General features: G+C 70.1%; 55 protein-coding genes, 2 pseudogenes and 1 riboswitch. Of the genes and pseudogenes, 32 read left to right on the top strand and 25 right to left on the bottom strand.

Annotated features, from left to right (window positions below):
• The first annotated feature begins 542 nt into the window (after positions 1–542).
• Entirely contained in the window at positions 543–1,154 is a 612-nt protein-coding gene (locus tag KUM44_RS43500; protein ID WP_217215296.1) for a TetR/AcrR family transcriptional regulator, read from the top strand.
• 14 nt (positions 1,155–1,168) lie between these two features.
• Here KUM44_RS43500 and KUM44_RS43505 read toward each other — a convergent pair whose 3' ends face one another.
• The 4 genes from KUM44_RS43505 to KUM44_RS43520 form a co-directional block, all read right to left on the bottom strand.
• Positions 1,169–1,492, bottom strand: coding sequence for a multidrug efflux SMR transporter (locus KUM44_RS43505; RefSeq protein WP_030052453.1), 324 nt, complete (start codon positions 1,490–1,492; stop codon positions 1,169–1,171).
• Between the two features lie 168 nt (positions 1,493–1,660).
• A complete protein-coding gene (rsgA, locus tag KUM44_RS43510) occupies positions 1,661–2,683 on the bottom strand; it encodes a ribosome small subunit-dependent GTPase A (protein ID WP_217215297.1) in 1,023 nt (340 codons plus the stop codon).
• 11 nt (positions 2,684–2,694) lie between these two features.
• The gene (aroA, locus tag KUM44_RS43515; protein ID WP_217215298.1) at positions 2,695–4,014 is read right to left on the bottom strand and encodes a 3-phosphoshikimate 1-carboxyvinyltransferase; all 1,320 of its coding nucleotides are present in this window, start codon (positions 4,012–4,014) and stop codon (positions 2,695–2,697) included.
• Positions 4,015–4,137: 123 nt separating this feature from the next.
• Positions 4,138–4,860 (bottom strand): M50 family metallopeptidase, encoded by a 723-nt coding sequence (locus tag KUM44_RS43520; RefSeq protein WP_217215299.1) that lies wholly within the window; start codon positions 4,858–4,860, stop codon positions 4,138–4,140.
• A gap of 50 nt (positions 4,861–4,910) precedes the next feature.
• Here KUM44_RS43520 and KUM44_RS43525 point away from each other — a divergent pair, with 50 nt between their 5' ends.
• The 10 genes from KUM44_RS43525 to KUM44_RS43570 all read left to right on the top strand — a co-directional run bounded on the left by KUM44_RS43525 (position 4,911) and on the right by KUM44_RS43570 (position 14,980).
• A complete protein-coding gene (locus KUM44_RS43525) occupies positions 4,911–5,726 on the top strand; it encodes an SOS response-associated peptidase (protein ID WP_217215300.1) in 816 nt (271 codons plus the stop codon).
• 10 nt (positions 5,727–5,736) lie between these two features.
• Positions 5,737–6,372: an alpha/beta family hydrolase gene (locus KUM44_RS43530; protein ID WP_217215497.1), complete on the top strand. Its 636-nt coding sequence runs from the start codon at positions 5,737–5,739 to the stop codon at positions 6,370–6,372.
• A gap of 257 nt (positions 6,373–6,629) precedes the next feature.
• Positions 6,630–7,325 (top strand): RNA polymerase sigma factor SigR, encoded by a 696-nt coding sequence (gene sigR / locus KUM44_RS43535; protein WP_048582102.1) that lies wholly within the window; start codon positions 6,630–6,632, stop codon positions 7,323–7,325.
• The gene (rsrA, locus tag KUM44_RS43540) at positions 7,322–7,624 is read left to right on the top strand and encodes a mycothiol system anti-sigma-R factor (protein ID WP_030052446.1); all 303 of its coding nucleotides are present in this window, start codon (positions 7,322–7,324) and stop codon (positions 7,622–7,624) included. The genes sigR and rsrA overlap by 4 nt, the downstream gene beginning before the upstream one ends.
• 140 nt (positions 7,625–7,764) lie before the next feature.
• Positions 7,765–9,063, top strand: a complete 1,299-nt coding sequence (locus tag KUM44_RS43545; protein ID WP_217215301.1) for an HD-GYP domain-containing protein — start codon at positions 7,765–7,767, stop codon at positions 9,061–9,063.
• Positions 9,060–10,301 (top strand): HD-GYP domain-containing protein, encoded by a 1,242-nt coding sequence (locus KUM44_RS43550; RefSeq protein WP_217215302.1) that lies wholly within the window; start codon positions 9,060–9,062, stop codon positions 10,299–10,301. The genes KUM44_RS43545 and KUM44_RS43550 overlap by 4 nt, the downstream gene beginning before the upstream one ends.
• A 109-nt stretch (positions 10,302–10,410) precedes the next feature.
• Positions 10,411–11,391 carry a hypothetical protein gene (locus tag KUM44_RS43555; RefSeq protein ID WP_217215303.1) on the top strand — a complete coding sequence of 327 codons (981 nt, stop codon included), beginning with the start codon at positions 10,411–10,413 and terminating at the stop codon, positions 11,389–11,391.
• Between the two features lie 176 nt (positions 11,392–11,567).
• Positions 11,568–12,218: a peptide deformylase gene (def, locus tag KUM44_RS43560; RefSeq protein ID WP_217215304.1), complete on the top strand. Its 651-nt coding sequence runs from the start codon at positions 11,568–11,570 to the stop codon at positions 12,216–12,218.
• A gap of 300 nt (positions 12,219–12,518) precedes the next feature.
• Positions 12,519–13,604: an epi-isozizaene synthase gene (cyc1, locus tag KUM44_RS43565; protein WP_217215305.1), complete on the top strand. Its 1,086-nt coding sequence runs from the start codon at positions 12,519–12,521 to the stop codon at positions 13,602–13,604.
• Positions 13,601–14,980: a cytochrome P450 gene (locus KUM44_RS43570; RefSeq protein WP_217215306.1), complete on the top strand. Its 1,380-nt coding sequence runs from the start codon at positions 13,601–13,603 to the stop codon at positions 14,978–14,980. Before cyc1 ends, KUM44_RS43570 begins: the two co-directional genes overlap by 4 nt.
• Before the next feature lies 1 nt (position 14,981).
• On the opposite strand, the gene KUM44_RS43575 is transcribed toward KUM44_RS43570, so the two are convergent.
• From KUM44_RS43575 to KUM44_RS43615, 9 genes and pseudogenes are all read right to left on the bottom strand, one after another.
• A complete protein-coding gene (locus tag KUM44_RS43575; protein WP_217215307.1) occupies positions 14,982–15,947 on the bottom strand; it encodes a helix-turn-helix domain-containing protein in 966 nt (321 codons plus the stop codon).
• Between the two features lie 244 nt (positions 15,948–16,191).
• Complete coding sequence (locus KUM44_RS43580; RefSeq protein ID WP_217215308.1) at positions 16,192–17,205, bottom strand: ribonucleotide-diphosphate reductase subunit beta; 1,014 nt, start codon at positions 17,203–17,205, stop codon at positions 16,192–16,194.
• Positions 17,205–19,559, bottom strand: coding sequence for a ribonucleoside-diphosphate reductase subunit alpha (locus KUM44_RS43585; protein ID WP_217215309.1), 2,355 nt, complete (start codon positions 19,557–19,559; stop codon positions 17,205–17,207). Before KUM44_RS43585 ends, KUM44_RS43580 begins: the two co-directional genes overlap by 1 nt.
• A 146-nt stretch (positions 19,560–19,705) precedes the next feature.
• Positions 19,706–19,796, bottom strand: a riboswitch (cobalamin riboswitch).
• Positions 19,797–19,873: 77 nt separating this feature from the next.
• Complete coding sequence (locus KUM44_RS43590) at positions 19,874–20,380, bottom strand: GNAT family N-acetyltransferase (RefSeq protein WP_217215310.1); 507 nt, start codon at positions 20,378–20,380, stop codon at positions 19,874–19,876.
• Positions 20,381–20,487: 107 nt separating this feature from the next.
• Complete coding sequence (gene mctP / locus KUM44_RS43595; protein ID WP_217215311.1) at positions 20,488–22,092, bottom strand: monocarboxylate uptake permease MctP; 1,605 nt, start codon at positions 22,090–22,092, stop codon at positions 20,488–20,490.
• Complete coding sequence (locus KUM44_RS43600) at positions 22,089–22,352, bottom strand: DUF3311 domain-containing protein (RefSeq protein ID WP_217215312.1); 264 nt, start codon at positions 22,350–22,352, stop codon at positions 22,089–22,091. Before KUM44_RS43600 ends, mctP begins: the two co-directional genes overlap by 4 nt.
• A 139-nt stretch (positions 22,353–22,491) precedes the next feature.
• A complete protein-coding gene (locus KUM44_RS43605) occupies positions 22,492–22,671 on the bottom strand; it encodes a YbdD/YjiX family protein (RefSeq protein WP_374202130.1) in 180 nt (59 codons plus the stop codon).
• Positions 22,661–23,194: pseudogene (locus KUM44_RS43610) on the bottom strand (carbon starvation CstA family protein); the annotation flags it as partial. The gene KUM44_RS43605 and the pseudogene KUM44_RS43610, both read right to left, overlap by 11 nt.
• A gap of 199 nt (positions 23,195–23,393) precedes the next feature.
• Positions 23,394–24,158 carry a GntR family transcriptional regulator gene (locus KUM44_RS43615; protein WP_217215314.1) on the bottom strand — a complete coding sequence of 255 codons (765 nt, stop codon included), beginning with the start codon at positions 24,156–24,158 and terminating at the stop codon, positions 23,394–23,396.
• A gap of 309 nt (positions 24,159–24,467) precedes the next feature.
• Between KUM44_RS43615 and KUM44_RS43620 the strand changes: the two genes are divergently transcribed.
• The 6 genes from KUM44_RS43620 to KUM44_RS43645 all read left to right on the top strand — a co-directional run bounded on the left by KUM44_RS43620 (position 24,468) and on the right by KUM44_RS43645 (position 30,040).
• Positions 24,468–25,745, top strand: a complete 1,278-nt coding sequence (locus KUM44_RS43620; RefSeq protein ID WP_217215315.1) for an extracellular solute-binding protein — start codon at positions 24,468–24,470, stop codon at positions 25,743–25,745.
• 128 nt (positions 25,746–25,873) lie between these two features.
• Positions 25,874–26,860, top strand: a complete 987-nt coding sequence (locus KUM44_RS43625; RefSeq protein WP_217215316.1) for a carbohydrate ABC transporter permease — start codon at positions 25,874–25,876, stop codon at positions 26,858–26,860.
• Positions 26,857–27,687: a carbohydrate ABC transporter permease gene (locus KUM44_RS43630; protein WP_217215317.1), complete on the top strand. Its 831-nt coding sequence runs from the start codon at positions 26,857–26,859 to the stop codon at positions 27,685–27,687. Before KUM44_RS43625 ends, KUM44_RS43630 begins: the two co-directional genes overlap by 4 nt.
• A 9-nt stretch (positions 27,688–27,696) precedes the next feature.
• Positions 27,697–29,181 (top strand): glycoside hydrolase family 3 protein, encoded by a 1,485-nt coding sequence (locus KUM44_RS43635; protein ID WP_217215318.1) that lies wholly within the window; start codon positions 27,697–27,699, stop codon positions 29,179–29,181.
• A 77-nt stretch (positions 29,182–29,258) separates the two neighbouring features.
• Entirely contained in the window at positions 29,259–29,507 is a 249-nt protein-coding gene (locus KUM44_RS43640; protein WP_003998028.1) for a helix-turn-helix transcriptional regulator, read from the top strand.
• On the top strand, positions 29,504–30,040 hold the full coding sequence (locus KUM44_RS43645; protein ID WP_217215319.1) for a hypothetical protein: 537 nt from the start codon (positions 29,504–29,506) through the stop codon (positions 30,038–30,040). Before KUM44_RS43640 ends, KUM44_RS43645 begins: the two co-directional genes overlap by 4 nt.
• A gap of 105 nt (positions 30,041–30,145) precedes the next feature.
• Here the strand turns inward: KUM44_RS43645 and nagB are convergent, their stop codons facing one another.
• A complete protein-coding gene (nagB, locus tag KUM44_RS43650; protein ID WP_217215320.1) occupies positions 30,146–30,931 on the bottom strand; it encodes a glucosamine-6-phosphate deaminase in 786 nt (261 codons plus the stop codon).
• 230 nt (positions 30,932–31,161) lie between these two features.
• Between nagB and KUM44_RS43655 the strand changes: the two genes are divergently transcribed.
• The 3 genes and pseudogenes from KUM44_RS43655 to KUM44_RS43660 all read left to right on the top strand — a co-directional run bounded on the left by KUM44_RS43655 (position 31,162) and on the right by KUM44_RS43660 (position 34,247).
• Entirely contained in the window at positions 31,162–32,250 is a 1,089-nt protein-coding gene (locus KUM44_RS43655; protein ID WP_217215321.1) for an SIS domain-containing protein, read from the top strand.
• Positions 32,251–32,260: 10 nt separating this feature from the next.
• Positions 32,261–32,344: pseudogene (locus KUM44_RS46585) on the top strand (TetR/AcrR family transcriptional regulator); the annotation flags it as partial.
• Between the two features lie 436 nt (positions 32,345–32,780).
• Positions 32,781–34,247: a sensor histidine kinase gene (locus KUM44_RS43660; protein WP_217215499.1), complete on the top strand. Its 1,467-nt coding sequence runs from the start codon at positions 32,781–32,783 to the stop codon at positions 34,245–34,247.
• 190 nt (positions 34,248–34,437) lie between these two features.
• Here the strand turns inward: KUM44_RS43660 and KUM44_RS43665 are convergent, their stop codons facing one another.
• Together KUM44_RS43665 and KUM44_RS43670 are read right to left on the bottom strand one after the other, a co-directional pair.
• On the bottom strand, positions 34,438–34,695 hold the full coding sequence (locus KUM44_RS43665) for a WhiB family transcriptional regulator (RefSeq protein ID WP_016639615.1): 258 nt from the start codon (positions 34,693–34,695) through the stop codon (positions 34,438–34,440).
• A 319-nt stretch (positions 34,696–35,014) separates the two neighbouring features.
• Positions 35,015–35,983 carry a diacylglycerol kinase family protein gene (locus tag KUM44_RS43670; protein WP_217215322.1) on the bottom strand — a complete coding sequence of 323 codons (969 nt, stop codon included), beginning with the start codon at positions 35,981–35,983 and terminating at the stop codon, positions 35,015–35,017.
• A gap of 293 nt (positions 35,984–36,276) precedes the next feature.
• Here KUM44_RS43670 and KUM44_RS43675 point away from each other — a divergent pair, with 293 nt between their 5' ends.
• A complete protein-coding gene (locus tag KUM44_RS43675) occupies positions 36,277–36,723 on the top strand; it encodes a hypothetical protein (protein ID WP_217215323.1) in 447 nt (148 codons plus the stop codon).
• A gap of 10 nt (positions 36,724–36,733) precedes the next feature.
• Here the strand turns inward: KUM44_RS43675 and KUM44_RS43680 are convergent, their stop codons facing one another.
• From KUM44_RS43680 to KUM44_RS43690, 3 genes are all read right to left on the bottom strand, one after another.
• A complete protein-coding gene (locus KUM44_RS43680; RefSeq protein ID WP_217215324.1) occupies positions 36,734–37,873 on the bottom strand; it encodes an RNA polymerase sigma factor SigF in 1,140 nt (379 codons plus the stop codon).
• A 17-nt stretch (positions 37,874–37,890) separates the two neighbouring features.
• On the bottom strand, positions 37,891–38,304 hold the full coding sequence (locus tag KUM44_RS43685; RefSeq protein ID WP_004925829.1) for an anti-sigma regulatory factor: 414 nt from the start codon (positions 38,302–38,304) through the stop codon (positions 37,891–37,893).
• Between the two features lie 249 nt (positions 38,305–38,553).
• Complete coding sequence (locus KUM44_RS43690) at positions 38,554–38,814, bottom strand: UBP-type zinc finger domain-containing protein (protein ID WP_217215325.1); 261 nt, start codon at positions 38,812–38,814, stop codon at positions 38,554–38,556.
• Positions 38,815–38,876: 62 nt separating this feature from the next.
• Here KUM44_RS43690 and KUM44_RS43695 point away from each other — a divergent pair, with 62 nt between their 5' ends.
• The gene (locus KUM44_RS43695; protein WP_217215326.1) at positions 38,877–40,472 is read left to right on the top strand and encodes a Na+/H+ antiporter; all 1,596 of its coding nucleotides are present in this window, start codon (positions 38,877–38,879) and stop codon (positions 40,470–40,472) included.
• Here the strand turns inward: KUM44_RS43695 and KUM44_RS43700 are convergent.
• Both KUM44_RS43700 and KUM44_RS43705 read right to left on the bottom strand, forming a co-directional pair.
• Positions 40,454–41,371: a 1-aminocyclopropane-1-carboxylate deaminase/D-cysteine desulfhydrase gene (locus KUM44_RS43700; RefSeq protein WP_217215327.1), complete on the bottom strand. Its 918-nt coding sequence runs from the start codon at positions 41,369–41,371 to the stop codon at positions 40,454–40,456. The genes KUM44_RS43695 and KUM44_RS43700 overlap by 19 nt on opposite strands.
• 64 nt (positions 41,372–41,435) lie before the next feature.
• Positions 41,436–42,026 carry an N-acetylmuramoyl-L-alanine amidase gene (locus KUM44_RS43705; protein ID WP_217215328.1) on the bottom strand — a complete coding sequence of 197 codons (591 nt, stop codon included), beginning with the start codon at positions 42,024–42,026 and terminating at the stop codon, positions 41,436–41,438.
• Between the two features lie 329 nt (positions 42,027–42,355).
• Between KUM44_RS43705 and KUM44_RS43710 the strand changes: the two genes are divergently transcribed.
• From KUM44_RS43710 to KUM44_RS43720, 3 genes are all read left to right on the top strand, one after another.
• Positions 42,356–43,762, top strand: coding sequence for a family 2B encapsulin nanocompartment shell protein (locus tag KUM44_RS43710; protein WP_217215329.1), 1,407 nt, complete (start codon positions 42,356–42,358; stop codon positions 43,760–43,762).
• Between the two features lie 141 nt (positions 43,763–43,903).
• Entirely contained in the window at positions 43,904–45,043 is a 1,140-nt protein-coding gene (locus tag KUM44_RS43715; RefSeq protein WP_217215330.1) for a family 2 encapsulin nanocompartment cargo protein polyprenyl transferase, read from the top strand.
• Between the two features lie 304 nt (positions 45,044–45,347).
• Positions 45,348–45,941 carry an N-acetyltransferase gene (locus KUM44_RS43720; RefSeq protein ID WP_217215331.1) on the top strand — a complete coding sequence of 198 codons (594 nt, stop codon included), beginning with the start codon at positions 45,348–45,350 and terminating at the stop codon, positions 45,939–45,941.
• A 15-nt stretch (positions 45,942–45,956) separates the two neighbouring features.
• On the opposite strand, the gene KUM44_RS43725 is transcribed toward KUM44_RS43720, so the two are convergent.
• A complete protein-coding gene (locus tag KUM44_RS43725; RefSeq protein WP_217215332.1) occupies positions 45,957–46,547 on the bottom strand; it encodes a TetR/AcrR family transcriptional regulator in 591 nt (196 codons plus the stop codon).
• A 125-nt stretch (positions 46,548–46,672) separates the two neighbouring features.
• Between KUM44_RS43725 and KUM44_RS43730 the strand changes: the two genes are divergently transcribed.
• From KUM44_RS43730 to KUM44_RS43750, 5 genes are all read left to right on the top strand, one after another.
• Positions 46,673–47,257 carry a dihydrofolate reductase family protein gene (locus tag KUM44_RS43730; RefSeq protein WP_217215333.1) on the top strand — a complete coding sequence of 195 codons (585 nt, stop codon included), beginning with the start codon at positions 46,673–46,675 and terminating at the stop codon, positions 47,255–47,257.
• A gap of 26 nt (positions 47,258–47,283) precedes the next feature.
• Complete coding sequence (locus tag KUM44_RS43735) at positions 47,284–47,526, top strand: hypothetical protein (RefSeq protein WP_217215334.1); 243 nt, start codon at positions 47,284–47,286, stop codon at positions 47,524–47,526.
• A gap of 93 nt (positions 47,527–47,619) precedes the next feature.
• On the top strand, positions 47,620–48,033 hold the full coding sequence (locus tag KUM44_RS43740; protein ID WP_217215335.1) for a YciI family protein: 414 nt from the start codon (positions 47,620–47,622) through the stop codon (positions 48,031–48,033).
• Positions 48,034–48,040: 7 nt separating this feature from the next.
• Positions 48,041–49,276 carry an RNA polymerase sigma factor gene (locus tag KUM44_RS43745; RefSeq protein WP_217215336.1) on the top strand — a complete coding sequence of 412 codons (1,236 nt, stop codon included), beginning with the start codon at positions 48,041–48,043 and terminating at the stop codon, positions 49,274–49,276.
• A gap of 9 nt (positions 49,277–49,285) precedes the next feature.
• The gene (locus tag KUM44_RS43750; RefSeq protein WP_217215337.1) at positions 49,286–49,630 is read left to right on the top strand and encodes a DUF952 domain-containing protein; all 345 of its coding nucleotides are present in this window, start codon (positions 49,286–49,288) and stop codon (positions 49,628–49,630) included.
• A gap of 50 nt (positions 49,631–49,680) precedes the next feature.
• Here KUM44_RS43750 and KUM44_RS43755 read toward each other — a convergent pair whose 3' ends face one another.
• Positions 49,681–50,427, bottom strand: coding sequence for a VOC family protein (locus KUM44_RS43755; RefSeq protein ID WP_217215338.1), 747 nt, complete (start codon positions 50,425–50,427; stop codon positions 49,681–49,683).
• A gap of 194 nt (positions 50,428–50,621) precedes the next feature.
• Here KUM44_RS43755 and KUM44_RS43760 point away from each other — a divergent pair, with 194 nt between their 5' ends.
• Both KUM44_RS43760 and KUM44_RS43765 read left to right on the top strand, forming a co-directional pair.
• Positions 50,622–51,776, top strand: a complete 1,155-nt coding sequence (locus KUM44_RS43760) for an inorganic phosphate transporter (protein WP_217215339.1) — start codon at positions 50,622–50,624, stop codon at positions 51,774–51,776.
• A gap of 81 nt (positions 51,777–51,857) precedes the next feature.
• The gene (locus KUM44_RS43765) at positions 51,858–52,091 is read left to right on the top strand and encodes a hypothetical protein (protein WP_217215340.1); all 234 of its coding nucleotides are present in this window, start codon (positions 51,858–51,860) and stop codon (positions 52,089–52,091) included.
• An 82-nt stretch (positions 52,092–52,173) separates the two neighbouring features.
• On the opposite strand, the gene KUM44_RS43770 is transcribed toward KUM44_RS43765, so the two are convergent.
• Both KUM44_RS43770 and KUM44_RS43775 read right to left on the bottom strand, forming a co-directional pair.
• Positions 52,174–53,595 (bottom strand): glycosyltransferase family 39 protein, encoded by a 1,422-nt coding sequence (locus KUM44_RS43770; RefSeq protein ID WP_217215501.1) that lies wholly within the window; start codon positions 53,593–53,595, stop codon positions 52,174–52,176.
• A gap of 306 nt (positions 53,596–53,901) precedes the next feature.
• On the bottom strand, positions 53,902–54,837 hold the full coding sequence (locus KUM44_RS43775; protein ID WP_217215341.1) for a MerR family transcriptional regulator: 936 nt from the start codon (positions 54,835–54,837) through the stop codon (positions 53,902–53,904).
• Positions 54,838–54,992: the final 155 nt, after the last annotated feature.

A 54,992-nucleotide genomic window follows, 5' to 3' on the forward strand; every position in this document is an offset into this window, starting at 1 on the left:
GGACGGTGGCGGTCTCAGGCGCCGGACGGGCTGGAAGTGCCTGGGCCTACCAAACCCCTGCGGGTGGGCGGGGGCCCGGGACGGTGGCGGTCTCAGGCGCCGGACAGGCTAGAAGTACTTGGGCCTACCAAACCGCTGCGGGTGGGCGGGGGCCCGGGACGGTGGCGGTCTCAGACGCCGGACGGGCTGGAAGTGCCTGGGCCGGCGAAGACCCTGTGGGTGGGTGGTGGGGGCCGGGGACGCCGGCGGTCTTGGTGGTGGCTGGGGCGCGGAGCGCCTGCGGTGGGTGGTGGCGCGTGCTCGAACGGTGGGCGGGGTGGTGGTGGCTGGGGCGACGGAGCCGCTGGCGGCCTCGTTCTCGAATGTCGGCCGGGGTGAAGGGGGGTGCCCGGCGCCGGAGTGCGAGGGCGGGCACCCTCGCCCGGACAGCAACAGGCCGTCGCAGGTGAAGCACCGCGCGCCCCCGCGTGCCTTCGCGAACCCTTGACAGTGCCCCTGTGCGCGTCAAATCTGGGCGCAGAGCCGCTCGTCCCAGGGAGGCGATGATGCCTGCAGCGCGGGAATCCCTGCTGGACGCCGCTTACACGGCGCTGGCGCGTCGGCCTTGGTCTGCCGTGCGGATGGTGGACGTGGCCGCGGCGGCCGGAGTGTCCCGGCAGACGCTGTACAACGAGTTCGGGAGCAAGGAAGGGCTTGCCCGCGCACTCGTCAGAAGGGAGGCCGACGGATACCTCGCCGGCGTCGAACGCGCCCTCGCCACCCACAGCGACGCCCGAGAACGCCTCACCGCCACCGCCGAGTGGACGGCCGCACTCGCCCGCGACAACGCCCTCGTCCGCGCCATGCTCACCGGCTGCTGGAGCGAGCGCCTCCCCTCACCGACACTCTCCGCCGTGCCGTCCACCTCCGCCGTACCGGCACAGCGACGCGCCGACGGCCCGCTCCCGTCTCCCGGCGACTTCGTGGCCCTCGTCCGCGACCGAGCCGTAGTGGTCATCTCCGGCCCCGGGATCAACAAGTCCGACCTCGTCGACCTCGCCCGATCCTGCGAACTTGTCGTCCGGCTGGCCCTGTCCTGCGTCGCCGCCCCACCCGGCGAAGGCGGTGTCGCCGACCTCGTACGCAGCGCGCTGCACCGGCAGTTGGCGGGATGAGCGAAGCCGCGAACTCAGTGTGCCGAGCCCGACAGCTGCAAGCCGACGACCCCCACGATCACCAGACTGATCGACACGATCTTCAACGTCGACACGATGTCACCGAGGAAGATCATCCCGTAGATCGCCGTACCCGCCGCCCCGATCCCCGTCCACACCGCGTACGCCGGCCCCACGTCCAGTTTCTTCAGCGACAGCGTCAGCAGTCCGAAACTGCCGAGAGCGAAGATGCAGAAGGCGACCGTCGGCCACAGCCGGCTGAAGCCGTGCGACAGTTTCAGGCAGACGGCGAAACCGGTTTCGAGCAGCCCCGCCACGATGACCAGCAGCCACGCCATGTGCTGTCCTCCCGTATGCCCACGTTCTGTGACCGCTTCGTCAGGCTTGGATCCGGCTCGGTGCGATTATGCCCTTACCGGTCTCACGCACAGACAAACAACGCGGAGGTCAGTCCCCTTCCCCGATCCCTTCCCCGACCCTTCCGCGAGCCCTTCCTCGATCCTTCCTCAGTCGCCTTCCGTGCGCTCCCGCGTCGCCAGCAGCCGCCGCAACGAGTACAGCCGCGCGGGATCGGCGTGACCCTCCGCCACCCACGCGTCCAGCGCGCAGTCCGGTTCGTCATGACTGCACGCACGGGGACAGCCTTCGGTTCCCGGTTCCAGGTCGGGGAACGCGTGGATCACGCGCGACGGGTCGATATGAGCCAGGCCGAAGGACCGGACACCGGGAGTGTCGATCACCCAGCCGTCCGCCTCCGCGACCGCCCCCGCCAACGGCAGCGCCAACGCCGACGTCGTCGTGTGCCGCCCTCGCCCCGTCACCGCGTTCACATGGCCCGTCGTACGCCTGCGTTCCTCCGGCACCAACGCGTTCACCAGCGTCGTCTTGCCCACGCCCGAGTGACCGACGAACGCCGTGACCCGGCCCTCCAGATGCTCCCGCACCCGGTCCGCCGCGCCCCCGGCCGCCAGTTCCTCCCGGCTGGTGACGACATACGGAATGTCCAACGCCCCGTACAGTTCGAGGAGTTCGTCCGGCGAGGCCAGGTCCGACTTCGTCATCACGAGCAACGGTTCCAGGCCCCCGTCGAACGCCGCCACCAGACAGCGGTCGATCAGCCGGGGCCGCGGCTCGGGGTCGGCGAGGGCGGTGACGATGGCGAGTTGGTCGGCGTTGGCGACGACCACGCGCTCGTACGGATCGTCGTCGTCCGCGGTACGGCGCAGCAGCGACCTCCGCTCCTCGATCCGCACGATCCGCGCGAGCGTGTCCTTCTTGCCGGACAGATCGCCTACCAGCGCCACCCGGTCACCGACCACCGCCGCCTTGCGGCCGAGTTCGCGGGCCTTCATCGCCAGCACGATGCGGTCGTCGACGAGACAGGTCAGGCGCCCCCGGTCGACGGTGAGGACCATGCCCTCGGCGGCGTCCTCGTGCTTGGGCCGGATGTTCGTACGCGGCCGGGTGTTCCGACGGCCGGGGCGGGTGCGGATGTCGTCCTCGTCGGTGTGCTTGCCGTAGCGGCGCATGGCGTGAGTCCCTACGCCCCGAGCATCCCGGTCCACAGCTCGGGGAAGTCCGGAAGGGTCTTCGCCGTCGTCGCCACGTTCTCGATCCGTACGCCCTCGACCGCGAGGCCGATGATCGCGCCGGCCGTCGCCATGCGGTGGTCCTCGTAGGTGTGGAAGACGCCGCCGTGCAGTCGGCGCGGGCGGATGTGCAGTCCGTCGGCGGTCTCGGTGACGTCGCCGCCGAGTTCGTTGATCTCCTTGGTCAGCGCGGCCAGACGGTCGGTCTCGTGCAGACGCAGGTGCGCGACGCCGCGGAGCGTGGAGGGGGAGTCGGCCAGCGCGGCGACCGCCGCGATACCCGGGGTGAGTTCGCCGACCTCGCTCAGGTCCACGTCGATGCCGTGGATCGCACCGGAACCGGTGAACACGAGCCCGTACTCGGTGAGTTCGCAGGAACCGCCCATCTCGGTGAAGATCTCGCGGAGCCGGTCACCGGGCTGGGTGGTGCGGCTCGGCCAGTCCGGGACGAGCACCTTGCCGCCGGTGACCAGCGCCGCCGCCAGGAACGGCTGCGCGTTGGACAGGTCCGGCTCGATGGTGAGGTCGCGGCCGAGCAGGGCGCCCGGCGTGACCCGCCAGACGTTCGGCTCGCCGCCGGACTCCGGGGTGTCCACCTGGGCGCCGACCGCGCGCAGCATGTCGACGGTCATGCGGATGTGCGGCATGGAGGGGAGCGAAGAGCCGATGTGCCGGACCTCGACGCCCTGGTTGAAGCGCGGCCCGGACAGCAGCAGCGCCGACACGAACTGGGACGACGAGGAGGCGTCGATCTCCACCGGGCCGCCGTCCAGGGCACCCCCGCCCTGGACGGTCAGCGGCAGCGCACCCCGGCCGTCGTCGTCGATCCTGGCACCGAGGACGCGCAGGGCGTCGATCACGCCGTGCAGGGGGCGCTCGTACGACCTGGGGTCGCCGTCGAACCGGATGGGCCCGTCGGCGAGCGCGGCCACCGGCGGCAGGAAGCGCATCACCGTGCCGGCGTTGCCCACGTCGACCGTGGCCGGCCCGCGCAGGCCCGCGGGGAGCACCCGCCATGCCTCGCCCGTGCCCTCGGGGCCGACGCCCTCCTCGATGCCGACGCCCATCGCCCGCAGCGCGCCGGCCATCAGCAGGGTGTCGCGGGAGCGGAGGGGGCGGCGCAGCCAACCCGGTTCCGAGGCGAGGGATGCGAGGACGAGGGCGCGGTTGGTGACCGACTTGGACCCGGGCACGTGGACCGTCGCGTCGACGGCTCCGCTCGCGTGCGGGGCGGGCCAGAGGGCGGTGTGTGCGGCGGGGTTTTGGGCCATGGGTTCACTTTATAAGGAGCGTGTGGTTCGGGTGCGGCGCCGTTGGGGCCGGTCGCGCCCACGCGGCGGAGCCGCATATCGATACAGCCCGCGCCCCTATGACCTGCGCCCCTTCGGGGCGCATCACATCTCCAAGAGCCACCTGGCCCCACCTATCAGCGAACACAGCGACACCGCGTGGAACAGGAACAGCCACAATCCCGCCGGCACGTGCGTCAGCCTCGACAACTGATCCGCGTCCGAATCACCGGCCCCACCCCTTGCCCGCTTCGCCTGTAGCTCGAAAGCGGGCCGCACCCCGCCCACCAGCAGGAACCACACCACCACATACGCGAACGCCGCCTGCACCTGCGGGCCCGTCAGCCAGCTGACCAGCACGAACGTGCCGCCCGTCACGAAGACCGTCAGCGCCCCGTACGCGTTGCGGATCATCACCAGCATCGCCACCAGCAGGGCTGTCGCCAGCCACAGCAGCAGGGTGATCCGGCCGGAGGCCAGCAGGGCGGCGCCACCCAGGCCCAGCAGCGGGGGAGCCGTGTAACCCGCGGCAGCCGTGAGGATCATGCCGATGCCGTGCGGTTTGCCGCGGCTGACGGTGAGGCCGCTGGTGTCGGAGTGCAGGCGTATACCGGTCAGGGTGCGGCCGGTCAGCAGGGCGATCAGGCCGTGGCCGCCCTCGTGGGCGATGGTGATGGCGTTGCGTGACAGGCGCCACAGGACGTGCGGGACGACCACGACGAGCGCGGCGACCAGCGTGGCGATCACCACCCACAGATCCGGGTCGGGCTGGGTGCCGGCGACCTCGTCCCAGAGGGAGGCGAGCGAGGCGGATGCGGTGCTGTCCATGTAAGGCAGTGGCTCCCTGTGGTCGGATGGAATCTGGCAGTGTTGCACGTATGTGCGGACGGTATGCAGCCAGTCGTGGGGCCGAGGATCTCGCAGGAATCTTTGAGATCGAGAAGTGGGAGCCCGAGGAGACCCTGGAGCCGGACTACAACGTGGCTCCCACCAAAGAGGTCCACGTCGTCCTCGACCGTCCGTTGAAAGACGCCGATGACCCTCGGCCGGTTCGGCAGCTGCGCAAGCTGAAGTGGGGGCTGGTGCCCAGCTGGTCCAAGACCCCCGAGAGCGCCTTCAAGATGATCAACGCGCGCGCGGAGACGGTCCACGAGAAGCCGTCGTACCGGCGGGCCTTCTCCTCCCGGCGCTGCGTCATCCCCGCCGACGGCTACTACGAGTGGGTCACCGGCAGGCAGGAGCTGGACCTGGAGCAGGAGGGCCGGCGCAAACGGCCGCGCAAGCAGCCGTACTTCGTGCTGCCCGCCGACGGGTCGGTCTTCGCGATGGCCGGGCTGTACGAGTTCTGGCGGGACAGGACGCTGCCCGACGAGCATCCGCAGGCCTGGTGGGTGACCTGCTCCGTCATCACGACGGAGGCGGAGACGACCCCGCTGGCCGTCGCGCCGGAGGAGGGCCCGCACACGCTCGCCGAGATCCACCCCCGGATGCCGCTGATGCTCACGCCGGACCGCTGGGACGCCTGGCTGGACCCGTCCCGCAAGGATCCCGAGGAACTGCGCACGCTCCTCACTCCGCCGCCCGCCGGTCTGATGCGCGCCTACCCCGTCTCCACGATGGTCAGCAACGTCCGCAACAACGGCCCGGAGCTGCTGAAGGAGCTGGACGGGCCCGAAGAGGGCACACTCTTCTGATGTGACTGATGTGACGACCGAGATCGTTGGCACGGACGCGGGCGACGCCCGCATCACCTGGCACCCGGCCCCGGCCTCGAAGACCCGCCTGGTCCTGGCCGTGAGCCACGGCGCCGGCGGTGGCATCGAGGCCAGGGACCTGCGCGCGCTGGCCGAGGTCCTGCCGGCCCATGGGGTGACCGTCGCTCGCGTCGAGCAGCCCTGGCGCGTGGCCGGCAAGAAGGTGGCACCCGCGCCGAAGACCCTCGACGTCGGCTGGCGGGGCCTGTGGCCCGCGCTCGCCGCGCCCGGGCTCCCCGTGATCTCCGGTGGCCGCAGCGCCGGCGCCCGCGTCGCCTGCCGTACGGCCGTCGAGCTCGGGGCGCACGCCGTCCTCGCCCTCGGCTTCCCGCTCCACCCGCCGGGCAAGCCGGACAAGTCCCGCGCCGACGAGCTGCTCGGGGCCGGGGTGCCGACTCTCGTCGTACAGGGCGGGAACGATCCGTTCGGGAAACCGGAGGAGTTCCCGGACGGGGACTTCGAGATGGTCGAGGTGCCGTACGGCGATCACGGGTTCGCGGTGCCCAAGCGGGCGCCCCTCGGTCAGGACGAGGCCGTGGCGATCGTCACGGACTCGGTCGTCAAGTGGGCCGGGTCACTGGGGTAAAGCTTCGGGAATGTTGCGGCCCCGGCCTCTGTTGTGGCGGACACGGGTGCTGAAGCACCAGCGCCGACGTCGTAGGAGAGGAAGTCCGCCGCATGGGTTCGACCTACTGCCCGAGCCGCAGCAGCCGTGCCGACCTGGACTGGACGGTGCTGCATGCGGCCAGGACCGCTCCTATTCGAGGGGCGGCGGGTACGGCAGGTCGTCTATCCTCCGATTCAGGTGGGACCGGTTTCGGCCCTGCCCGCAATCTTGAGGAGGTGGGTCCGGTTCCCGGTACCGACGCAGGGACCGACAACGGCCAGGCGGAGCAGCCCGAGGGCCAGGGCATGAGCGTGGACACGTCCGCGGAGACGACTGCCGAGCGCAGCGCGCGCTTCGAGCGGGACGCGCTCGAATTCCTCGACCAGATGTACTCGGCCGCCCTGCGCATGACGCGCAACCCGGCCGACGCGGAAGATCTGGTGCAGGAGACCTACGCCAAGGCGTACGCGTCCTTCCACCAGTTCCGCGAGGGCACCAACCTGAAGGCGTGGCTGTACCGGATCCTCACCAACACCTTCATCAACTCGTACCGCAAGAAGCAGCGTGAACCCCAGCGCTCCGCGGCCGAGGAGATCGAGGACTGGCAGCTCGCGCGCGCCGAGTCGCACATGTCGACGGGTCTGCGTTCCGCCGAGTCGCAGGCGCTCGACCACCTGCCCGACTCGGACGTGAAGGAAGCGCTCCAGGCGATCCCCGAGGAATTCCGCATCGCCGTGTACCTCGCCGATGTCGAGGGCTTTGCGTACAAGGAGATCGCGGACATCATGGGGACACCCATCGGTACGGTGATGTCCCGGCTGCACCGGGGCCGCCGTCAACTGCGCGGCATGCTCGAGGACTACGCCCGCGAGCGCGGACTGGTCCCGGCCGGTGCCGGAGAGTCGAACGAAGTGAAAGGTTCGGGCTCATGAGCTGCGGAGAGCCGCACGAGACGGACTGCAGTGAGGTACTCGATCATCTCTACGAGTTCCTCGACAGTGAGATGCCGGACGTCGACCGCGACAAGTTCAAGCAGCACTTCACGGAGTGCTCGCCGTGCCTGGAGAAGTACGGCCTCGAAGAGGCCGTGAAGAAGTTGGTCAAGCGCTGCTGCGGACATGACGACGTGCCGACCGACCTGCGTGCCAAGGTCCTGGGGCGGCTCGATCTGATCCGCTCCGGCCAGGCGGTCCCCGACCACGACGTGACCGCCACGCCGCAGGAGTCCTGAACTCCGGTCGTCCTGAGGCTCGGGCGCCCTGAACGGACGGGCGTCACTCGAACGTGCTAATCCCCCGGTCGTAACACCGCGGACCTCCCCTCGGCCCCCCTAGGCTGCCGTGCCGGGAAGGCCCGGCCGGGGAGGAGCACATGGAGGCGATACCAACACGGGCACGTGTCCACGTCGTCTGTGTCGCCCTCGCTGCCCTGTTCTGTCTGTACCCGCTGCCGATCGGCGGCACCCCCTGGTGGGCGGTGGCCCTGCTCGCCGCCCTCTACGCCGGGGGCGAGCGGATCGCCGCCAAGTGGCGGTTCGCCGGCACCTTCTATCCCGTGCTGCTCGCCGGGGCCTTCCTCCTGCCGCCGTCCGCGGCCGCGCTGGTACCCGTGCCGGGCGCGTTGCTGTCTCCCGTCGGCCAACGACCACGCCGACTGCGCCGGTTGTGGCGGACGGCCCAGTCCGCGGTCGCCGTGTGGGCGGCCGCCCGGGTGCACGAAGCGCTCGGCGGCCGGGACGCCGTCCTCGCCTCCGACTTTCCCTACGCCCTCGCGCCCGCCGGAGCGAGCGCGCTGACGTTCTGTCTCGCCCTGACCGTCCTGGACGGCGGGATTCTCGCGCCGGCCGAGCCAGGGGGTGCCTGGCGGGGGCTGTTCCTGCGCTCGCTCGCGCCGATCGCCGTGCACGGGCTGGCCGGGCTGATGATGGCCGTGCTGTGGCGCAGTCCCTACGGCCCGGTCGCCGCGCTGCTCGTGCTGCTGCCGATGTGCGTGTCGTGGTGGGGGTTCGCCCAGTACCACCGGGAACGCGCGGCTCATCAGGCGACCATCCGCGCGCTGGTCCAGGCCGTCGACATCAAGGACGGCTACACCCGGGGCCACAGCGAGCGGGTCGGACAGGCCACGATGATGATCGCGCGTGAGCTGGGCATGGCCGACGAGCGCGTCGAGGTGCTCCGCTTCGCCGGGATCCTGCACGACGTCGGGAAGCTGGGGGTGCCGACCCGGCTGCTGCGCAAGGACGGTCCGCTCACGCCCGAGGAACGGCGCGTCATCGAACTGCATCCCGAGTACGGGCACGAGATGGTCCGGGGGATCTCCTTCCTCGGCGAGGCCCGGGCCGCCGTACTGCACCACCACGAGCGGCTGGACGGGAGCGGGTACCCCTACGGACTGACGGGCGGCCAGATCCCGGAGTCGGCACGGGTGGTGGCCGTCGCGGACGCGTTCGACGCGATGACGTCGAACCGGTCGTACTCAAGGGCCCGGCCCGTGCCCGTCGCCCTGCGCGAGCTGGAGAGGTGCGCGGGCTCGCACTTCGACCCCCGGATGGTCACGGCCCTCGTCAGAGCCGTGGACCAGCAGGGGTGGCATCCCGCCGTGACCGCCGACGAGACGTCCGTGCCCCCGCCCCGCCCGCCCGTCTCCAGTGCCCCGGGCGCGCACCGATGAGCGGCCCGAGGCCATGCCTCCTGCTCGGTCTCGTGCACACCGGTGCCGCCCTCCTCGTCGCCGTCTGCCTGGTCGACACCTTCGGCAGCGGCCTCGCCGAACGCGGGACGGCGCTCGCCTTCGGGATCCTCGTCACCCTCGGCGAGCTCACCCGGTGGACGGGCGCGGGAGGCAGGGAGGCCGCGCCCCTCGGAGCCGCCGCCGCGCTCTCGTACGCCCTGCTGGGGGAGAACGGCGGACACCCCACCCAGCACGGCCTCGCGCAGGTCCTCAGCGTCGTCCTCGCCGCCGCGCTCCTCGGCAGCGTGCCGCACATCGCGCGCGGCCGCCCCGTCCTCGACCACCTCGCCCGACGCGTGCTCACGGTCGGCTTCGCGGCCGTCTGCTTCCAACCGCTGTACAACCAGGGCACGTTCCACGGCTGGGGCACCGCCTACGCCCTGCTGCTGCTCGCGATCCTCACCCTCACCGCCCTGTGCGACGCCCTGCTCGCCGCCGCGCTCGCGCACTCCCGCACCCGGTGGCCGTTCGGGCCGCTGCTGCGCGACGAGCTGCGGGCGACGCTCGGGATCGGTTCGGCCGTCTGCGCGACGGGTGCGGTGACGGCCCTCGCGGTCGCCGTGGCCGGGCTGTGGGCGCTGCCCGTCTTCTCGCTGCCCCTCCTGCTCACCCAGATGTCCCTGCGCCGGTACGCCGCCGTCCGCGCCACCTACCGGCAGACCATCGCCTCGCTCGCCCGGGCCACCGAGATCGCCGGGTACACCCCGGCCGGACATGCCCGGCGGGTGGCCGCGCTGAGCCGGGAGGTGGGGCGTGACCTGGGCCTGTCCGAGGCCGAGCTCACCGTGCTGGAGTACGCGGCCCTGATGCACGACATCGGGCAGCTCAGCCTGGTCGACCCGGTGCCGGCCGGGGCCACCGCCGTACTGCCCGTGGCGGAGCAGCGGCGGATCGCGCTGCTGGGCGGGGCCGTCGTACGGCAGACCGGGGTGAACCCGCAGGTGGCGATGGTCGTGGAGCGGCTCGCCGACCCCTGCCCGGAGCAGCCGGTCGCCGCGCGGATCGTGCGGGCGGTCAACGCCTACGAGGAGAAGACGCGCGATGCCGGGCCCGGAGGGCCGCTGAAGGCGCTGGAGGAACTGCGGCTGGGTACTGCCGGGGACTATGCGCCCGAGGTGGTGCGGTCGCTCGCACGGGTGCTGTCCAGAGACTGTCTGACCCCCCCTGTGGTTGGGTAACCCATGGGTAATGAGCGCCCTTCCAGCCGTACGTGGTTGGATGCGAATGAGAGTGTGTCCGGGGGCGAGCACTAGCCAGCCCACTCCACGGAACTGGCAGGCGGGAATCGTGAGGATCTTCGGCAAGGGACGGCACCGGCCCTCCGCCTCCTGGCGGCAGGCCACCGACCGTGCGTTCACGTTGATCGGCGACGGCCGGTACGAGGACGCGGGCGCGCTGTTGACGCGGGCCGCCGATCTGGAGCCCTGGCTTTCGGAGTCCTGGTTCAATCTCGCGCTGCTGCACAAGTTCCGGCACGACTGGGAGCAGGCCCGCGCGGCCGGGCTGCGGGCGGTGGCGCTGCTCGACCGGGAGACCGGGGCGCCCGACTGGTGGAACGTCGGTATCGCGGCCACCGCACTCCAGGACTGGCCGCTGGCCCGGCGGGCCTGGCAGGCGTACGGGCTGCGGGTGCCCGGCGCCGCGACCGACTCCGGTGAGCCGGTCGGGATGGACCTGGGCAGCGCGGCCGTACGGCTGTCTCCGGAGGGGGAGGCCGAGGTCGTGTGGGGGCGGCGGCTGGACCCCGCCCGGATCGAGGTGCTGTCGATTCCGCTGCCGTCCTCGGGGCGGCGCTGGGGCGAGGTCGTGCTGCACGACGGGGTGCCCCACGGGGAGCGGACCACGTCGGCCGGGCACGCCTACCCCGTCTTCGACGAGATCGAGTTGTGGGCGCCCTCGCCGGTACCCACCTGGGTGGTCCTCCTGGAGGCTGCCACCGAGGCCGACCGGGATGCGCTTGAGCAGCTCGCTGCCGACGCGGGGTTCGCCGCCGAGGACTGGTCCTCCTCGGTGCGGTTGCTGTGCCGGATGTGCTCGGAGTCACGGATGCCGTCGGACGAGGGTGACGGGGAGCATCTGGATCCGCACGATCACAGTGAGCCGGGGCACCCCGGGCCGCTGGGGCACCGGACGGACGGGCAGCTGTGGGTGCCGGAGCGGGAGTGCGGGGTGGCTGCGCCGGCTTCGCTGGTGAGGGGGTTGCTGGACGGGTGGGTTGCGGACAGTCCTGACTCGCGGGATTGGCGGGACTTGGAAGAGGTCTGCTAGTCGCCGCGGGGGCGATGCCGTCGGCAGGCTGCGGGCTGTGCGTGGCTGGTCGCGCTCACGCGGCGGAGCCGCATATTGACAGAGTCCCGCGCCCCTATGGGACGCGTCGCCGTACCCTGTATCAGCATCACACCCCCTTTTGTTCTTTTGTTTGTGCAGGAAGGCATACGTCGGTCATGGCCCAGCAGGACACCGAGCAGCAGCACGCGGGCGTGCTCCCCGTGGACGACGAGGGGTTCGTCGTCGACACCGAGGACACGGAGGAGCGCGAGAACGCCTGGCGTGAGCGCGGCATCTCGCGGCCGATCACCGTCGTCGGGAACCCGGTGCTGCACAAGGAGTGCAAGGACGTCACCGAGTTCGGCGCGGAGCTGGACCAGCTGGTGGCGGACATGTTCGCCTCGCAGCGCACCGCCGAGGGCGTCGGTCTCGCCGCCAACCAGATCGGGGTCGATCTGAAGGTCTTCGTCTACGACTGCATGGACGACGAGGGCAAGCGGCACGTCGGTGTCGTGTGCAACCCGAAGCTGGTCGAGCTGCCCGCCGACCGGCGCCGGCTGGACGACAGCAATGAGGGCTGCCTGTCGGTGCCGACCGCGTACGCGCCGCTCGCCCGGCCCGACTACGCCGAGGTCACCGGGCAGGACGAGAAGGGCAACCCGATCAAGGTGCGTGGCACCGGGTACTTCGCTCGGTGTTTGCAGCACGAGACCGACCATCTGTACGGCTACCTCTACATCGACCGTCTCTCCAAGCGGGAGCGCAAGGACGCGCTGAGGCAGATGGCCGAGAACGAGCCCCGCTACCCCGTGGTCGCGAACGACTGAGGCATCATCCAGGACCCCACAAGTCACTTACGCACGGCGCCTGTTCAGGTACACCTTCCTGACCAGGCGCCGTTCGCATGTCCGTCGCACGTTCGATCCCATACAGGCAGGTAATGATCCAAATCCAGTCATAAAGAGGGAAGCTCGCGGCATCGAGGGGTAGTGAAAGAAGCAAATCCGTTCCCAAAGCAGTCAGTTATGGTGCTGAATGGAAGAGCGGGGATACGCGACGGGCGCACGCCCGGCACGGCGGGAGGGGCGTGCGCGACTGCGTGAATGGCGGCTGAGAGGAGTTTGTTCGTGCATGCTTTCTCAGACAGCACCACAGCGACATCGGCGGCGGCCCCGGTTCCACCGTCGCTCTCTCTCCCGGTGATCGAAGCAGCGTTTCCCAGGCAACTCCATCCGTATTGGCCCCGGCTCCAGGAGAAGACCCGCGCCTGGCTGCTGGAGAAGCGGCTGATGCCGGCCGACAAGGTCGCAGAATATGCCGACGGCCTCTGCTACACCGACCTCATGGCCGGGTACTACATGGGCGCCGCGGACAATGTCCTCCAGGCGATCGCGGACTTCAGCGCCTGGTTCTTCGTCTGGGACGACCGGCACGACCGCGACATCGTCCACCACCGCCCGGCCGCTTGGCGGCGGCTCATGTTCCGGTTGCACGCGGCGCTGGACTCCCCCGAGGACCATCTGCACCACAAGGATCCGCTGGCCGCGGGGTTCGCGGACAGCGTGGAGCGGCTGTACGCATTTCTGCCCGGCACCTGGAACGCCCGGTTCGCCGGGCATTTCCACCTCGTGATAGAGGCCTACGACCAGGAATTCCGCAACCGTGTCGAGGGAAGGATACCGACGGTCGAGGAATATCTCGAACTGCGTCGGCTCACCTTCGCGCACGCGATATGGACCGATCTGCTGGAGCCGAGCGCCGGAACGGAACTGCCGGACTACGTGAGAAGCCACCCTGCCTTTCGGCGGGCGGCATTGCTGAGTCAGGATTTCGCCGCCTGGTACAACGATCTGTGCTCCTTGCCGAAGGAAATAGCGGGTGCGGAGGTCCACAATCTCGGAATCAGCCTCATCGCGCACAAGGGGCTGACTCTCGAAGAGACGGTGACGGAAATCAGGCGCCGGGTCGAGGACTGTGTCGCCGATTTTCTCGTGGCCGAGTGCGAGGCCCTGGAACTCGCCGACTCCCTCGCCGACGGCACGCTGCGAGGAAGGGAACTCGGCGCCGCCGTGCGTGCCTGTGTCGGCAATATGCGCAACTGGTTCAGCTCGGTCTACTGGTTCCACCACGAGTCCGGTCGCTACCGCGTCGACAGCTGGGACGACCGGTCCACGCCCCCGTACGTCACCAACGAAGCGGCAGGTGAGCTATGACCGTCGAGTCCGTCCGCCCCGAGGCCGGGCCGCCCGCGACCCCCGGACTGCGTGAACCGCCCCTCGCGGGCGGGGGCGTTCCGCTTCTCGGCCACGGCTGGAAGCTGGTCCGCGATCCGCTGTCCTTCATGGCGGCCCTGCGCGACCACGGCGACGTCGTGCGGATCAGGCTCGGGCCGAAGACGGTGTACGCCGTCACCACGCCCGAGCTCACCGGCGCGCTCGCCCTGAGCCCCGACTTCGAGATCGCCGGGCCGCTGTGGGAGTCCCTGGAAGCCCTGCTCGGCAAGGAGGGCGTGGCCACCGCCAACGGCCCCCGGCACCGGCGCCAGCGGCGCACCATCCAGCCCGCCTTCCGGCTCGACGCGATCCCCGGGTACGGGCCGATCATGGCGGAGGAGGCGCGGGCGCTGACCGAGCGCTGGCAGCCCGGCGAGAGCATCGACTGCACCGCCGAGTCGTTCCGGATCGCCGTACGGATCGTCGCCCGCTGTCTGCTGCGCGGCGCGTACATGGACGAGCGGGCCGACCGGCTGTGCGCCGCCCTCGATGTCCTCTTCCGCGGGATGTACCGGCGGATGGTGATCCCACTCGGGTCGCTTTACCACCTGCCTCTGCCGGCCAACCGCAGGTTCAACGGCGCCCTGGCCGATTTTCATCTCCTGGTCGACGAGGTCGTCGCCGAACGCCGGGCATCCGGTCAAAAGCCGGACGATTTGCTGACGGCATTGCTCCAGGCGAAGGACGAGAATGGCGACCCCATCGGGGAGCAGGAGATCCATGATCAGGTCGTCGCGATATTCACCGCGGGCGCCGAAACCGTGGCCTCCACGATCTTGTGGCTGCTCCATGTGCTCGCGGAACACCCGGAACACGCGGACAGGATCTGCGCGGAGGTCGAATCCGTCACCGGCGGCCGGCCCGTGGCATTCGAGGACGTCCGCGGGCTGAGGCACACCAACAATGTCATCGTGGAGGCGATGCGTTTACGTCCGGCGATCTGGATTCTGACACGACGGGCGGTGACCGATACATCACTCGGTGGCTATCGCATTCCAGCCGGGGCCGACATCGTCTACAGCCCCTACGCCGTCCAGCGCGATCCGCGGTCGTACGTGCGCAACCTCGACTTCGACCCCGACCGCTGGCTTCCGGAACGCGCCAAGGACGTACCGAAATACGCCATGAGCCCGTTCGGCGTCGGCAACCGCAAGTGCCCGAGCGACCACTTCTCCATGGCGATGCTGACGCTGATCACGGCGGCTCTGGCCGGCAAGTACCGCTTCGAGCAGGTGCCCGGCTCGAACGACGCGACCCGGGTGGGCATCACGCTGCACCCGCACACCCTGCTGCTGACACCGGTGGCGCGGGAGTAGCTCAGGCCGCTTCGGGGCCCTGGAAGGTCCGCCGGTAGGCGTTCGGGGTCGTCCCGAGGGCCCGGACGAACTGATGGCGCAGCGCGGCCGCGGTGCCGAACCCGGTTCGGCCGGCGATCGTGTCCACCGTCTCGTCCGTCGCCTCCAGCAACTGCTGGGCCAGCAGTACCCTTTGGCGCAGGATCCAGCGGTAGGGAGTCGTGCCGGTCTCCTGCTGGAAGCGGCGGGCGAAGGTGCGCGGGGACATCAGCGCACGCTCGGCGAGCTGCTCGACGGTGACCTCCTCGTCGAGGTGCCGCTCCATCCATGCCAGCACCTCGCCGACCGTGTCGCACTGGGAGCGGGGCAGCGGGCGCTCGATGTACTGGGCCTGGCCGCCGTCCCGGTGCGGCGGCACCACCATGCGCCGGGCGATCTTGTTGGCGACCTCGGGCCCCTGCTCCTGCCGCACGATGTGCAGACAGGCGTCGATGCCGGCGGCGGTGCCCGCACTGGTGATCACGGGCCCTTCGTCGACGTACAGCACATCGGGCTCGACCATGGCCTGCGGATGCCGGACGGACAGTTCCTCGGCGTGCCGCCAGTGCACGCTGCACCGCCGTCCGTCCAGCAGTCCGGCCGCGCCCAGCACGAAGGCTCCGGAGCACACACTGAGCACCCGCGCGCCCCGCTCCACCGCCCTGACCAGGGCGTCCAGCAGCTCGGGCGGATAGTCGCGGGTGACGTACCCGCTGCCGGCCGGTACGGCGATCAGGTCGGCCTCGTCCAGCCGCTCCAGGCCGTACGGCGTCGAGACGGTGAGCCCGCCGACATGCGTGCCGAGCGTCGGCCCCTCGGCCGAGACGACCGCGAAGTCGTAGGTGGGCAGTCCCTCGTCGCTGCGGTCGATGCCGAACACCTCGCAGACGACGCCCATTTCAAAGAGATGCACACCGTCGAGGAGGACGGCGGCGACGTTCTTCAACATGGTGCCAGTGTGCCTTGGAAGTGGCAGTAAATCGAGGGTGTGCGGCAGTCCTGCCACTGTTCGTAAGGAGCGTCCGGCGTGACAGTGGTGTCATGACTACAGCACAGACAGAGACACTGCTCGCCATGGTCGTCGTGCTCGGCATGTTCGTCCTCCTGGTCCTCCCGTCAGTGATCGGGATCGTGCACGACCGGCGCATCGACCGTCAGATCAGGGAGGCCCAGGAACGCGACAGGGCTCGGACTCAGAAGTCCTCGTCCAGGTCGACGGTGCCCTCCACCGCCACCTGGTACGCCGACGGACGCCGCTCGAAGAAGTTGGTCAGCTCCTGAACGCCCTGGAGCTCCATGAAGGAGAAGGGGTTCTCGGAGCCGTACACCGGAGCGAAGCCGAGCCGCGTCAGACGCTGATCGGCGACACACTCCAGGTACTGCCGCATCGAGTCGGTGTTCATCCCCGGGAGGCCGTCACCACACAGGTCGCGCGCGAACTGCAACTCGGCCTCGACGGCCTCCCCCAGCATGTCGGTGACCTGCTGCTGGAGCTCGTCGTCGAAGAGCTCCGGCTCCTCCTTGCGGACGGTGTCGACGACGTCGAAGGCGAAGCTCATGTGCATCGTCTCGTCGCGGAACACCCAGTTGGTGCCGGTGGCCAGGCCGTGCAGCAGGCCCCGGCTGCGGAACCAGTAGACGTACGCGAAGGCACCGTAGAAGAACAGGCCCTCGATGCACGCGGCGAAGCAGATCAGGTTCAGCAGGAACCGGCGCCGGTCCGCCTTGGTCTCCAGGCGGTCCAGCTTCTCGACCTCGTTGATCCACCGGAAGCAGAACTCGGCCTTCTCGCGGATCGACGGGATGTTCTCGACGGCGTCGAAGGCCGCCGCCCTGTCCTCCGGGTCGGGCAGGTAGGTGTCCAGCAGCGTCAGATAGAACTGGACGTGCACGGCCTCCTCGAACAGCTGACGCGACAGGTACAGGCGCGCCTCCGGGGAGTTGATGTGCTTGTACAGCGTCAGCACCAGGTTGTTCGCCACGATCGAATCACCGGTGGCGAAGAAGGCGACCAGACGGCCGATGAGGTGCTGCTCGGCGGGCGTCAGCTTGGCGAGGTCGGCGACGTCCGAGTGGAGGTCGACCTCTTCCACGGTCCAGGTGTTCTTGATGGCGTCCCGGTAACGCTCGTAGAAGTCCGGGTAGCGCATGGGGCGCAGGGTGAGTTCGAAACCCGGGTCGAGCAGGTTCTGGTTACGGGTGGACATTACTGGCAGGCCTCGCAGGACTCGGGGTTTTCCAGGGAGCAGGCGACGGCGTCTTCGGGCGCCGGCTGCTGTACGGGGATGGTGGCCTGGGCGGCGCGGGCGATGCGGGTCGCCGGGCGCGAGCGCAGGTAGTACGTCGTCTTCAGACCCGACTTCCAGGCGTACGCGTACATCGAGGAGAGCTTGCCGATGGTCGGCGTCTCCAGGAACAGGTTCAGGGACTGGGACTGGTCCAGGAACGGGGTCCGGGCGGCGGCCATGTCGATGAGCCCGCGCTGCGGGATCTCCCACGCCGTGCGGTACAGGGCCCGTACGTCCGCCGGGATCCAGGCGAAGTCCTGCACCGAGCCGCCCGACTCGCGCAGCGCCTCACGGGTGCGGGCGTCCCAGACGCCGAGCGCCTTCAACTCGTCGACCAGGTAGGAGTTGACCTGGAGGAACTCCCCGGACAGCGTCTCGCGCTTGAACAGGTTGGAGACCTGCGGCTCGATGCACTCGTAGACACCGGCGATGGACGCGATGGTCGCGGTGGGCGCGATGGCGAGGAGCAGGGAGTTGCGCAGGCCGGTCGAGGCGATACGGCTGCGCAGGGCCGTCCAGCGCTCCGGCCAGGTCAGCTCGACGCCGTAGTGGTCGGGGTGCAGGACACCCTTGGCGGTACGGGTCTTCTCCCAGGCCGGCAGCGGGCCGCTCCGCTCGGCGAGGTCGGCGGACGCCTCGTACGCGGCGAGCATGATGCGCTCGGCGATGCGCGTGGAGAGCTGTTTCGCCTCCGCCGAGTCGAACGGGAGCCGCAGCTTGAAGAAGACGTCCTGGAGGCCCATCGCGCCGAGCCCCACCGGCCGCCACTTGGCGTTGGAGCGGCCCGCCTGCTCGGTCGGGTAGAAGTTGATGTCGACCACGCGGTCGAGGAAGGTGACGGCCGTGCGGACGGTGGCGTCCAGCCGCTCCCAGTCGATGTCGCCGGTCGCCGTGTCGACGAACGCGCCGAGGTTGACCGACCCCAGGTTGCAGACCGCCGTCTCCCCGTCGTCCGTGACCTCCAGGATCTCCGTGCACAGGTTGGAGGAGTGCACGACATGGCCCGGCAGGGCCGTCTGGTTGGCGGTGCGGTTGGCGGCGTCCTTGAAGGTCATCCAGCCGTTGCCGGTCTGCGCGAGGGTGCGCATCATCCGGCCGTACAGGTCACGGGCCGGGATCGTCTTCTTCGCGAGGCCCGCCTCCTCGGCCTTGTGGTAGGCGGCGTCGAACTCCTCGCCCCACAGGTCGACCAGCTCGGGCACGTCGGCGGGGGAGAACAGGGACCACAGGCCGTCGGCGTTCACACGCCGCATGAACTCGTCCGGCACCCAGTGCGCGAGGTTCAGGTTGTGCGTACGGCGGGCGTCCTCACCGGTGTTGTCGCGCAGCTCCAGGAACTCCTCGATGTCGGAGTGCCAGGTCTCCAGGTAGACCGCGGCGGCACCCTTGCGCCGGCCGCCCTGGTTCACGGCGGCGACCGAGGCGTCGAGCGTCTTCAGGAACGGGACGATGCCGTTGGAGTGCCCGTTGGTCCCGCGGATCAGCGAACCCCGGGAGCGGATACGGGAGTACGAAAGACCGATGCCGCCGGCGTGCTTGGAGAGACGGGCGACCTGGTGGTAGCGGTCGTAGATGGAGTCCAGCTCGTCCTTGGGGGAGTCCAGGAGGTAGCAGGACGACATCTGGGGGTGCCGGGTGCCGGAGTTGAAGAGGGTGGGGGAGGAGGGGAGGTAGTCGAGGCGGCTCATGAGCCCGTAGAGCGCGGCGACTTCGTCCAGTGCGCGGGGGGTGTCGTCCTCGGCGAGACCGGCGGCGACGCGGAGCATGAAGTGCTGGGGCGTCTCGATGACCTTGCGGGTGATCGGGTGCCGGAGCAGGTAACGGCTGTGCAGGGTGCGCAGGCCGAAGTAGCCGAAGCGGTCGTCGGCGCCGGTGTCGACCAGGGCGTCGAGGCGGGCCGCGTGGATCCGCGCGAACTCGGCGGTCCGGTCGGCGACGAGGCCCTCGCGGTGGCCGACCGTGACCGACTCGGTGAAGGACGTGACCCCCTGCGAGGCGGCCTCTTCACGGATGCCGATGGTGAGCAGCCGGGCGGCCAGCCGGGAGTAGGCGGGGTCCTCGGAGATCAGACCGGCCGCGGCCTCCGTCGCCAGCTCCCGCAACTCCGCCCCGTCCGCGAGCGCGGACCGGCCGCGCAGCGCTGCGGCGGCGACCCGTCCGGGGTCGGCGTCGGGGAGGTCGGCGGTCAGCTCGGTGAGGGTCCGCAGCAAGGCGGTTCCGGGGGCGTCCTCAAGGGGCTGGGCTGAGGCCGGATCTGCTGGCGCGATGGTCACGTGGGGGCTCTCCCTCGCTCGGCACGGGGGCCTTGCGGAGGGCGGGGGGCAGCACACGAGCGCACGCGGCGTCGCGTCCACCGGCCCATTCCACGAGGCCCGGACGTCAGGGCGCACCGGCCGGGTGGCCGGGCGCGCTGTCGGCAGGTCCTCGGACTGACTCCTGTGCACGGCTGGGGGAACAGACATGCACAAGTACACCGTTGCGGGACAGTTCCGGATTCGCACCGGATTCCCCTGCGGCGACAGCGAGCATGAGCATACATCTTGTGCCGCGCTGTCGTGTCACCCCCAGATGTTGTGTCGCCCTGGTTTCAGAGCGTCAACTGGTAGGTGAGCAGAGTGATGTCGTCCAGCTGCGGGACCGGGTTCCAGTCCCGCTCGGGCGTACGGACGAAGTCCAGACGTTCGTAGATGCGGTGGGCGCTGTGCATGGTGCGCTGGGTCGACAGGACGATGCGCACACAGGCCTCCGTGGCCCGTGCGCGGTCGATGCAGGCACGTACGAGGGCCTCGCCGACGCCCCGGCCACGTGCCTCCCGCGAGACCGCCAGCATGCGGATCTCCGCCTCCCCGGGGCGCGCTATGTCCGCCATGGACCCGCCGTCCGGCACGAAGGTCACCCCGCCCAGCAGCCTGCCGTCCGCGACGGCCACCAGTACCTCGGCGGCGGCCGCGCGCTTGGCCACATCCCTCAGCTCGCCGAGGTACTCGTCGCTCTCCCCGAAGTCGAGCAGACCGTCCTGGAGGTAGGCCTTGGCGGTGATGTCGCCCAGGGCCGTGTATTCGGTGGGTCTCACCCGCCGGATTTGGATGTCCATGGTCGTCAGTGTGTACGACAGCGGGCCGCCGTTGGTCTTGCTTTCGGCGGCCCGCTGCGGGTTGTTCGTGGCTGGTCGCGCAGTTCCCCGCGCCCCTTCGCGTTGGCTCAGTGCCCGGCGCCCACCTTGGGAAGCTCCGTCTCGACTCCCGGGTCGCCCGCGTCCGCCGTGTAGTCCTCGGGCTTCGTCTCGTCGATGCCCTCCGGGGCCTTCGCCGCCTTCAGGACGAAGGTCAGGACCACCGTGACCACCACGTTCAGTACGAACGCCGTGAGGCCGATGTAGCCGATCTCCCCGATGCCGGGGATCTCCTTCGACGAGCCGCCGAAGTGCTTCTGCGTCGGCGAGGCGACGCCGTACGCGGCGACCGTGCCGTAGACCATGCCGACCGCCCAGCCGGCGAGCAGGGCCCAGCGGTGGAACCAGCGGGTGAACAGGCCGCCGACCAGGGCCGGGAAGGTCTGGAGGATCCAGATGCCGCCCAGCAGCTGGAAGTTGATCGCGACCGTCTTGTCCATGGTGAGGACGAAGACCAGGGCGCCCACCTTCACCAGCAGCGAGACCAGCTTGGAGACCTTGGTCTCCTGCGCGGGCGTCGCGTCCGGCTTGATGAAGTCCTTGTAGATGTTGCGGGTGAAGAGGTTCGCCGCCGCGATGGACATGATGGCCGCGGGAACGAGGGCTCCGATGCCGATCGCCGCGAAGGCCACGCCCGCGAACCAGGACGGGAACATGTCCTCGAAGAGCTGCGGGATCGCCAGCTGGGGGTTGGTGGCCTTGACACCGGCCGCGATCGCCATGAAGCCCAGCAGGGCCAGCAGGCCCAGCATCAGCGAGTACAGCGGCAGGATCGTGGTGTTGCGGCGGATCACCTCACGGCTCCTGGAGGAGAGCGTCGCGGTGATCGAGTGCGGGTACATGAACAGCGCGAGGGCGGAGCCCAACGCCAGCGTGGCGTACGTCCACTGGCCCGCCTCGGCCGGGACCAGGCCGCCGGCCTTGGCAGCCGTGTACTTCTCGCTCGCCGCGCCGAAGATCTCGTCGAACCCGCCCAGCTTGATCGGGATGTAGATGATCGCCACCGCGATGACGACGTAGATCAGCGTGTCCTTGACGAACGCGATCAGCGCGGGGGCGCGCAGGCCCGAGGAGTAGGTGTACGCCGCCAGCACACCGAAGGCGATGAGGAGGGGGAGGTCCTTGATGAACCAGTTCGTGTTCTCGCCGCCACCGACGCCCATCACGTCCAGCACGGCCTGGATGCCGACGAGCTGGAGCGCGATGTACGGCATGGTCGCCAGGAGGCCGGTGACGGCCACCGCCAGCGACAGGCCCTTCGAGCCGAAACGCCCGCGCACGAAGTCCGAGGTCGTCACATAGCCGTGCTTGTGGGAGACCGACCACAGTCGGGGCAGGAACGTGAAGATCAGCGGGTAGACGAGGATCGTGTACGGCACCGCGAAGAAGCCGGCCGCACCCGCCGCGTAGATCGCCGCCGGGACCGCCACGAAGGTGTACGCCGTGTACAGGTCGCCGCCGAGCAGGAACCAGGTCACCCAGGTGCCGAACGACCGGCCGCCCAGGCCCCATTCGTCGAGGCTGTTCTCGTTCTCGGCCTTGCGCCAGCGCGAGGCGAGGAAGCCCATGACCGTGACGGCCAGGAAGAAGAAGATGAAGACGCCGAGCGCGACGCCGTTCACGCCGTCGTTCATTCCGGCGCACCGCCCTTCTGGGAAGCACGGGCGCGCTGGTCACGCTGCCACAGCTTGTACGCGACCATCGTCAGCAGCGTGGAGATCAGGACCCACAGCATCTGGTACCAGTAGAAGAACGGGATGCCGGCGAGTTCCGGATCCGTCTTGGCGTACGAACCGACCCACAGCATCGCCACGAAGGGCGCGATGAGGCAGAGCGCGATGACGACCCGCACGGGTGTCACCACCCCTCTGTTCGCCTCTGGGGCATCTGACATCTGACGGCTCCGTCCCCTCACTGATCACCTGTGAAACGCCCGGGCAATGTAGGTGACGGTGCAACTACAGCGGAAGACCCTGTCCGCATATCGGATGTGGAGGATTGGTGGACACGGCGGCCGTACGGCGGTGGCGCGCTCAGCAGCAGCGGAACCCCTGGCGTGGGTCCGCCTCCCGGCGGTCGGACCGCATCCGTTCGAACTCGCGCCGGGAGGGCAGGGCCGCGTCCGGGTGCTCGTGCCGCATATGTGCGACATAACGGTCGTATGCCGACTCGTCGGTGAACTCGCGCACGTACCAGCGCACGCTACGGAGCACCCGCCGAAGCCCCACTGCTCGCCGAAGTGACCGCACGGCGCTCTTCCTCCTTCTCTTCCTTCGTGGCGATCATCCCGGCCGGAGCGATGATCTTCGACTCGACGTACGGCGCCTCGCTGAGCGTGGACAGCGCCGGGCGGCGCACGTGCCGGACGCAGACCCGGGTGGCGTCGGCGATCACGACGACGATCAGGAGCGCGAGGACCGCCGAGAGGACGCCGTCCACCGTGGAGTTGGTGACCACGGTGTGCATGTCGTCCATGGTCTTGGCCGGTGGCAGCACCTCACCGCGGTCGATGGCGTCCTGGAAGACCTGACGCTGCTTGAAGAAGCCGACCTTCGGGTCGCTGGAGAACACCTTCTGCCAGCTGGCGGTGAGCGTCACCGTGGCGTCCCAGGCGAGCGGAACCCCGGTGATCCAGGCCCACTTGAGGCGTCCCGACTTCACCAGCAGGGTCGTGCAGACGGCGAGGGCGACAGCCGCGAGCAGCTGGTTGGAGATGCCGAAGATCGGGAAGAGCTGTCACGGCGACCGACGACTCCATGCTCACGTCCATGCGGCGACGGAAGGAACGTAAGGCAGGACGCGCGGTTGCGCTACACCGCGGTAGCGCTCCGCTGGGGGTGCCGTGAGGTTGTCGTGTGTCTGCGGCGCCGTCGTGGCTGGTCGCGCCCACGCGGCGGAGCCGCATATCGACACAGCCCCGCGCCCCTGGGTCGGCTCAGTCGGCCGGCCTCTTCAGGCGGGCCACGAACTTGTACCGGTCGCCCCGGTACACCGACCGCACCCACTCCACCGGCTCGCCCGTCCTGTCGATCGAGTGCCGGGACAGCATCAGCATCGGCAGTCCCACGTCGGTGCCGAGCAGGCCCGCCTCGCGCGGGGTGGCCAGGGACGTCTCGATGGTCTCCTCGGCCTCGGCGAGATGGACGCCGTAGACCTCGGCGAGCGCGGTGTAGAGGGAGGTGTACTTGGCCAGGGAGCGGCGCAGCGCCGGGAAGCGCTTCGCGCTCAGGTGGGTGGTCTCGATGGCCATCGGCTCGGCGTTCGCCATGCGCAGCCGCTCGATGCGCAGCACCCGGCCGCCGGCGGCGATGTCGAGCAGCTCGGCGAGGCGGTCGTCGGCGGTGATGTAGCCGATGTCCAGCAGCTGCGAGGTGGGTTCCAGGCCCTGGGCGCGCATGTCCTCGGTGTACGAGGTGAGTTGCAGGGCCTGCGAGACCTTCGGCTTGGCGACGAACGTGCCCTTGCCCTGGATGCGCTCCAGGCGGCCCTCGACGACCAGCTCCTGGAGGGCCTGGCGCACGGTCGTGCGCGAGGTGTCGAACTCGGCGGCCAGCGTGCGCTCGGGCGGGACCGGGGTGCCGGGTGACTGTGTCTCCGTCATGTCGAGCAGGTGCTTCTTCAGGCGGTAGTACTTGGGCACGCGCGCGGTACGAACGCCTGCCCCACCCTCGTTCTCCGCACTGCTGACGTCGGTACTCATGGCCTGCCTTCCCGGCTCCGGAGGAGGGTCACCTCGTGATCCCTTCTGTATACCCGTCGCCGCCTCTTTTGGTCTAGTCCACAGCGCCGAGTGGTCTAGCGGACGAGAGTACTCCGGCGCGGCTGTTTTCGCTGCCTTCTTACTTAAAGGTTCTTGCATATGTAGGTCCCATAACGGCTGGTCAGAGGCTATTCGGCCACCCTTGACACGCTTCGTGGTCTGGTCCAAGCTCCCCCTACTGGTCTACACCATTGGTCCAGGTCCCGGCCTGTGGGCGGGGGAGGTGTGGGCATCCCTGAGGAGGGTGGCGTGAAGCGCAAGCTGATATCCGCGATCGGTGTCGCGGGCATGATGATCTCCCTGGCGGCGTGCGGGGGCGACAACGGCGACGGCGGGGACAAGGCCGGGGCAGACGGGTACGCGGGCCAGACGCTCACGGTGTGGGTGATGGACGGCTCCTCCCCGGACCAGTGGCAGAAGGACGTCCAGGCGGCCTTCGAGAAGAAGACCAAGGCCAAGGTCAAGTTCGAGGTCCAGCAGTGGAACGGCATCCAGCAGAAGCTGACCACCGCCCTGTCCGAGGAGAACCCGCCGGACGTCTTCGAGATCGGCAACACCCAGACCCCGGCCTACGCCAAGACCGGCGGCCTCGCCGACCTCGCCGACCTCAAGACCGAGATCGGCGCCGACTGGACCGCGTCCCTCAACGATTCCTCCGTCTACGACGGCAAGCAGTACGCCGCCCCGTGGTACTTCGCCAACCGCGTCGTCCTCTACAACAAGAAGGTCTGGGCCGAGGCGGGCATCAAGGACACCCCCAGGACCCGCGACGAGTTCTACGCCGACCTCAAGCAGATCGGTGAGAAGACCGACGCCGAGCCCATCTACCTGCCGGGCCAGAACTGGTACCACTTCGTCGGCCTGACCATCGGTGAGGGTGCCGAGCTGGTCAAGAAGGACGGCGACAAGTACGTCTCCAACCTCGCCGACCCCAAGATCGCCGCCGCCATGGAGACGTACAAGAAGTTCCAGGCGCTGTCCAAGGCACCCAAGGACAAGGACGAGGCCACCCCGCAGCAGGGTGAGGTCTTCGCCAAGGGCAAGGTCGGCGCCTTCATCGGGATGGGCTGGGAGGCCGGCATCGCCATCGAGGCCAACCCGAAGATCGAGAAGGAGATCGGCTACTTCACCATCCCGGGTGCCACGGCCGACAAGCCCGAGGGTGTCTTCCTCGGCGGCTCCAACCTCGCGGTCGCCGCGGGCAGCCAGAAGCAGGAGCTGGCCAAGGAGTTCCTGAAGATCGCCCTGTCCGACCAGTACGAGGGCGAGCTGGCCAAGCTCAACGGCGTCATCCCCAACAAGGAGGCGCTACAGACCAACCTCAAGGGCAACGCCGTCGCCGAGGCCGCCGCGCCGGCCGTCGCGGGCGGTGGCACCACGCCGCTGATCCCTCAGTGGGCCGCTGTGGAGAACGCGCCCAACCCGATCAAGACGTACATGACCGCCGTGCTGAACGGTAAGTCCCCGGCCGAGGCCGCGGGGCAGGTCGAGGACGAGTTCAACAAGCGTCTGGCGCAGCAGCAGTGAGCAGCCGCAGCAACCAGCCGCAGTAAGGCGCCGGTGGTCGCGCCGGGGCGGGGGAGGCGCATGCAGCCCCCCGCCCCGGCGACCGCAGGCGGGTCTACGTACGTAGGTCGAGAAGAGAGAGCGCGAGCATGACCGTGCAGACCGAACGGCCGCCCTCCGGCCCGGTGGACGTGACCAAGGGGGATGAGAGCGGGCCCGCGGGACCGCGGCCCCGAGCCGTGTTCCGCACGGGCGCGCTCACCCCGTACCTCCTGTTGCTGCCCGCCTGCGCGGCCACCGTGCTGCTGCTCGGCTGGCCGCTGCTGAAGGACGTACTGCTGTCCTTCCAGAACCTCAACATGGCGCAGCTGATCCAGCACGTCACCGAGTGGAACGGCATCGACAACTACAAGGAGGTCCTCACCGGCGAGGACTTCTGGCGCGTCACCCTGCGCTCGATCCTGTTCACTGCGGTCAACGTCGCCCTGATCATTGTCGCGGGCGCCCTGGTCGGCCTGCTGCTCGCCCGCCTCGGCCGGCGGATGCGGGTCCTGCTGCTGGTCGGGCTCGTGCTGGCCTGGGCGATGCCCGTGGTCGCCGCGACCACCGTCTACCAGTGGCTGTTCGCGCAGCGCTTCGGGGTCGTCAACTGGGTACTGGACAAGCTGGGTTGGCACTCCATGGCCGACTACAGCTGGACCAGCAGCCAGATGTCGACGTTCTTCGTGGTCACGGTCCTGATCGTCTGGATGTCGATCCCGTTCGTCGCGATCAACCTCTACGCGGCCACGACCACCATCCCTAGCGAGCTCTACGAGGCCGCGGCGCTCGACGGGGCCGGCGGCTGGAAGAGCTTCACCACGGTCACGCTGCCGTTCCTGCGTCCCTTCCTCTACGCCACGACGTTCCTTGAGGTCATCTGGGTCTTCAAGGCGTTCGTGCAGGTCTTCACCATCAACGGCGGCGGCCCCGACCGGCTCACCGAGATCCTGCCCGTCTACGCCTACATCGAGGGCGTCGGCAACCAGCACTACGGCATGGGCGCGGCCATCGCCGTCCTGACCATCCTGATCCTGCTCGGCCTCACCGCCTACTACCTGCGGATCGTGCTCAAGCAAGAGGAGGACGAGCTGTGAAGCGCTCGCTCTTCGGCCGCCTGTGGCCCAACGTCACGGCCGTCGTCCTGTTCATCGGCTTCGTCTTCCCCGTGTACTGGATGTTCTCCACGGCCTTCAAACCGACCGGCGACATCATCTCGGAGGATCCGGTCTGGTTCCCGGTCGACGTCACCTTCGAGCACTTCAAGCGGGCGATCGGCGTCGACCACTTCTGGACGTACGTCGCCAACTCGCTGATCGTCACGCTCTGCGCGGTCGGCCTCGCCCTGGTCGTCGCGCTCGCGGGCTCCTTCGCGCTCGCCCGGATGCGGTTCAAGGGGCGGCGCGGGTTCGTCATCGGCTTCATGGTGGCCCAGATGGCACCCTGGGAGGTCATGATCATCGCGATGTACATGATCGTGCGGGACGCGTCGATGCTGAACAGCCTCGTGCCGCTGACGGTCTTCTACATGATGATGATCCTGCCCTTCACCATCCTGACCCTGCGCGGCTTCGTCGCCGCGGTGCCCCGGGAGCTGGAGGAGGCCGCGATGGTCGACGGCTGCGGGCGCGCCCAGGCGTTCCGCAAGGTCATCCTGCCGCTGCTGGCCCCGGGCCTGATGTCCACGTCCCTGTTCGGCTTCATCACCGCATGGAATGAATTCCCGCTGGTCCTGGTGCTGAACAAGGAGGCGGAGGCGCAGACCCTGCCACTGTGGCTGTCCAGCTTCCAGACCGCCTTCGGCAACGACTGGGGCGCGACGATGGCGGCGTCCTCCCTCTTCGCCATCCCGATCCTGATCCTCTTCGTCTTCCTACAGCGCAGGGCTGTCAGCGGCCTGACGGCCGGCGCCGTGAAGGGATAACGCCACCCGATGACGACAATCGCCAGCGCCACCGACACCTTGACGCGCGATTCCCTGACCGTGCTCCAGCCCGGCTTCACCGGCACCACCGCCCCCGACTGGCTGCTGCGCCGCCTCGGCGAGGGCCTCGCCTCCGTGGGCCTGTTCGGCCGCAACATCGCCTCGCCGGAGCAACTGGCCGCGCTGACAGCCCAGTTGCGTGCCGAGCGGGACGACGTGCTGGTCGCGATCGACGAGGAGGGGGGTGATGTGACGAGGCTGGAGGTGCGCAGCGGCTCCTCCTTCCCCGGCAACCACGCCCTGGGCGCGGTGGACGACGTGGACCTGACGAGGCAGGTGGCGTCCGAACTGGGGCGCCGCCTGGCCGCCTGCGGAGTGAACCTCAACTGGGCCCCGTCGGCGGACGTGAACTCCAACCCCGCGAACCCGGTGATCGGCGTTCGCTCCTTCGGCGCCGACACCGCCCTGGTCGCCCGCCACACGGCGGCCTACGTCACCGGCCTTCAGTCGGCAGGTGTCGCGGCCTGCACGAAACACTTCCCGGGCCACGGCGACACCGCGGTCGACTCCCACCATGCGCTCCCGCGCATCGACGCGGCCCCGCAGGTGCTGTCGGACCGCGAACTCGCCCCGTTCCGCGCGGCGATGGCCGCCGGCACCCGCGCGGTGATGAGCGCGCACATCCTCGTCCCCGCCCTGGACCCCGACCACCCGGCGACCCTCTCCCGCCCGGTCCTCACCGACCTCCTGCGCGGCGACCTCGGCTACACCGGCCTGATCGTCACCGACGGCATGGAGATGCAGGCCATCGCCGCCACCTACGGCATCGAACGCGGCAGCGTCCTCGCCATCGCGGCCGGCGCCGACGCGATCTGCGTGGGCGGAGGCCTGGCGGACGACGAGACGGTACGACGTCTGCGCGACGCCCTGGTCGCGGCCGTCCGCTCGGGCGAACTCCCCGAGGAACGGCTGGCGGAGGCCGCGGAACGGGTACGCGAACTGGCCCGCTGGACGGCGGCCACGGCCCCGGCGAACGAGGGCGAGGTCCGAACGGACGTGGGTCTCGTCGCGGCCCGCCGCGCCCTGAAGCTGACCGGCGCCGCGGCCTTCACGCCGCTGACCGACCCGCCGTACGTCGCCGCCTTCACCCCGGTCGCGAACATCGCGGTCGGTGACGAGACCCCGTGGGGGGTGGCGGCGGAACTGAACCGCCTGCTCCCCGGCACCGAGACGGGCACGTACACGGGCGAGGCCGCGGGCCGAGCGGCCCTGGAAGCCTCCGGCGGCCGACGGGTGGTGGCCGTGGTCCGCGACGAACACCGCCACGCCTGGATGGCGGCTGCCCTGGACGACCTGCTGGAATCCCGCCCGGACACGATCGTGGTCGAGATGGGCGTCCCCCAGGCAGTTCCCCGAGGCGCCCTGCACATCGCCACCCACGGCGCGGCCCGCGTGTGCGGACGAGCGGCGGCGGAGATCATCGCCGGGACCTGAGACCACCACGGGCAGCCGCCGCAGCAGTGGGCTGTCCTCGCTTGCACCCCGCGCTGTGAATGTAGTACTTCTTATACATGAGCGAGCAGGTGCACAACAGATTGGCGATGGTGCGTGCCGAACGCAAGGTGTCGCGCCAGAGCCTGGCCGAGGCAGTGGGAGCCCACTACCAGACCATCGGCTATATCGAGCGGGGGCAGTACAACCCGAGCCTCGACCTGGCTTTGAAGATCGCGAAGTTCTTCGGTCTGCCGGTCGAGGCCCTGTTCTCCCTCGAACCGTTCCGCCCGCTCACGGACGAGGTCTACGGGAGGAAACAGTCATGACGACCACGCGCCTGACACGCTACGACCGGAGCATGCTGCGGTTGATGAACGACCGTGACCCACGACGGCAGGCGCTGCACGCCACGGCCGCACGACGCCGACTGGCTGTCGCCGCGCACGGCACGCTCACCCTGGCCATCGTGGCGCTGTTCGCCCACTTCTGCTTCTCGCGGGCGGAAGCGGTGTGGGCCGCCGTCGTCGCGGTGGTGCTGACGCTGCCCTGGATGGTGGCGCAGGGGATGATCAACAGGGCTACCCGGGGTCTGCTGGAACTGCGCGAACGCGCCTTGGACGAGCGGCAGTCGGCTGAACGCAACCGGGTGCTCGCCCGCGCCCACCGCATAACGACCTGCCTGCTGGCCGTCGCCGTGATCGGCCTTCTCGTGACGGGCAGCGCCGACGGTGACGTCCTGCGGAACTATGCGGTCTGCGCCCTCACCGCCGTCCTGGTGGCCCATTTCGTGATGCCCTCGTGGGTGGCCGGCCTGACCGCCCAGGACGAGCCGGCCGAGGACGACGCAGCCACCCTCTAAGGGCGGCCCGGTCGAGCAGGCCTCCGCATGGCGGGCGCACGGCGGGATCCCCGTGTGCGCCCGCCGACGCATGGATCGTCCTGCTTGTCGCCGCCGCCCAGGCGTCTAAATCCCCTGCCAGTCCGGCTTGTTGGCGTACGTGTGCCGGAAGTAGTCGGCCAGCTTCAGCTTGGACGCGGCGGCCTCGTCGACAACGACCGTGGCGTGCGGGTGCAGTTGCAGCGCCGAGGCCGGGCAGACCGCCGCGACCGGCCCCTCGACGGTCGCGGCGACCGCGTCCGCCTTGCCCTCGCCGGTGGCCAGCAGCACCAGGTGCCGCGCCTGAAGGATCGTCCCGATCCCCTGCGTGATGACGTGATACGGCACCTGCTCGAGGTCCCCGTCGAAGAACCGCGCGTTGTCGATCCGGGTCTGCTCGGTCAGCGTCTTGATCCGCGTCCGCGAGGCCAGCGACGAACACGGCTCGTTGAACCCGATGTGCCCGTCCGTCCCGATCCCGAGCAACTGCAGATCGACACCCCCCGCCTCGGCCAGCGCCACGTCATACGCCTCGCACGCCCCCTGGACGTCCTCCGCCGTACCGTCCGGCCCCATGAACGCGTCCATCCCGATCCCGAGCGGCTCCAGCACCTCACGCCGCAGCACCGACCGGTACGACTCCGGGTGCTCGGCGGGCAGCCCCACGTACTCGTCGAGCTGCGCGATCCGCGCCCGCGAGGCGTCCACGGCACCGGAGCGCACCTTGGCCGCGAGCGCCGTGTAGACGGGCAGCGGGGTCGACCCGGTGGCCACGCCGAGCACGGCGTCGGGCCTGCGCGCGAGCAGCTGGGTCATGGCCTCGGCTATCAGCTCGCCACCCGCCTCGGCGTCCGGAACGATGACAACTTCCACGCTGGGCCTGCCGATCTGAAGAGGGACTCGAAGGGCGCCCTGATGGGCTATGTGGTTTAGACCAATCTAACAGAGCGGCGTCCCGCGGCCCAGGTGAACGAAAGCCCCGCGGATATTTCGGGAGCCCGTCGGGAAGGCGTCATCGCGCGTGGGGGAGTGGAATGGAGACTGTCCGTCCGAAGCGCCGGACGCCACGCCCGGCACGACGAGTGCGAGAGCAGGAGGGGCCCATGACCACCACGACCCCCTACCCGCCCGATCCCCACGCCCCGCACAACGAACTCCCCGGCCTGATCATGGCCCGCGAGATGGCCGAACAGCCCGCCGTACTGCGCCGGGTCCTCTCTCACGGCGCCCCCGCCATCCGCCGCGTCGCCCAGGAGATCGCGGCCCGCGCACCCCGCTTCGTCCTGCTCACCGCCCGCGGCACCTCCGACAACGCCGCCCTCTACGCCAAGTACCTGCTGGAGATCCGCCTCGGCCTGCCGTGCGGCCTGACCTCGATGTCGACCACCACCGCCTACGGTGCCCGCCCCGACCTCACCGACGTCCTCGTCGTCACCGTCAGCCAGTCCGGCGGCTCCCCCGACCTCGTCGCCTCGACCCGGGCCGCCCGCGAGGCCGGCGCGATCACGCTCGCGGTGACCAACAATCCCGACTCCCCGCTGGCCGCCGTCTCCGAGTACCACCTCGACATCATGGCCGGACCCGAGCGGGCCCTGCCCGCGACCAAGACCTATACGGCCTCCCTCCTCGCCCTGTACCTCTTCGTCGAGGGCCTGCGCGGCGGCGACGGCACCCCCGCCAAGGTGCTCCCCGGCCTCGCCGAGCAGATCCTCGCCCGGCAGGACGAGGTCCGCGCCCTCGCCGCCCGCTACCGCTTCGCCGAACGCATGGTGATCACCTCCCGCGGCTACGGCTATCCCACGGCCAGGGAAGCCGCCCTCAAGCTGATGGAGACCAGCTACATCCCGGCCCTCGCCTACTCCGGCGCCGACCTCCTGCACGGCCCGCTCGCCATGGTCGACAACGTCTCCCCGGTCATCGCGGTCGTCACCGACGGCAAGGGCGGCGAGGCCCTCCAGCCCGTCCTCGACCGGCTCCGCGGCCGCGGCGCGGACCTGGTCGTCATCGGCGCCCGCCACCAGGTCGAGCAGGCCTCGGCCGGCTTCGTCCTGCCCACCGACGGCGTGACCGAGGAACTCCAGCCGATCCTGGAGATCCTCCCGCTCCAGCTCCTGGCGTACGAGGTCACCATCGCCCGGGGCCAGGACCCGGACGCACCGCGGGCGCTGGCGAAGGTGACGGAGACACGCTGAGAACGCCCGGTCACAACAGGCACGCGACGGGGCGAGCCGGGAGGAACCGGAGGCGCTCGCGGAAATTGCCATGGCCAACTGGCCCCGCACATGAACCCACACGGGTTAGGCTGCGTGGTGGATACCAGGGCGTCCTACTAGTCCTCCAGCTGGTCGGAGTCCCGCGAAGAAGCGTCAACAGCAAACAGGCTCCAACGCATGGACACACCGGAGTGGTCTAGTCCACAATTGCGGAGGAGCGCGTAGTACGAGAACGCACCGACTTCCGTCTTCCCCGCACAGGAAGACGGACCGAGGAACCGGAGCTCTCTGCCCTGACTGCCCCGGGTCCTCACCCTTCGGCCGACCGGGACCGCACACCCCACGGCCGATGTTGCTCCGGGCTGCGGTGCCGGGAGGGTTGAGGGTCCCTCTCAGGCGCCGCGGCCCGCGGGTGTTTCCGAGGGCCGTTCCATCGGCCGGATCGCCTCCGCGGTGGCTGGTTTCGAACCATGTCCGTACCGCCAGGTACGCTCGGCCACGTGCCCTCCATGAACGAACTCGTACGCCAGCACACGGCCCTCGACGACTCCGATCTCGAGTGGCTCCACCTGCTGGTCTCGGAGTGGCAGCTGCTCTCCGACCTCTCCTTCGCCGACCTCGTGCTGTGGGTACCCACCAGCGACGGCACCCGCTATGTCTCCGTCGCGCAGATGCGGCCCAACACCGGCCCGACCTCGTACCAGGACGACATGGTCGGCCATCTCGTCCCGCGCGGGCGGCGCCCGATGCTGGACGCCGCGCTCGACGAGGGCCGGATCGTGCGCGAGGGCGATCCCGAGTGGCGCGAGGAGGTGCCGGTCCGCGTCGAGTCGATTCCGGTACGCCGGGACGGGCGCGTCCTGGGCGTCATCGCCCGCAACACCAACCTGCTGACCGTCCGCACCCCGAGCCGCCTGGAGCTGACGTACCTCCAGAGCGCCTCGGACCTCGCGCAGATGATCGCGGCCGGCTCCTTCCCGTTCGCCAACCAGCAGGTCGACATGGACGCCTCGCCGCGGGTCGGCGACGGCCTGATCCGCGTCGACGCCGAGGGCATCGTCCAGTACGCCTCCCCGAACGCGCTGTCCGCCTACCACCGCCTCGGCCTCGCCGCCGACCTCGTCGGCCACCACCTCGGCATGACCACCGCCGAACTCGCCCCGACCCACGGGCCGGTGGACGAGGCACTCGCCAAGGTGGCCAGCGGCTGGGCGCCCCGCGAGTTCGAGATCGAGTCCGGTGACGGCGTCATCCAGTTCCGGGCGATCCCGCTCAAGCCCAAGGGCACGCGCATCGGTTCGCTGGTGCTGCTGAGGGACGTCACCGAACTGCGCCGCCGCGAGCGCGAGTTGATCACCAAGGACGCGACCATCCGGGAGATCCACCACCGGGTGAAGAACAACCTCCAGACGGTGGCCGCCCTGCTCCGCCTCCAGGCCCGGCGCATCGAGTCCGACCGCGGCCGTGAAGCACTCGAAGAGGCGGTACGGCGGGTCGGCTCGATCGCGATCGTGCACGAGACCCTCTCCCAGAACCTCGACGAGCGCGTGGAGTTCGACGAGATCGCCGACCGTGTGCTGGCGATGGTCGCCGAGATCTCACCCGGCAAGGTCACCGGCCGCCGCTCCGGCCGCTTCGGCATCCTGGACGCCGAGGTCGCCACGCCCCTGTCGATGGTCCTGACCGAGATCCTTCAGAACGCCCTGGAGCACGGCTTCCGCGAGGGCGACACCGGCGCGGTCGAGGTCTCGGCCGTCCGCGGCGGTACGACCAAGCAGGCCCGCCTCCTGGTCACCGTCCAGGACGACGGCGTCGGCCTGCCCGACGGCTTCGACCCGCACACCGCCGGCAACCTGGGCCTCCAGATCGTACGGACCCTGGTGGAGGGCGAGTTGGGCGGCACGTTCGACATGGTCCCGGCGCCGGAGCGGGGGACCCGGGTGATCCTCGACATCCCGGTGCGGGCGCCCAAGTAGACCCACCGCCGCACTCGTCGGGCGTTGCGGACAGCAAAGAGCCCCAGCCCGTTCAGGGGGCTGGGGCTCAACATGCTCGTTGCCAGCGTTTGCTGCGCATCGGGGGTACTGCGCGCTGCGGCTCGGGGGCGGGAGATGCGTACTCGCTGTACGCGCCGCCAAGCTCAGGCTGTTTGCGGGGCGGGTGTTGTCAGGCGGAGGCCTGACGGGCCCGGTTGCGGGCGGCGCGGCGCTTCATGGCGCGGCGCTCGTCCTCGCTGAGACCACCCCAGACGCCGGAGTCCTGGCCGGACTCGAGCGCCCACTGCAAGCACTGCTCCATAACCGGGCAGCGACGGCAGACGGCCTTGGCTTCCTCGATCTGCAGCAGCGCAGGACCGGTGTTGCCGATGGGGAAGAAGAGCTCGGGGTCTTCCTCGCGGCAAACGGCGTTGTGACGCCAGTCCATGGCTGCTACCTCTCCTTGGTATTACGTGCTGATTGCTTGTGAATGTGAACGCTTTCACGAATCCCTCAACAAGTGAAGGGCCGACCGCCAGGTTCCCTGGCGAGGTCCTGTGATTTGGAGAGGGGTTCCGGTGATCAGTGGAGGCTGGTCCTGCGGGCCGTCCCGATCGCCACGTAGAGACTCGCAAACCTCAGCGACGGATACAACCCCTTCCGGAAAGTTTTTTTTGATTCCTCGGTGTCGACTAGGTCACAGCCGTACTTCCATGGGGTGGATCCTGGCCTAAACGTTCGAGTGAAAGGACTTTGGCCCGTTCCGCTCACACAATCACACGCAGTGCACGGCGTACGCCTGTGAACGTCACGCTCGTACGCAGCCCTAGGTGGTCGCCGTCCATCTGAAGGGGCAACGGCACCTTCGAATGCAAGGTGAACCGGTCCAGGTCGTGGAGTGTGACCGCGTGCCTGCCGCGGGCCCCGCGCTCGGGGGACGAAGTGAGCAACTGGGTCGCATACCGGGCAACCCCGACCGCGGACATACGGCTGAGACCGAGTACGTCGAGGCCGGCATCGAACGAGGCCTTAGGGGCCGCGTACACCGGACGATTGCCCAGATACGTCCACGGAGCGGTATTGCAGACTATGGACAGCACCAAATCGGTCACCGGGTCCTCGCCCGGCCGCTCCAGCGTGATCGAGCCGTGCCGGCGGTTGGGCTCCTGGAGGAACTGGCGTACCGCCTGGCGCAGGTAAAGGGAGTGTGTGGATTTCTTGCCCTGTTCGCGCTGCTGCTCGACCCGGCCGACGACACCCGCGTCGAAGCCGAGCCCGGCGCAGAAGGTGAACCATCTGGCCGGAACCGCCTCGTCCTCGGTACCCGGCGTGCCCCCCGCTATGCCCATGCCGACCGTACGTTCGCTGCCCTCGCGCAGGGCGTCGAGCAGGGCGCCGGTCGCCTCCACGGCGTCGTTGGGCAGGCCGAGGGCGCGGGCGAAGACGTTCGTGGAGCCGCCGGGGACGACGGCGAGGCGGGGGAGGCGGTCCGGGTCGGGGCCCTTGTGCAGCAGTCCGTTGACGACCTCGTTCACGGTGCCGTCGCCGCCGAGGGCGACCACCAGGTCGACGTCGTCGCTGTCCGCCGCCTGCCGGCCCAGGTCGCGCGCGTGGCCGCGGTACTCGGTGGTCACGGCCTCGAGTTTCATCTCGCTGGCGAGCGCATGGATCAGGACATCGCGCGTACGTGCGCTTGTGGTGGTTGCTGCCGGATTGACCACGAGAAGTGCACGCATGAGTTGCAGCGTACCTACTGGGGGGTACCGGGCACAGGTCGAGGTGGGGATCCGGTAAGAGATGGGGCGTGAGTCACGACACGGGGGGACTCCGTCGGTTGGGCCGCGTCTCTGGAAGCCGTCCGTTTCGAGGTGTCGGCGTTGGTGTGAGCCCCCCTGGGGGTTGCCGCCCCGGACCCCCGCTTCGGCCCTGAAGGGGCCTCGTCCTCAAAACGCCGGACGGGCTGGAGAGTGCTGATCGGCGTCGGTCAGGTGCCGACGAGGGCGATATCGCGGAGGGCTACCCTTCAGGTGTGACCAAGGAGCAGAGCCCCACCACCCCGGAGAACACCACGCCGCGTCCGCGGCGGCTGACGTATGCGGCCGTGCTGACCGCGCTGGAAGGCGTGGGCCTCACGGTCGGGGGCGTGTGGGTGCTCGTGCTGGGGCTCGCCGGTGATCCGGACGACCGTCAGCAGGCTGTCACGCTCGGCGTGACCCTGGTCGCGCTCGCACTGCTGCCGCTGCTCGCCGCGCGGGGCCTGTTCGCCCAGCGCAGCTGGAGCCGGGGGCCGTCCATCATCACGCAGATCCTGGCGCTGCCGGTGGCCTACAGCCTGTTGCAGGCGGACAGCATCGCCATTCCGGCGGGCATCCTGATCGCCGCGATCGCGGTCGCCACGCTCGTACTTCTGATCAATCCGGCGACGACCGAGGCCCTCGGAATCCGGGGGCCCGGTAACGCGCCGGATCAGAAGTAGCCGTCAGCCGTCACTCCTCCACCAGCAGCTTCTCCCGCAGCTGCGCCAGCGTGCGCGCCAGCAGGCGGGACACGTGCATCTGGGAGATCCCGACCTCCTGCGCGATCTGCGACTGGGTCATGTTGCCGAAGAAACGCAGCAACAGGATCCGCTTCTCGCGCGGCGGAAGGTCTTCCAGCAGCGGCTTGAGGGACTCGCGGTACTCGACGCCCTCCAGCGCCTCGTCCTCGGCGCCGAGGGTGTCCGCGACCGCCGGGGACTCGTCGTCCGTGTCGGGGACGTCCAGGGACAGCGTGGAGTACGCGTTGGCGGACTCCAGGCCCTCCAGGACCTCCTCCTCCGAGATCGCCAGCTTCTCGGCGAGCTCATGGACCGTCGGGGAGCGGCCGTGCTGCTGGGACAGCTCGGCGGTGGCGGTCGTCAGGGAGAGTCGCAGCTCCTGGAGCCTGCGCGGAACGCGCACCGCCCAGCCCTTGTCACGGAAGTGCCGCTTGATCTCACCGACGACCGTCGGGGTCGCGTACGTCGAGAACTCGACGCCGCGCTCCGGGTCGAAGCGGTCGACCGACTTGATCAGACCGATGGTGGCGACCTGGGTGAGGTCGTCGAGCGGCTCGCCGCGGTTGCGGAAGCGGCGTGCGAGATGCTCGACGAGCGGCAGGTGCATACGGACCAGCCGGTTGCGCAGCTCCGCGTACTCGGCGCTGCCGTCCTGCAGCTTGCGCAGCTCGACGAACATGGCGCGCGCCCCGCTGCGGTCCTGAGGGTCGTGCTGCGTGGCCTGCACGCTGTGCGCGCTCTGCGCGCTCGTCGCCTCGTCCTCGGCGTTTCGCTGGTGCTCGCTCATCGTCCCGCCCGTTGCCCTCTCCCGAGCCCTCGCCTCCGGTCGGACCGGGGACACCCCGATCCGCCCGCCCGGAGACGCGCCCTGCACGGCACCTTCGTCATCCCGTCCCTCGGCCAGGAGACCCGCCTCCACGGAGTCGTCCTCCGGGTGCGGCCGGGCCTGCTCGGGGATGCCGTCGATGCCGTCCGCCATGCGTCGGGAACCGCTCGGACCACTCGGGCCCGCCCCCGGGTTCCCGGCTGTGTCCGAGAAGGGGGCAGTACCGTCCGGCAGCTCCCGTGTGCCGCGCTCTTCGTCCCGCACCGGCCCGTCCCCGTTCCTCACGCCGGCCCGGGGCCCGCGCCGCGCTGTTTGTAGAGGCTGATCGAAACGGTTTTGTCCTCGTCCACGGCGGAGGAGACCTTGCCCGCGAGGGCCGACAGGACGGTCCACGCGAAGGTGTCCCTGGAGGGGGCGTGGCCGTCCGTGGTCGGGGCCGAGACGGTGACCTCGAGCGAGTCGTCGACGAGTCGGAAGACACAGCTGAGCACCGAGCCGGGCACGGCCTGCTGGAGCAGGATCGCGCAGGCCTCGTCCACCGCGATGCGGAGGTCCTCGATCTCGTCGAGGGTGAAGTCCAAACGGGCCGCGAGGCCGGCAGTCGCCGTACGCAGCACCGACAGGTAGGCACCCGCGGCCGGCAGCCGGACTTCCACGAAGTCCTGGGTCGCGGGCTCGCCTGCGATCTGGGACACCCTCACCTCCAAGGTGGTACAAGCTTCTCGGGGCCGAGGGTCGCCCCCCGGGGTAACGCGATGTGTGGTTCAGCGGTGACGCTATCGCGCTCTGAACTTTCCTGTCCCCAGGACCCCAACCCCTTGCCGTCACTCACAGTAAACCTGTGGATACGCTCCGTGTCTAGGGGTCTGCGGCTCCGATTGGGAAGAGCGCGCGCCGGGTTGACGTACCCAGACGTCAGACGGTCGAACCGTCCGGATCCAGGGTCACACGAGTACGTGGTCGACGAAGCACCAACGCCATTCCTCGCCCGGCTCGAAGGTCCGCATCACCGGGTGACCGGACTCCTTGTGGTGTTCTGTCGCATGCCTCCCCGGCGACGAGTCGCAGCAGCCGACGTGCCCGCAGCTGAGGCAGAGCCGCAGTTGTACGGGGTGCATGCCGTCCGCCAGACACTCCGGGCACGTCTCGTTCAGCGCCTCGGGTTCCGGGTGCGGCAGCGCGTCGGCGTGCGTGCACTGTTTCATGATTGCCAGGTTACGACGGCCGCGACGATGGCCGCGCGGAAAAACGAGGGCGGGCGAGAAGCATGGACGTGATGCCGCTGCTGTTGCTGGTGGCGGGGAGCGCCGCCGTGGCCGCGGCCGCTCGGCGGTCGCCCGTGCCGGCGCCGCTGCTGCTGGTCGCCGCGGGACTCGCCGTGTCGTATCTGCCGGGCGTGCCCGAGTACACGCTCGACCCGCACATCGTCCTGCCCCTGGTGCTGCCCCCGCTGCTGCACAGTGCGGCGACGGACAGCTCGTATCTCGATCTGCGGGCCCAGCTGCGGCCAGTGATGTTGCTGTCGGTCGGGTACGTGCTCTTCGCGACCTTCACCGTCGGCTGGGTCGCCTACCTCGTCGTACCGGACCTGCCGCTGACGGCGGCCCTGGTGCTGGGCGCGGTGGTGGCGCCGCCGGACGCGGTCGCCGCGACGGCGGTGGCGCGCCGGGTGGGGCTGCCGTCCCGGATCACCACGATCCTTCAGGGCGAGTCCCTGGTGAACGACGCCACCGCGATCACGGCGTACCGGGTCGCCCTCGCGGCCGCCGTCGGCGAGGGCGCGAGCTGGGCCGGCGGGATCGGTGACTTCCTGCTCGCGGCGTTCGGCGGCATCGGGGTCGGGCTGGTGCTGATGGTGCCGATCCACTGGCTGCGCACGCACGTGAAGGAAGCGCTGTTGCAGAACACGCTCTCCCTGCTGATCCCGTTCGTCGCGTACGCGGCCGCCGAGCAGGTGCACGCCTCCGGAGTGCTGGCGGTCGTGGTCGTCGCGCTGTACCTGGGACACCGCGCGTGGGAGGTCGACTTCGCCACCCGGCTCCAGGAGGAGGCGGTGTGGAAGATGGTCGCGTTCGTGCTGGAGTCGGCGGTGTTCGCGCTGATCGGACTGCAACTGCCGGTGGTCCTGAAGGGCCTCGGGGAGTACGAGGGCGGTCCCGCGGCCTGGTACGCGGTCGCCGTCTTCCTCGTGGTCGTCGTCTCGCGGTTCGTGTGGGTGTATCCGGCGGCGTTCCTGCCGCGCATGATGTCCGCGCGGATCAGGGCACGCGAGGGCGGCCTGACCTGGAAGGCGCCGTTCATCATCTCCTGGGCCGGGATGCGCGGCGTGGTCTCGCTGGCCATCGCCTTCTCGATCCCGCTCACCGTGCATGGCGGTGAGCCGTTCCCCGAGCGCAACCTCATCCTCTTCCTCACCTTCACGACGGTCATCGGCACCCTGGTTGTCCAGGGCGTGACCCTGCCGCCCCTGGTCCACCTGCTGAAACTCCCCGGCCGGGACGCGCAGGCCGAGACCCTCGCCGAGGCCAACGCCCAGGCGCAGGCGTCCCGGGCTGCCGAACGACGCCTGGAGGAACTCCTCTCCGACGAACGCAACGCCCTTCCCGACCCCCTGGCCGACCGCCTGCGAGCCGTCCTGGAACGCCGCCGCAACTCCGTCTGGGAGCGCCTGGGCCAGGCCAACCCCGTCACCGGCGAGTCCGTCGACGACACCTACCGCCGGCTGTCCCGCGAGGTGATCGGCGCCGAGCGCACGGTGTTCGTGAAGCTGCGCGACGGCCGCTATATCGACGACGAGATGCTGCGGACGCTGCTGCGCAGGCTGGACCTGGAGGAGGCGGCGGCCTATCGGGAGGCCGGGTGAGGGGCGAAGGGGGAGCCGGTGACGACGGCTGCGACCGTCGTCCCGGGAGGGAAGGCGCCCTCCTCCACCAGGGCGACAAGTCCGTACAGCAACTTGGCGACATAGAGACGTTCGACGGGCATGTCGTGCCGTGCCTCGAAGTCCTCGGCGAAGGCGTCGAGTTCCGGTGTCGTACGGGCGTATCCGCCGAAGTGGAACCGCTCGTCGAGCCGCCAGTCGCCCCGCGGCCCGCCGAACGCCTCGGCCTGCAACTCCCGTATGCCGTCGGCCAGGAACCCGCCCTTGAGGACGGGGACGCCCAGGGCCCGTTGGCCGGGGCCGAGCCCGGCCGCCAGGCCCGCCATCGTGCCGCCCGTGCCGCACGCCACCGCGACCACGTCGGCCTGCCCGCGCAGCTCCTCGCCGAGCGCCCGGCACCCTCGTACGGCAAGGGCGTTGCTGCCGCCCTCCGGGACGACGTACGCCCCCTCCGCGCCCGCCGCGCACAGGATGGCCGCCAGCGTCTCCGGCTCGGTCTTGCGGCGGTACGTCGACCTGTCGACGAAGTGCAGCCGCATACCGTCGGCCACGCAGCGAACCAGGGACGGGTTGAGGGGGCGGTCGGCGAGTTCCTGGCCGCGGACCACGCCGACCGTGGGCAGGCCGAGGAGGCGGCCCGCGGCGGCGGTGGCGCGCAGGTGGTTGGAGTAGGCGCCGCCGAACGTGACGACCGTACGGCCCGCGGCGGCCGTCAGGTTCGGCGCGAGCTTTCGCCACTTGTTGCCGATCAGCTCCGGATGGATCAGGTCGTCGCGCTTGAGGAGCAGCCGCACGCCCCGTCGCGTGAACCGCTCGTCCGCCGACTCCTGAGCGGGGGAGGGAAGCCGGGGGCGCAGGGCGGTGAGATCGGGGCCGGTCACCCGGTCATTGTCGCCCGGCCCCGTGGTTTCGGCTGCCCTGCCTCAGCGGCGCGCCCACTCCGCTCTACTTCAGCCGCTCCCGGATCCGCTCCCGCATCCACGCCATCGTGAACCCGCGCGGATCCACCTTTCCGGGCTGCCACTCCAGATGCCCGATCACCGAGCGCTCCGTCCAGCCGTGATGACGGCAGACGGCCGCCGATACCCGTTCGATCGCCTTCAGCTGGGGCTCCGGCCACGGGTCCTTCCCGTCGCCCAGGTTCTCGCACTCGAAGCCGTAGAAGTGCCGGTTGCCGTCGGTGTTGGCCTCGTTGTCGGGCGGCAGCGCCTTTTCGGCGATGACCGCGCGGAGGACGTCGTCGTCGCCGAGGCCGGCGTGGTTGGCGCGGCCGTAGCCGACCAGGTGGACCCGGCCGTCCTTGGTGATGACGCCGTGGCAGAGCGGGCCCGGCAGCCCCTCGTAGCCCTTGCGGCACAGGTCCACCGTGTGTGCGCTGCCCTTGGTCACCGTGTGGTGGATCATCACTCCGTGCACGGGACCCCACGGGCCCACATGGTTGCGGTTGTGGTGCTCCCAGTCGCCGACCTCGACGACCGTCGCGCCCTCGGCCCTGAGTCTCTCCAGGAATCTGCTCGCGGACATGGGGGTGGCCATGGCCGCCTCCTTCGCGCTGTACGCCGGCCGCCGTGCGCGGCCGTCTCGTATCGGTGCTTTACCGAAAACGGGCAGACGGGACTCCTCGCCTCGCACGGTGTGCGATGCGTTTCGGACAAGCTGCGTGGCGGGTTCGGGACGACCGTCGTGGAGGCGCGAGACGGTCTCGCGGCTGGACAGGGTCCCACTATTTGCCCAGGCGGACGGTGATCCATTCCCGCTCTTTCGGGTAATAGCACCGCCACCCTCCGTGATGCAAGGCTCGTGCATGGAGATCGCGATGCGCGGCGCCAGAGCGGTGCCGGGGCATGACGGGAGGGCAATTCCTTATGTCGGTAGGCGAAGAGGTCCGCACGGAGCAGGGCCAGCCGCAGCAGAGTCTCGGCACTGCGGCAGCGCGGAACCTGGCCACCACGACCAAGTCCGCACCCCAGATGCAGGAGATCAGCTCCCGCTGGCTGCTGCGCATGCTGCCCTGGGTGAATGTGCAGGGCGGCACGTACCGGGTGAACCGGCGTCTGACCTACGCCGTGGGGGACGGACGTATCACGTTCGTGAAGACCGGAGACCGTGTCGAGGTCATCCCGGCCGAGCTGACGGAACTGCCTGCGTTGCGGTCGTACGACGACGAGGACGTGCTCTCGGAGCTCGCCCAGCGCTGCCAGCAGCGCGAGTTCGCGGCAGGCGCCGTGATCGCCTCGTTCGGCAGCCAGACCGACGAGGTGTACCTGCTCGCGCACGGCAGGGTGGAGAAGCTCGGCACCGGCCCCTACGGCGAGGACGAGTCCCTCGGCGTCCTCGCCGACGGCGCCTACCTCGGTGATCAGGCGCTGCTCGACGCCGACGCCATCTGGGAGTACACGGTCCGCGCGGTCACCGCCTGCACCGTGCTCGTCCTGCCCCGCCAGGACGTCGAGCAGGTCGCGGAGCGCGCCGAGTCGCTGAGCGGACACCTGGAGCAGCTGCGGGCGATCCCCTCGCAGCGCACCAACAAGTACGGCGAGAAGGAGGTCGACCTCGCGGCCGGCCACAGCGGCGAGCCGGACATCCCGCACACCTTCGTCGACTACGAGGCCCGCCCCCGTGAGTACGAACTGAGCATCGCCCAGACCGTGCTGCGCATCCACACGCGCGTGGCCGACCTGTACAACCAGCCGATGAACCAGACCGAGCAGCAGTTGCGGCTGACGGTCGAGGCGCTGAAGGAGCGCCAGGAGCACGAGCTGATCAACAACCGCGAGTTCGGACTGCTCAACAACTGCGAGTACGACCAGCGGCTCCAGCCGCACGACGGGGTGCCCAGCCCCGACGACATGGACGAACTGCTGTGCCGGCGGCGCGGCACCAAGCTGTTCCTCGCCCACCCGCGCGCGATCTCGGCGTTCGGGCGAGAGCTGAACAAGCGCGGGCTGGTTCCCGAGACGATCGAGGTGGGCGGCAACCGCATCCCCACCTGGCGCGGTGTGCCGATCTTCCCGTGCAACAAGATCCCGGTCACCGACGCCCGGACGACCTCGATCATCGCCATGCGTACGGGCGAGGCGGAGCAGGGCGTCATCGGGCTTCAGCAGGCGGGCATCCCGGACGAGATCGAGCCGAGCCTGTCCTGCCGCTTCATGGGCATCAACGAACAGGCCATCATCAAGTACCTGGTGACGGCCTACTACTCGGCCGCGGTCCTGGTGCCGGACGCCCTCGGTGTGCTGGAGAACGTCGAGATCGGGCGCTGGCGGTGACCCTGCCCGCCCGGTTCTGCGCCGCCCGGACGCTCGTCGGGGGTGCGCCGTGTCCGGCGGCCCCCGTGCGGGTAGCCCCTCCGGGCAGGCGCCCAGCCGTAGCGGAAGTGCCACTGTCCGCCGACTCTCCGAGGCGATGCCATGGGTGAGTTCACGACGCAGACGCAGGCGCGCCCCGCCGGGGTGCGGCCGTCCACCGAGACGCGCGAGAGGCGGGGCTCCATCGCGACCGACACGGATGGCGGTCCGGGTCCGCTCGACGGGCCCGAGGCGGCGGTGATCCTGGAGCGAGCCCGGACGACGGTCGACCCCGAACTGCACGCCGCCGTCGAGTCGTTGCCGGCCTCCATGCGCCGGATCACGCGCTACCACTTCGGCTGGGAGCACGCGGACGGCACCCCGGCGGCGGGCAACGCCGGCAAGGCGATCCGGCCCGCGCTCGTCCTCACCGCGGCCGCGGCGCTGGGCGGACTCCCGGCGCGGGCGGCGGCCGTACGGGCGGCGGTGGCGGTGGAGCTGGTGCACAACTTCACGCTGTTGCACGACGACGTGATGGACCGGGACGCCACCCGCAGGCACCGGGCCACCGCGTGGACCGTGTTCGGCGACGCCGACGCGATCCTCGCCGGGGACGCCCTCCAGGCACTGGCCCTGCGGCTGCTCGCCGCGGACCCGCACCCCGCGTCAGCGGCGGCAGGCGCCCGCCTCGCGGACTGCGTCGTCGAACTGTGCGCCGGCCAGCAGGCCGACACGGCGTTGGAGAAGCGGGGCCCGGGCGAGGTCGGCCTGGACGAGGTGCTCGCCATGGCCGAGGCCAAGACCGGGGCGCTGCTGGGGTGCGCCTGTGCCCTCGGGGCGCTGTACGCGGGCGCTGCGGACGAGGATGTGGCGGCGCTGGACGCGTTCGGCCGGGAGGCCGGGCTCGCCTTTCAGCTCATCGACGACGTGATCGGTATATGGGGGGACCCGTGTCACACCGGCAAGCCGGCGGGCGCCGACCTCGCCGCCCGCAAGAAGTCCCTGCCGGTCGTCGCCGCGCTGACCTCCGGTGGTCCGGCGGCGGCGGAACTGGCCGCGCTGTACGAGGCGCCGTACGACGAGGGGGACCTTCAGCGGACCGCGCTCGCTGTGGAGCGGGCGGGTGGCCGTGACTGGGCGCAGGCCCAGGCCGCCGAGCGGATGGCCCGCGCCATGCAGGAGCTGGCCCGTGCGGTGCCCGACCCGGAGGAGGCGGGCGGACTGCTGGCTCTGGCGGAGTTCGTGACGCGGCGCAGCAGCTGAGACAGCAACTGAGACGGCAACTGAGACAGCGACGCAGACAGCGACCGAGGTAGCGACAACCGAGGCAGCGACTCGGGCCGCGGCGGTCGGCGGTCGTGAAGGACCCGGAGTCCCCGGGACCGTACGGTTCCTGACCCCGTACGGCCGCCGAGCGGTTCCGGACCGGCGGGTCCCGCACATCCCCACGGTGTGCGGGGCCCGCCTCCGCGTACCGTACGGATCTCGACAAACTCCACCCGTGGACGGCACACACGTCGGCATCGCCCTACGATCAACGCCAGTTGACGCGAAGGGGCGGGAAGACATGGGTGTGGCGATCCGGACGGCGGGCGAAGGGGACCGGGAGCTGGTGGCACGGCTGCTGGACGCGTCCTTCCAGGACGATCCGGTCAGCGGCTGGGTGTTCCCGGGCGAGGAGCACCGCCGTGCCGCCCACCCCAGGCTCATGGCCGCTTTCACGGACATCGTGCTCGCCGTCGGCCGTATCGACGTCACCGAGGACGGCACGGCGTGCGCACTGTGGATATCCGTGCCGGCCGACGAGCCGGACCACGACGAGGAAGGACCCGCGCGGCTGCGCGAGGCCGTCGACCCGGAGAACGAGCGCGTCGAGCTGATCGGCCGCCTGACGGACGGCATCCACCCGACAGGTCGTGCACACGAATACCTGTGGATGATCGCCACGGCCCCCGAACGCCAGGGCGAGGGACTCGGCACCGCCCTCATCAGCTCGGTCCTCGACCGCTGCGACCGCGAGGGCCTGCCCGCCTACCTGGAGGCGAGCAGCAACCGCAGCCGGAAACTGTACGAGCGCCTCGGCTTCGAACAGAAGGGTCACCCCCTCGACCTCCCGGACGGCCCCCAAATGTGGCCGATGTGGCGCGAGCCGCGGGGCTGAGCGCAGGGGTTCGGCCTACTTCGCGGGCACGATCGTCGCCGCGATCCGCTCCACCAGCCCTTCCGGCACGCTGACCCCGGGCAGGACACCTTCCAGCACGTCCGGCAGCGTCAGATGCTCCAGGAGCAGCCCGAGCATCGCGAGATAGAGCACGGTGACGATCTCGTCGCCCCCGGGCAGCCCTGCGTCGCGGTGGAACCCGATGGCCTCCTCGAGGTCGCCGCGCACGGACCGGGTGAAGGAGGAGCGCAGTTCGGGACGTCGCGTGGCCTCCAGGCGCATCTCCAGCAGGGCCAGATAGCCCGTGCGGTCGCGGGTCGCGCGCGCCATCAGGTCGTGCATGAAGGCGGTGACCAGGGCGCGGTCCTTGGGCCGGGTCAGCAACTCGGTGATCGTCGCCGGGGCGGGCGCCAGCCGCACGTGCAGCCGGGCGTCGATCTGGCGGAGCATGTCGTCGCGGCCGCTGAAGTAGTTGGAGGCGGTGCCCACCGGCACCCCGGCCTCGGCGTCCACCGCGCGGAACGTCAGCCCGCGTGCTCCCTCGCGGGCGAGCACCTCGACGCCCGCGTCGACAAGGGCGGCACGGCGCTCCGGATTGCCCGCCATACGGAATCCCCTCTCTCACTTCTATCCGGCCTCATGAATACCCTTGCAACCACTACAAGCGAAGTACTACAACTGAAGCACTACAACCGCAGTGGTTGTCCGTCACCCTACGAAAAGAGACCGGCTTGCGAAAGCTCACGTACTTCATCGCCTGCTCGATCGACGGCTTCATCGGAGACCCGAGCGGCGACGCGACGGAGATGGTCCGCTTCGTCGACGAGGGGTACTCCGCGTTCTTCGCCGCGGAATACCCGGAGACCGTGCCGACCCACGTCCGCCATCTCATCGGTATGGAGGACCTGCCGAACAAGAGGTTCGACACGGTGATCCAGGGCCGGGCCAGCTATGACCTGGCCCTGAAGGAGGGCGTCACCAGCCCGTACGCCCATATGCGGGAGTACGTCGCCTCGCGCACCCTGACCGAGTCGCCCGACCCGAACGTCGAGATCGTCGGCGACGACCTGGTCGCCAGGGTCCGCGAACTCAAGGCCGAGGACGGCGACTTGGGCATCTACCTGTGCGGCGGCTCGCAGCTCGCCGGCGCCCTGGTCGACGAGATCGACGAACTCGTCATCAAGAGCTACCCCATCGTGTACGGCACGGGCATGCCGATGTTCGGCTCGGACTTCGCCGTCACCGAGTTCACCCTCGGTGAGGTCCGTTCGTTCGGCAACGGCGTCGTGGTCCGTACGTACAGCAGGAAGCGCTGAGCCCTCTCCCGCCCTACTCTGAGGGCATGGGCAGCAGCGAAGAGCACCACTGTCCCGAATGCGGACAGCCCGTCGAAACGGTCGTCCGGCGCCACAAGACGCTGGGCGCCTGGGTCCCCACATGGGTGGCCGGCCCGTGCCGGAACCCCGAGTGCGGCGCGTACGCCGAGGGCGCCGCCGAGCACGAAGAGCACCACGAGAACCACCAGCACCACGAGAGTCACCAGCACCACGAGCAGCCCGAGAAACCTTCCGCGAAGAATTCCTGAACCCCTGTCGAGAATCCCGGACCGGCTCCGACGTCCCCTGTGAGAGCCGCCGAAACGGTGGCTCGAGCCGATGGAAACCGAAGGAGCGGACTGATGAAGTACCTGGTCATGGTGCAGGGCACGCAGGCGGACTACGAGGCGATGAAGGGCAAGGGGTCCGAGAACTCCGTGGCCTGGAGCCAGGAGGACGTCCAGGCGATGTACGCCTTCATGAGCGACCTCAACAACGACCTCGCCGAGAGCGGTGAGATGGTCGACGGACAGGGGCTGGCCGAGCCGGCGAAGACCCGGCACGTCACCCTGGGGGACGACGGCAAGGCGGTGATCACCGACGGGCCGTACAGCGAGACCAAGGAACTGCTGGCCGGTTACTGGGTGCTGGACTGCGCGAGCCTGGAGCGGGTCACGGAGATCGCCGAGCGCGTCCTACAGTGTCCCCAGCCCGCCGGGGCCCCCGTGTACCCGGTGGTGATCCGGCCCATCGACGACGGCGCCGGAGACGTCTGAGCCGTACATGAGCGTCACACCCGAGACCGAGGACCTGCTGCGCCGTCACGCGCCGCAGGTCCTCGGCGCGCTGGTACGACGGTACGGCCACTTCGACACCGCCGAGGACGCCGTACAGGAGGCACTGCTCGCCGCCGCCGGTCAGTGGCCGCGCACCGGCGTCCCCGACAATCCGCGCGGCTGGCTGATCAAGGTCGCCGCACGACGGCTGACCGACGCCCTGCGCGCGGAGGAGGCACGCCGGGCCAGGGAGGAGAAGGTCGCGGCGCTGTCGCCCCGGGACGCCTTCACCGCCCCGCCGCCGGGCGCGGACCGCGCTCCCCGCGAGGACGACACCCTCACCCTGCTCTTCCTGTGCTGCCACCCGAACCTGACCCCGCCCGCCCAGATCGCCCTCACCCTGCGCGCGGTCGGCGGTCTGACCACGGCGGAGATCGCCCGCGCGTATCTGGTCCCCGAGGCGACCATGGCCCAGCGCATCAGCCGGGCCAAGCAGAAGGTCCGCGGTGTGCGCTTCGCGCGCCCCGACGACGGGGAGGAGCGGCTGCCCGCGGTCCTCCAGACGCTGTACCTGATCTTCAACGAGGGCTATACGGCCACTTCGGGTGCCGCCTTGCAGCGGCGGGAACTCGCCGGCGAGGCGATCCGGCTGACCCGCGCGGTGCACCGCCTCCTCCCCGGCCACGGCGAGGCGGCCGGCCTGCTCGCCCTGATGCTGCTCACCGACGCCCGCCGCGACGCGCGCACCGGCCCGCACGGCGAGCTCGTCCCGCTGGACGAACAGGACCGCGACCGCTGGGACAAGGCCGCGATCGACGAGGGCGTCGCCCTGGTCACCGGCGCCCTGTCCCGGGGGCGCGCCGGCCCGTACCAACTGCGCGCCGCCATCGCCGCCGTGCACGACGAGGCACCCTCCGCCCGGGCGACCGACTGGCAGGAGATCCTTGGCCTCTACGACATCCTCGTACGCCTCGTCCCCGGGCCCGTCGAGCGCCTCAACCGTGCCGTCGCCGTGGCCATGGTCCGGGGGCCGCGCGCGGGACTGGCCGAACTGGCCGAACTGGCCGAACTGGAGGATGAGTTGGGGGGCGGGCACCGGCTGGACGCGGTGCGCGGTCATCTGCTGGAGCGGGCGGGCGCGTACGACGAGGCCCGTGCGGCCTACGAGGCCGCTGCCGCCAAGACCCTGAGCCTGCCGGAACAGCGTTATCTGCACACGCGGGCGGCCCGGCTGAAGCCGTAGCGTGGACCCATGTCCGAACAGACCTTCATCCTCCACATCACCGAGCGCTCCCTGTGGGACGCGGCCCGCGAGCGCGGCACGTACGAGATGTCGACGCGTGGCCGCACCCTCCAGGAGGAGGGCTTCATCCACTGCTCGACCCGCACTCAACTCCCGTCCGTGGCCGCTTTCCTGTACGGCTCCTACGACGGCCCCGACGAGCTCGTGGTCCTGGTCGTGGACCCCGCGCGGCTCGACGCGCCGCTGAAGTACGAGGCGCCGGAGCCCGGGGAAGAGGAGTTCCCCCATGTGTACGGGCCGATTCCGGTGGACGCGGTGGTGGATGTGGAGCCGTGGGCGAGGCTTCGCCGGTAGTGCCGGGACGGGTGGTCGGCAGGGCCTTGCCGAACCGTGGGCCGACCTGCTCAGGTGCGCTGTTCGGCCAGCCCGCCCGTTTCCGGGTCCCGGCCCGTCAGACAGTACGTCCCTCCCGCCGGGTCGCGCATCACCGACCAGTGGGCGCCCTGGGCGACGAAGGCCGCGCCCAGCTCCTCGTGCCGGGCGCGGGTCGCCGCGATGTCCGCGCAGGCGAGGTCCAGATGGGCGGAGACGGCCCGCTCCTCGCCGAGCCGCTGGAGCAGGATGCGGACCGGCAGCCCGGTCGGCGGCCTGAGCACATGGAACTCCGGGCGGGAGCCGGGCGCCGACGCCCAGTCGGCCAACAGACCGCTCCAGAACCCGACTTCGCCGTCGTACAGCGACGGCGGTACGTCGACGCAGACCTGGTCGAGGCGACTGCCGCGCACCACGGGCGGCCGTACCGACTCCCCGTGCCAGGGCACGGCACAGAACGACTGCCCGGCGGGCGAGCGCAGTGCGGCCCACCCCGCGTGCTCGGCGGCGATGCCCGCGCCCCGCTGAAGCGCCGACTTCACGAACTCCGGTACGTCGTCCACGGCGAAGTCGAGATGCGCGCCTCCGGCGCCCGAGCCGACTGCCTGGACCTTCACACAGGAGTCGGCGCCCCTGCCCGGCAGCAGCGTCACGAACTCCCCCTGATCACCCCGGAATTCGGACAGCCGTGTGTCCGTCACCGCGGTCCAGAAGGCGTGGGCCCGGGCGAAGGAGGCGGCGGGGCGGTCGACGAAGGCGTACGTCCAGCGGATGCTCATGCGGGCGATCGTAGATCCGGCGGCACGTTCACGGGCGCCGGATGGCGCCGCCCGCCCGCCTGACGCAGTTGTACGGCGCCCTTCGCGGTCACCACTGCGGGTTCGCAGGACCCTTACCAACCGCGCGCCGACTCCTGGGACACGCTTTGCCATCGGTTCGCTGCGAATTGGCCCGCGCTTGTTTGCATTGGGGAATGGACCACATCACGTTCCTGGTGGCGGTCGTCATCGTGACGGCCCTCGCCTTCGACTTCACCAACGGATTCCACGACACGGCCAACGCGATGGCCACCTCCATCGCCACGGGGGCGCTCAAACCGAGGACGGCCGTGCTCATCAGCGGCATCCTGAACGTCGTCGGTGCCTTCCTCTCCACCGAGGTCGCCAAGACGATCTCCGGCGGCATCGTGGACGACACACTCGTCAGCCCGGGCATGATCTTCGCCGGGCTCGTCGGGGCCATTCTGTGGAATCTGCTCACCTGGCTGGTCGGGCTGCCGTCCAGCTCGTCGCACGCGCTGTTCGGCGGGCTGATCGGGGCCGTCTGGGTGGGTGCGGGGTCGCATGGCGTGCACTTTGACAAGGTTGTCGAGAAGGTGCTGATCCCGGCGGTGGCCTCGCCGATCGTCGCGGGGGTAGCGGCGCTGCTGGCCACCTACCTGGCGTACAGGCTCACCGCTCGCGCCCGGAGCCAGTCCGTCACCAAGGGCTTCCGCGTCGGGCAGATCGCCTCGGCCTCGCTCGTGTCCCTGGCGCACGGCACCAACGACGCGCAGAAGACGATGGGCGTCATCACGCTGACCCTGATCTCGGCGGGCGCGCTCGGCCACGACGCGGGGCCGCCCCTCTGGGTGATCGCCTCGGCCGGCCTGGCGATCGGCCTGGGCACCTACCTCGGTGGCTGGCGGATCATCCGCACCATGGGCAAGGGCCTGACGGAGATCCAGTCCCCGCAGGGCTTCGCCGCCGAGACGGCCTCCACGACCGTCATCCTCACCTCGGCCCACCTGGGCTTCGCCCTGTCCACCACGCAGGTCGCCTCGGGCAGCATCCTCGGCGCGGGCCTGGGCCGCCGGCTGGCGGAGGTCCGCTGGGGCGTGGCCGGGCGCATGGTCGTGGCCTGGATGGTCACTCTGCCCGCCGCCGCGCTGGTCGGCGGCGTCTCGGCGAGCGTGGTCAAGCACGGCGGCAACGTCGGTACGGCTGTGGTCGCCGTGGTCGGCGCCGCCGTGGCCGCCGGCATCGTGCTGGTCTCCCGGCGCAACCCGGTGTCCGCGCACAACGTGAACGACGCCCACGAGGTCACGATCCGCGGCACCGAGCCGGCCAAGGTCGGTACAGCCGCCTGAGACAGACGCGGCCGCCTGAGACACGGCCGTACGAGACGCGGCCGTACGAGACAAGTCGTACGAGACAAGGGGAGTCCCATCATGAACCTCGACTGGACCGCACTCGGCCAGGTCGCCGCGGTGAGCCTCGCCGTGACCGTGGCCGTGGTCGCCGTCTTCGCCCTCGGCGTGCTGGGCCTGGCCCGCTACGACGGGGCGCGCGAGGAGGCCGGCGGCACCTCCGCGCTGGGCCTCACGCAGGCCGGGCTGTGCTTCGTCGCCTGCGCGGCGGTGGTGGCGTACGGGATCTATCTGATCGTGCCGCAGTTCCACTGACGGATCCCGGCACTCAGGGCCCGGCCGGGGGAACGGCCGGGCCCTGAGTGCTGCTGATCCCTGCTTGCTGCCGGATCCCTGCTCAGAGCCGCTCGTAAGCCGTCACGCGTCGCCCACGGACCTGTATGTCCGCCACCACCGTGAAGTGCTCCTTGAGTACGGCGGTCTTCGTCCTGTCCCGCTCGGCGGACACGGGCCGCGCCACCGCGGGCACGTCGGTGACCAGCAGTATGCGCCGCTGCGCCAGCATCGCGTCCCGTATCCGGGCCGGAGCCGCCTCCTCGCCCTTCAGCGTCCCCGACGCGACGGGGCCTTCCGCCAGCGCTATGTCCCGCAGGCCGGCGAAGTCGTCGGGGCAGACCAGCGCGGTGTCGCGCCGGGCCGCCGGTACGAAGACCACCGCGTCCCCGTCCTGCTTCAGCCCTCGTACGTCGGCCGCCACCGCCAGGACGTCGTCCACCCGGCTCGACGGGGACCGCTTGGCCAGCGACTGAGGCAAAAGGGCGACGACCGCCACGGTGACCGCGAGCGGGACGAGCCAGGGCGCCGCTCTCGGAAACCGCGGCCCGGCCGCCCGTACGGCGCTACCCAGTGCCGTGCCGATCAGGAGGGCCAGCCCGAGCATGCTGAACAGCACATAGCGGTCCAGGAAGAGCGGTCGGGCCAGGGAGAGCCCGAGGAGGCCGAGCTGCGGCACGGCCAGCAGCGGCAGCCCGACCGCCGCCACCGACAGCCGTCCCGCGTACGGTCGGTCCAGCAGGGCCGCGAGACCGCCGATCGTCAGCAGGATCGCCGGGCCGATCAGCATGTGCCAGGTCAGCGGCGGGATCCAGGACACCTGGGCGGACTGGTGCCGGCTGAACAGGACCAGCGGCAGTACGGCCGCCACGGCTGCCGTCGCGGCCGACGCCCAGCACATCCAGGTGCGACGCCGGGCCCGTACCCAGAGCAGGGTCGCCAGGTGGGCGGGCAGGATCAGCAGGGACAGCCAGTTCAGCAGCCCGCAGACCGCGACCGTGCCGGCGTACGCGGCCCAGTGCACCGGGCGGCCACGTCCCTCCAGGGCGGTCACCAGCAGCAGGGTCGCGATCCCGGCTCCGGCCGTGACCAACGCGTACGGGCGACCCTCCTGGAGATAGAACTGCACGGCCGGAAGCAGCCCGAACGCAAGCCCTCCCGCCAGGCCGGCCCAGACCCCGGCCAGCCGTTGCCCGATGACCGTCACACAGGCCGCCGCCACCGCCATGGCCAGCACGGAGGGCAGACGCAGGGACGTGGTGCCGGCGCCGAAGCAGGCGAAGACGCCGTGCATCAGCAGGTAGTAGAGCCCGTGCACGGCGTCGACCTGCCCCAGCATGTGCCAGATGTCGCCGACCGGCCGCCGGGCCACCTGCCAGGTCGCGGCCTCGTCCCGCCACACACTGTGCTGCCGGGACAGCCCCCACAGGCCGAGCGCGAGGGTCCACAGCAGCGGGATCGGCCAAAGAGGCAGGCGGCGGCGCAGGGGGTTCTCCCGGGAGTCGGCGTTCCATCCGGCGGGGGTCGGCCAGGCCGCCGGGTGACTGGTCCCCTGATGCGGTCCCCACTCGCCCGCTCGTCGCAGAGCACGAGGAACCCCGCCCCGGCCGCGCGGGCCGGGACGGGGTCGGAGCACTGCTCACTCCCCTGTGAATTCACCAAAACCTACGGGACGGGAAGGATCCACGGCCACCGTCCGGCGCGTGAACACAATCACCGCGAATACAGGGAACCGAGCGAGACACCGGGTGGCCAATATGCCCTTTTTGTCCGGTAGTTAAGGATGTGGTCATCATGCCGCCCGTGCCCGCAGCGCCGTGACGGCCCAGTCGACCGCCGGTGCCAGCGGCTCCGGGGGCGGCCAGCCGTTGATCAGGGCGAGGAGGTGGAGGTAGCGGTCCCTGCGGGGGTCGTTCGCCGCCTCCAGGCGTTGCAGCAGCCGGCGTCGCGGTTCGGCGGGGACGGGGTGGCCGTGGGTGGCCGCACATCGGGCGACCAGGGTCGCGACGACGGGGTCTGCCTGCGGTGATTCAGGGTTGATGCCCGATGTGACGGCGGGCCGCACGACATCGCGGGTGATCGCCACGGCATCGGGGCGCGGCGGTGCGGTGACGCCGTCGGACGCGTCCGTCGTGCTGCTGCGGGTCATGCGTCGCAGGCTGGCCCGGAAGTCGGCGTCGAGGGAGAGTTCGGCCAACTCCACCCAGGCCGCCGCCTGTTCCTCCGTGGGCAGGTCGGGCAGCTCGGGTGTCATGGAGCGCTGGGCCGCGGCCAGTGCGGGGCCTGGGCGGGGGCCTTCGAAGACGGCGTCGAGGAAGTCGTCGACCACCTTCTGTTTCTCGGAAGGGGACAGCCCGGCCAGCTCGTGCATGAGTTCCATCTCCTCGAAGGTGGGCTCGCGCCGGGCGGCAGCGGTCAGGACCGCCCGCCGCAGACGCAGGACGCCGATCTGTAGGTCCAGCGTGGCAGCGTGCTCCGCGGCGACCTGGCCGAGCGTCAGTTCCCGGTCCATGACGCGCCGGATCATGTCGAGGCCGAGCCCCAGTTCGCGCAGGGTCCGTACGAAGGCCAGACGGGTCACGGCATCAGGGCCGTACCGGCGATAGCCGGCGGCCGTACGGTCGGCCGGCGTCACGATGCCGCGATCGGAGTAGAACCGGATCGTCTTCACCGTCAGCCCGGTACGACGGGCCAGCTCACCGATCGAGTAAAGGATGCCGTCACGCATGACCCCACCTTCGTGTCTCCCCCTGCGGGAGACTCAAGTCTGCATGCCCGGACCCGCGAACAAGACCGCACCCGAACCCTCACGACCGCCGTTCTCGGCGGCCTGCGGGCCGGGGGTGGGAGGTGGAGCAGGCGATCGGAGAGACCGCGGGCGCG

Source organism: Streptomyces sp. AC550_RSS872, from assembly GCF_019049285.1.
Lineage (GTDB): Bacteria > Actinomycetota > Actinomycetes > Streptomycetales > Streptomycetaceae > Streptomyces.

Coding starts and splice junctions, on each gene's coding strand:
- KUM44_RS43500 (WP_217215296.1), top strand. CDS start 543: ATGATGCCTGCAGCGCGGGAATCCCTGCTGGACGCCGCTTACACGGCG.
- KUM44_RS43505 (WP_030052453.1), bottom strand. CDS start 1,492: ATGGCGTGGCTGCTGGTCATCGTGGCGGGGCTGCTCGAAACCGGTTTC.
- rsgA (WP_217215297.1), bottom strand. CDS start 2,683: ATGCGCCGCTACGGCAAGCACACCGACGAGGACGACATCCGCACCCGC.
- aroA (WP_217215298.1), bottom strand. CDS start 4,014: ATGGCCCAAAACCCCGCCGCACACACCGCCCTCTGGCCCGCCCCGCAC.
- KUM44_RS43520 (WP_217215299.1), bottom strand. CDS start 4,860: ATGGACAGCACCGCATCCGCCTCGCTCGCCTCCCTCTGGGACGAGGTC.
- KUM44_RS43525 (WP_217215300.1), top strand. CDS start 4,911: ATGTGCGGACGGTATGCAGCCAGTCGTGGGGCCGAGGATCTCGCAGGA.
- rsrA (WP_030052446.1), top strand. CDS start 7,322: ATGAGCTGCGGAGAGCCGCACGAGACGGACTGCAGTGAGGTACTCGAT.
- KUM44_RS43545 (WP_217215301.1), top strand. CDS start 7,765: ATGGAGGCGATACCAACACGGGCACGTGTCCACGTCGTCTGTGTCGCC.
- KUM44_RS43550 (WP_217215302.1), top strand. CDS start 9,060: ATGAGCGGCCCGAGGCCATGCCTCCTGCTCGGTCTCGTGCACACCGGT.
- def (WP_217215304.1), top strand. CDS start 11,568: ATGGCCCAGCAGGACACCGAGCAGCAGCACGCGGGCGTGCTCCCCGTG.
- KUM44_RS43570 (WP_217215306.1), top strand. CDS start 13,601: ATGACCGTCGAGTCCGTCCGCCCCGAGGCCGGGCCGCCCGCGACCCCC.
- KUM44_RS43575 (WP_217215307.1), bottom strand. CDS start 15,947: ATGTTGAAGAACGTCGCCGCCGTCCTCCTCGACGGTGTGCATCTCTTT.
- KUM44_RS43580 (WP_217215308.1), bottom strand. CDS start 17,205: ATGTCCACCCGTAACCAGAACCTGCTCGACCCGGGTTTCGAACTCACC.
- KUM44_RS43590 (WP_217215310.1), bottom strand. CDS start 20,380: ATGGACATCCAAATCCGGCGGGTGAGACCCACCGAATACACGGCCCTG.
- mctP (WP_217215311.1), bottom strand. CDS start 22,092: ATGAACGACGGCGTGAACGGCGTCGCGCTCGGCGTCTTCATCTTCTTC.
- KUM44_RS43600 (WP_217215312.1), bottom strand. CDS start 22,352: ATGTCAGATGCCCCAGAGGCGAACAGAGGGGTGGTGACACCCGTGCGG.
- KUM44_RS43615 (WP_217215314.1), bottom strand. CDS start 24,158: ATGAGTACCGACGTCAGCAGTGCGGAGAACGAGGGTGGGGCAGGCGTT.
- KUM44_RS43625 (WP_217215316.1), top strand. CDS start 25,874: ATGACCGTGCAGACCGAACGGCCGCCCTCCGGCCCGGTGGACGTGACC.
- KUM44_RS43635 (WP_217215318.1), top strand. CDS start 27,697: ATGACGACAATCGCCAGCGCCACCGACACCTTGACGCGCGATTCCCTG.
- KUM44_RS43640 (WP_003998028.1), top strand. CDS start 29,259: ATGAGCGAGCAGGTGCACAACAGATTGGCGATGGTGCGTGCCGAACGC.
- KUM44_RS43645 (WP_217215319.1), top strand. CDS start 29,504: ATGACGACCACGCGCCTGACACGCTACGACCGGAGCATGCTGCGGTTG.
- KUM44_RS43655 (WP_217215321.1), top strand. CDS start 31,162: ATGACCACCACGACCCCCTACCCGCCCGATCCCCACGCCCCGCACAAC.
- KUM44_RS43660 (WP_217215499.1), top strand. CDS start 32,781: ATGAACGAACTCGTACGCCAGCACACGGCCCTCGACGACTCCGATCTC.
- KUM44_RS43665 (WP_016639615.1), bottom strand. CDS start 34,695: ATGGACTGGCGTCACAACGCCGTTTGCCGCGAGGAAGACCCCGAGCTC.
- KUM44_RS43670 (WP_217215322.1), bottom strand. CDS start 35,983: ATGCGTGCACTTCTCGTGGTCAATCCGGCAGCAACCACCACAAGCGCA.
- KUM44_RS43690 (WP_217215325.1), bottom strand. CDS start 38,814: ATGAAACAGTGCACGCACGCCGACGCGCTGCCGCACCCGGAACCCGAG.
- KUM44_RS43695 (WP_217215326.1), top strand. CDS start 38,877: ATGGACGTGATGCCGCTGCTGTTGCTGGTGGCGGGGAGCGCCGCCGTG.
- KUM44_RS43705 (WP_217215328.1), bottom strand. CDS start 42,026: ATGGCCACCCCCATGTCCGCGAGCAGATTCCTGGAGAGACTCAGGGCC.
- KUM44_RS43710 (WP_217215329.1), top strand. CDS start 42,356: ATGTCGGTAGGCGAAGAGGTCCGCACGGAGCAGGGCCAGCCGCAGCAG.
- KUM44_RS43715 (WP_217215330.1), top strand. CDS start 43,904: ATGGGTGAGTTCACGACGCAGACGCAGGCGCGCCCCGCCGGGGTGCGG.
- KUM44_RS43720 (WP_217215331.1), top strand. CDS start 45,348: ATGGGTGTGGCGATCCGGACGGCGGGCGAAGGGGACCGGGAGCTGGTG.
- KUM44_RS43725 (WP_217215332.1), bottom strand. CDS start 46,547: ATGGCGGGCAATCCGGAGCGCCGTGCCGCCCTTGTCGACGCGGGCGTC.
- KUM44_RS43735 (WP_217215334.1), top strand. CDS start 47,284: ATGGGCAGCAGCGAAGAGCACCACTGTCCCGAATGCGGACAGCCCGTC.
- KUM44_RS43740 (WP_217215335.1), top strand. CDS start 47,620: ATGAAGTACCTGGTCATGGTGCAGGGCACGCAGGCGGACTACGAGGCG.
- KUM44_RS43745 (WP_217215336.1), top strand. CDS start 48,041: ATGAGCGTCACACCCGAGACCGAGGACCTGCTGCGCCGTCACGCGCCG.
- KUM44_RS43750 (WP_217215337.1), top strand. CDS start 49,286: ATGTCCGAACAGACCTTCATCCTCCACATCACCGAGCGCTCCCTGTGG.
- KUM44_RS43755 (WP_217215338.1), bottom strand. CDS start 50,427: ATGAGCATCCGCTGGACGTACGCCTTCGTCGACCGCCCCGCCGCCTCC.
- KUM44_RS43760 (WP_217215339.1), top strand. CDS start 50,622: ATGGACCACATCACGTTCCTGGTGGCGGTCGTCATCGTGACGGCCCTC.
- KUM44_RS43765 (WP_217215340.1), top strand. CDS start 51,858: ATGAACCTCGACTGGACCGCACTCGGCCAGGTCGCCGCGGTGAGCCTC.
- KUM44_RS43775 (WP_217215341.1), bottom strand. CDS start 54,837: ATGCGTGACGGCATCCTTTACTCGATCGGTGAGCTGGCCCGTCGTACC.